This is a genomic window from Kitasatospora papulosa, assembly GCF_000717245.1.
GTDB lineage: Bacteria > Actinomycetota > Actinomycetes > Streptomycetales > Streptomycetaceae > Streptomyces > Streptomyces papulosus.
Genome location: NZ_JNYQ01000001.1, coordinates 227,602 through 284,501, shown reverse-complemented (window position 1 = coordinate 284,501; position 56,900 = coordinate 227,602). Strand labels below are relative to the sequence as shown.

Below are 56,900 nucleotides of genomic sequence, written 5' to 3'. Positions count from 1 at the left end.
CCCTCGGCGCCGGACCCGGAGACGCTGCCGACGGCGGCGGAGCTGCTGCCCCGCCACGCGCACCGCTTCAGCGACCCGCGCATCGTGGACCGGTTGCTGGAGGCCCGGGCGGCCGTCGACCTGCGGTACGTCGACGCGCCGCCGTTCGCCACGGCCGGCGAACCCCGCGAGCCGCGCTCCCAGGTCTGGTTCCGGACCAACGGCAAGCTGGCGGACGATCCGCTGCTGCACGTCTGCATGGCGACGTACGTCTCCGACATGACGCTGCTCGACTCCGTGCTGCTCGCCCACGGGCGCGGCGGCTGGGCGGTCGGCGACGTGGTGGGCGCCAGCCTCGACCACGCGATGTGGTTCCACCGGCCCTTCCGGGCCGACGAGTGGCTGCTCTACGACCAGGAGTCGCCGTCCGCGTCCGGCGGGCGTGGTCTCGGGCAGGCCCGGATCTGGACGGCGGACGGCAAGCTGGCCATCACGGTCATCCAGGAGGGCCTGGTCCGCGTCCCGAGGGACTGAGGCCGCATATTCGGACATACTGCCCACCATGGGTGACGAGCAGACCGAGGGCGGCGAGTCCACGTCCACCGTCGTCGTCGCGGCGGCCGCCAATCTCGGTATCGCGGCGGCGAAGCTGGTGGCAGGCCTGATCAGCAGTTCGAGCGCGATGCTGTCGGAGGCCGCGCACTCGGTCGCCGACACCGTCACCGAGCTGATGCTCCTCACCGCGCTGAAGCGCAGCGAGAAGCCGCCCGACGAGGACCACCCGCTCGGCTACGGCCCCGAGAGGTACGTCTGGGCGATGCTCGCCGCCGTCGCCACGTTCGTCGGGGGCGCGGTGTTCTCCCTGTACGACGGCATCCACACCCTGCTGAAGGGTGAGGAGCTGGGCGATCCGCTCGTGTCGTACATCGTGCTCGCGGTGGCGTTCCTGCTGGAGGGCTTCTCGCTGCGCACGGGGGTACGACAGGTGCGCGGGGAGGCCGCGCGGCTCCGGATGCCCGCCCCGCGCTATCTGCGCCGGACCCCCGACACCGCGGTCAAGGCCGTGGTGATGGAGGACTCGGCGGCCCTGGCGGGGCTGCTGCTGGCGGCCGGCGGTCTGCTCGGCGGGCAGCTGTCCGGTTCCGCGGTGTGGGACGGCGTCGCCTCGGTCCTCATCGGCCTCCTGCTGGTGTACGTGGCGTGGGTGCTGTGCCGGTCCAACGCCCAGCTGCTGATCGGCCGGCCGTTCCCGCCGGACATGCGGGCCGGGGTGCGTGAGGAGCTGCTGTCCGTGCCGCACGTCGTCGAGGTGCTGGAGCTGACCACGCTGATCCAGGGCCCCGCGGAGCTGCTGGTCGCCGCGAAGGTCGACTTCCGGGACGCGTCGACGGCCGCACAGATCGAATGGGCGTGCGAGGAGGCGGAGCAGCAGCTGCGGGAGCGCTACCCGTCGATCCAGCGGGTGTACCTGGACCCGACGCCGGGGCGCGCACAGCGGACGGCGGCGGGCCGGGGCGGCTGATCCGGGCGCGGGCGGTCCGGGCGTGCGCGGGACTGCGAAGGTGCCACGAGAGGCGGGGTCCGCGCCCGCCGCGAGGGGTAGAACCGTGGCGATCTCTTTCCCTACCGAGGAGAACCGTCCGTGCCCCAGCATCCCGCCCCCATCGTCCTCGACCCGGCAGCCCGCGACGCGGACGCCGAGCACGAGCTCTTACGCGCCCAGGGTCCCGCCGCACGCATCGACATCCTCGGGGTGGAGGCGTGGTCGGTGAGCGACCCGGTTCTGCTCAAGCAACTGCTGACCAGCCCTGAGGTGTCCAAGGACGGACGCCGGCACTGGCCCGGTTTCGACGAGGCCGTCCGGACGTGGCCGCTGGCCCTGTGGGTCGCCGCCACGAACATGTTCACCGCCTACGGGGGCGACCACCGCCGTCTGCGGCGCACCGTCGCGCCCGCGTTCAGCGCGCGGCGCGTCGCGGCCATGAGGCCGACCGTCGAAGGCATCGTGGAACAGCTCCTGGACGCCCTGGAGGCCACCCCCGACGGTGAAGTCGCCGATCTGCGCGACCGGTTGGCCTATCCGCTGCCCATCGCGGTCATCGGCCGGCTGCTGGGCGTCCCCGACGACCGGGGCAACGAGTTCCGCTCCCTGGTCAACGACGTCTTCTCGACCACGCTCACCCCCGAGGAGGCCGCGGCCAACACCGAGCAGCTGTACGCCATGCTCGACGCGCTCATCGCCTCCAAGCGTGCCGACCCGGGTGAGGACATGGCGTCCGTGCTGATCGCGCTGGGCGAGGAGGACGCCGACGGCCGGGGCCTCGCCGAGGAGGAGCTGCGCGACACGCTCCTCCTGATGATCAACGCCGGTTACGAGACGACCGTGAACCTGATCGACCAGGCCGTGACGCGCCTGCTCACGGACCCGGAGCAGCTCGCCCATGTCCGTGAGGGCCGTGCGTCGTGGACGGACGTGGTGGAGGAGACGCTGCGTCACTCCCCGCCGGTGAAGCACCTTCCGCTGCGGTTCGCCGTGACCGACATCGAGCTGCCGGACGGGCGGACCATCGCGAAGGGTGAGGCGATCCTCGCCTCCTACGCCGCGGCCAACCGCCATCCCGGCTGGCACCGGGACCCGCACGCCTTCGACGTCACCCGGATCACGAAGGAGCACCTGGCCTTCGGTCACGGGATCCACTTCTGCCTGGGCGCGGCGCTGGCCAGGATGGAGGCGGAGATCGCGCTGGAGGCCTTCTTCGACCGTTTCCCCGATGCCGCGCTCGCCCCCGGGGAAGGGGACACGGGGCCGGTGGCCTCGCTTATCAGCAACGGCCACCGCTCCGTCCCCGTACGCCTGCGCCCGCGACGGGGCTGACCGTCGCGGGTCCCGACGCGGCTGCGCTCCACACCCCCGTGACCGGTGGAGCGGAGCCGCGTCGTGAGCTGCACCCCGCCCCCGCCGGGGGCAGCCACGACCGCCGCGGTCCGGACCCCTCCGGTCCGGTCGCGGCCTGCCCGACAGACCTTAGGGCGGACAGGGGGTGCGCACTGTGTCAGCCGTGCACGGAACTGTGTCGCTCGCGCGCGCTCGACGGGACGGTCGCACCACCGCCCGTCGTCGGCGTGTGTCCGGCCGAGCACGGTGTACCGGCCCGGGGATCCCCCGGCAGCGTTGCGCGGGGCGGCGGAACCCTGTCATCCTGCTGCCCGGATCGTGCGCGTCCAGGGGGTGGATCATGAGCCAGGTCCTGGACACCGCGGACATCCCGGCCCGGGACCGTGAGGAGACGATCCGGCACGCGGTGTGGGAATCCCTCGTGCGGATCGACATCGACCACCACCTGCCGCCCGACGACCTCGCGGCTCACATCGGGCTGGACACCGCGGGCCCTCTGGGGATCTGCTCGGCACGGGCGACCTCGATGACCATACGGCGGACCCCTCGCCTGGCACGGGAGGACGAGGAACCGGCCGTCTTCCTGGGTCTGCAGGTGTCGGGCACCAGCATGGTGGTGCAGAACGGCCGTCAGGCCCTGCTGAGGCCGGGGGACCTCGCGCTCTACGACACGGTCTCCCCCTACACGCTCCTGTTCGACGAGGGGGTGGACCATCACTTCGTCCGATTCCCCCGCTCCTCGCTCGCGCTGCCCGAGCGGGCCCTCCGGGACGTCACCGCGGTCACCCTCGGTCCCGGCAATCCCGTGGCAGGCCTCGCCTCCACGTACTTCTCCCAGCTGGTCGTCAGCGCGGGGCTGCGCAGCGGTCCGCACGCGGACGCCGTCGCGGAACCCAGCATCGAACTCGTGCGTGCCGTCGTGGCGACCCAGCTCGGAAGCCAGGACCTGGCCAGGGCGCCCATGGAGGCCACGCTGAGCCTGCGGATCAGGCGGTACATGCGGGCGCACCTGGCCGACAGCGACCTGTCCGCCGCGCGGATCGCCGCCGCGCACGACATCTCGGTGCGTCACCTCTACACCGTGCTGGCCCGGTCGGGCATCTCCCTCGGGGACTGGATCCGCTCGCACCGCCTCGAGGAGTGCAAGCGGGAACTGGCCGGCCCCCAGGGGCGGTCCCGGACCATAGCGGCGGTCGGGCGGAGCTGGGGTTTCGTGGACGCGACCCACTTCAGCAAGGTCTTCAGGAAGGCCTACGGCGTTTCGCCCCGGGACTGGCGCGAGGAGAACCGCCCCCGCTCCCCGCGGTGAACCGGCGGCCGCGGCGGTGAACCGGCGTCAGGCCCGTTCGACGGAGGGGAGCAGCCCGGCCGCGTCCAGCAGGTAGTCGGTCATCGGGTCGTAGTAGCGCGGGTCGGCGACGTGGTCGTCCAAGGGCACGGTGACCTGGAGGGTGCCCTCCGCCTCGCCCAGGAAGAGTGCGGGATCGTTGCAGTCCGCGTAGCCGATCGAGTCGATGCCGCGCTGCCCGGCGCAGCCGGCCCAGCCGTGGTCGGCCACGACCAGGTCGGGGCGCGGCCGGCCCTCGCGCTCCAGGCCGTCGAGGATGGCGGCCATCGGGACCGGCGAGTGCGTGTGCCAGAGGGTCGCGCCACGCTCCAGGACGGCCACGTCGGCGAACTGGAAGACCATGCCCTCGTCCGCCATCACGCCGCCCGGGATCCGTACGATCTCGCATCCGGCCTCCCGCAGGGCGTTCGCGGTCTGCCGGTGCACGTCGAGCAGCCCGCCGGGGTGACCGGTCGCGAGCAGCACCCGCTCCCCGGCCGCGGCCGCCTTGCGGAGCCGCGCCGCCATCCGGTCGAGGGCGTCGACCGTCAGCTCCGGGTCGATGGTGTCCTGCCCCTGGCGGTGCTCGGGGTCGTCGTTGACCCCGCACCTCTCGGCCATCACGGCCAGCACGTCCTGCTCGTCGCGCCAGCGGTCGCCGAGCTCCAGCCCCAGCCAGAAGTGGCGGTTGCCGTTGGCGAGCTGGCGGTAGTGGGAGAGGTTGTTGTCGCGGGGGGTGGCGACGTCGCCCGCGATGCGGGTGCGGACGAGGTGCTCGACGAGGGCAGCGCGGCTGGGTATCGGCATGCACCCATTGTGCCGTCGGGGACGCGGTGTGTGCCCGGTGTCCCGACGGGCGGGATCGGCGTGCCCCCGTCCGGGTGACGGCGGGGGTGTGCGGACACCGCCTACGAGGACGCCGCCTCGAAGGCGCCGCGCGCGAGGCGGTGCAGCAGGGCGGCGGTGGCCGTGCGGTCAGGAAGGGCCTCGGGGCGGGTCAGGTGGGGGGTGGAGTTCAGCAGGCCGAACACCGCGTGGACGGTGACCCTGGCCTCGTTCTCCGCGAGCGCCGGGTAGAGGGCGCGTACGACGTCGACCCAGACCTCGACGTACTGCCGCTGGAGCTGGCGTACGCGCTTGCGGTCGGTGTCGCGCAGGCGGTCCAGCTCGCGGTCGTGGAGGGTGATCAGCGGGCGGTCGTCCAGCGCGAAGTCGATGTGGCCCTCGATGAGGGCGTCCAGGAGGGCGTCCGGGGAGCCGCCGCGGGAGGCGCCGTCCTCGCTGACACGCAGCCTGCCGCCGGCCAGCAGGCGCTCGCTGATGCCGACGAGCAGCTCGGCGAGCATCGCGTCCTTGCCGGGGAAGTGGCGGTAGAGGCCGGGGCCGCTGATACCCACCGCGGCCCCTATCTCGTCGACCCCGACACCGTGGAAGCCGCGCTCGGCGAAGAGGCGGGCCGCCTCCCTGAGGATCTGCTCGCGGCGGGTGGGAGCCGCGACACGGGCGGCGGCATGGGTGCTCATGAGGATTCATTCTAGACAGGCGGGTTAGCGCTCGTTAACCTGAGCAGCGTTCGTTAACGTTCATTAACTCTCATCGGACTACTGCGGTACGGGCAAGGGGGCTCGACAGGATGCAGCAGGCACCGGTCCTGGTGAGCGCGGCAGATCCCGCCTCGGAGGCCTGGCAGGCCAACGAGGCGGCGCATCACGCGCTCGCCGAGGAGCTGCGCACGCGGCTCGCCACGGCACGGCTCGGCGGGGGTGAGAAGGCCCGCGCCCGGCATGTGGCCCGCGGCAAGCTGCTGCCCCGGGAGCGGGTGGACACGCTGCTCGATCCGGGCTCGCCCTTCCTGGAGCTGGCGCCTCTCGCGGCCGAGGGGCTGTACGGCGGAGCGGCCCCGGCGGCCGGGGTGATCGCCGGGATCGGGCGGGTCAGTGGCCGCGAGTGCGTGATCGTCGCCAACGACGCGACCGTCAAGGGCGGCACGTACTACCCGATGACGGTGAAGAAGCACCTGCGCGCGCAGGAGGTGGCCCTGGAGAACCGGCTGCCGTGCGTCTACCTGGTGGACTCGGGGGGCGCGTTCCTCCCGATGCAGGACGAGGTGTTCCCCGACCGGGAGCACTTCGGCCGGATCTTCTACAACCAGGCCCGGATGTCCGGGGCCGGCATCCCGCAGATCGCGGCGGTGCTGGGCTCGTGCACGGCGGGCGGGGCGTACGTCCCGGCCATGAGCGACGAGGCGGTCATCGTCCGGAACCAGGGCACGATCTTCCTGGGCGGGCCACCGCTCGTGAAGGCGGCCACCGGTGAGGTCGTGACGGCGGAGGAGCTGGGCGGCGGCGAGGTGCACGCGCGCACGTCCGGGGTCACCGACCATCTCGCCGAGGACGACGCCCACGCGCTGCGGATCGTGCGGAACATCGTCGCGACCCTCCCGGAGCGCGGTCCGCTCCCCTGGTCGGTGGAGCCCGCCGAGGAGCCGAAGGCCGATCCGGCCGGGCTGTACGGCGCGGTGCCCGTCGACTCGCGTACGCCCTACGACGTGCGGGAGGTCATCGCCCGGGTGGTGGACGGCTCGCGCTTCCAGGAGTTCAAGGCGGAGTACGGCCAGACGCTGATCACCGGCTTCGCCCGCATCCACGGCCACCCCGTCGGCATCGTGGCCAACAACGGGATCCTGTTCTCGGAGTCCGCCCAGAAGGGCGCCCACTTCATCGAGCTGTGCGACCAGCGCGGCATCCCCCTGGTGTTCCTCCAGAACATCTCCGGCTTCATGGTCGGCCGGGACTACGAGGCCGGGGGCATCGCCAAGCACGGCGCCAAGATGGTGACGGCCGTGGCGTGCACGCGGGTGCCGAAGCTGACGGTCGTCGTCGGCGGGTCGTACGGCGCGGGGAACTACTCCATGTGCGGCCGGGCCTACTCGCCGCGGTTCCTGTGGATGTGGCCGAACGCCAAGATCTCGGTGATGGGCGGCGAGCAGGCCGCGTCCGTGCTGGCCACCGTCAAGCGGGACCAGATCGAGGGCCGTGGCGAGGAGTGGCCGGCCGAGGACGAGGAGGCCTTCAAGGATCCGGTCCGCGCGCAGTACGAGCAGCAGGGCAACGCCTACTACGCCACCGCCCGGCTCTGGGACGACGGTGTGATCGACCCGACGGAGACCCGGCAGGTGCTGGGGCTCGCCCTGACCGCGTGTGCCAACGCCCCGCTGGGTGAGCCCAGTTTCGGCGTCTTCCGGATGTGATGTGAGGACTTCCATGTTCAGCACTGTTCTGGTCGCCAACCGTGGCGAGATCGCGGTCCGGGTCATCCGGACGCTGCGCGAGCTCGGAGTGCGGTCGGTCGCCGTCTTCAGCGACGCCGACGCGGACGCCCGGCACGTCCGGGAGGCGGACACGGCGGTACGCATCGGGCCCGCGCCCGCCGCGGAGAGCTACCTGTCGGTGGAGCGGCTGCTGGACGCCGCCCGCCGCACGGGCGCCGAGGCCGTCCACCCGGGATACGGCTTCCTCGCCGAGAACGCGGGCTTCGCGCGGGCCTGCGCGGAGGCGGGGCTGGTCTTCATCGGCCCGCCCGCTCCGGCGATCTCGCTGATGGGCGACAAGATCCGCGCCAAGGAGACCGTCGCCGCGGCCGGCGTCCCGGTGGTGCCCGGCTCCTCCGGGAGCGGGCTCAGCGACGCCCGGCTGGGCGCCGCGGCGCGGGAGATCGGGATGCCCGTCCTCCTGAAGCCGTCGGCGGGCGGCGGCGGGAAGGGCATGCGGCTGGTGCGCGAGGAGGCGCTGCTGGCCGACGAGATCGCTGCGGCCCGGCGCGAGGCGCGTGCCTCCTTCGGCGACGACACGCTCCTCGTGGAGCGGTGGATCGACCGGCCGCGCCACATCGAGATCCAGGTCCTGGCCGACGGACACGGCAACGTGGTCCACCTCGGCGAGCGCGAGTGCTCCCTGCAGCGCCGCCACCAGAAGATCATCGAGGAGGCTCCCTCGGTCCTGCTCGACGAGGAGACCCGGGCCGCGATGGGCGAGGCGGCCGTGCAGGCGGCGCGGTCCTGCGGCTACGTCGGGGCGGGGACGGTCGAGTTCATCGTCCCGGGCAACGACCCCTCCTCGTACTACTTCATGGAGATGAACACCCGCCTCCAGGTCGAGCACCCGGTCACCGAGCTGATCACCGGCCTCGACCTGGTGGAGTGGCAGCTGCGGGTCGCCTCCGGTGTCCGGCTGCCGTACGCGCAGGCCGACATCACCCTCACCGGGCACGCCGTGGAGGCCCGGGTCTGCGCGGAGGACCCGGCTCGCGGCTTCCTCCCGTCCGGAGGCACGGTGCTCGCCCTGCACGAGCCGCAGGGCGGCGGGCTGCGGACGGACTCGGGGCTCAGCGAGGGCGTGCCGGTCGGGAGCACCTACGACCCGATGCTCTCGAAGGTCATCGCGTACGGCCCGGACCGGCCGACGGCGCTGCGCCGGCTGCGTGCGGCGCTCGCGGACACCGTGGTGCTGGGCGTTCCGACGAACGCGGGCTTCCTGCGGCGGCTGCTGGCCCATCCGGCGGTGGCCGCGGGCGATCTGGACACCGGTCTCGTGGAGCGCGAGGCGGACGGCCTGGTGCCGGACGGGGTGCCGGAGGAGGTGTACGCGGTGGCGGCGCTGCTGCGGCAGCCGTCCCCCGAGCCCGCGTCCGGCTGGGTGGACCCGTTCTCGGTGCCGAGCGGCTGGCGCCTGGGCGGTACCCCCGCGGAGACCTTCCACCACTTCCGTGTGCCGGGCCACGACCCGGTGCGCGTGGGACTGCGTACGGCGACGGCGGGATCGGCCTCGCTGACGTTCGGTCACGCCGGGGACCGGGAGGAGCCGGTGGACGCGTGCGGGCCGGTTCCGTCGCTGCCCGGCGCGGAGAGGGCCCGGCTCGTGGAGGCGGCCGGGGCGCGCGTCGTGATCGAACTCGACGGTCTGACGCACACGTTCAGCCGGGCGTCGTCCCCGGAGGGGGTCTGGCTCGGACGGGACGGCGACACTTGGCACGTCCAGGACCACGACCCGGTCGAGGCGTCCCTCGGCGGCGCGGGCCGTTCCGGCGCGGACACGCTCGCCGCGCCCATGCCCGGGACCGTCACGGTGGTGAAGGTGGCCGTCGGGGACGAGGTCGCGGCCGGGCAGAGCCTGCTGGTCGTCGAGGCGATGAAGATGGAGCACGTCATCTCCGCCCCGCACGCCGGGACGGTCACCGAGCTGGACGTCAGCGCCGGTGCCACGGTCTCCATGGACCAGATCCTGGCCGTGGTGGCCCCGAGGGAGGAATCGTGACCGACACCGGACTGCCCATGACGGTGCCCGCGCGGGGGCTCCCGGACCGGGTCCGTATCCACGAGGTCGGCGCCCGCGACGGACTGCAGAACGAGAAGTCCGTCGTGCCCACCGAGGTGAAGGCGGAGTTCGTCCGCCGGCTCGCGGAGGCGGGGCTCTCCACGATCGAGGCGACCAGCTTCGTGCACCCGAAGTGGGTGCCCCAACTGGCCGACGCGGAGCAGCTGTTCCCGATGCTGGGCGAGATCGCCGATGTCGGGGACGTGGCACTCCCCGTCCTCGTGCCGAACGAACACGGCCTGGACCGGGCGCTCGCGCTCGGTGCCCGCCGGATCGCCGTGTTCGGCTCGGCCACGGAGACGTTCGCCGCGCGCAACCTCAACCGCACGGTGGACGGGTCCCTCGCGATGTTCGAGCCGGTGGTGGCCCGGGCCAAGGACGCCGGGGTGCACGTGCGCGGCTATCTGTCGATGTGCTTCGGCGATCCGTGGGAGGGCGCGGTTCCCGTCCCGCAGGTCGTCCGGGTCGCGAAGGCACTGATGGACCTCGGCTGCGACGAGCTCTCCCTCGGCGACACGATCGGCGTCGCCACCCCGGGCCATGTGCGGGAACTGCTCTCCGGGCTGAACGACGCGGGTGTGGCCACCGGCACCGTCGGGGTGCACTTCCACGACACGTACGGTCAGGCGCTCTCCAACACCCTGGCCGCGCTCCAGCACGGGGTGACGACGGTGGACGCCTCCGCGGGCGGCCTCGGCGGCTGCCCGTACGCGAAGAGTGCGACCGGCAATCTCGCCACCGAGGATCTCGTGTGGATGCTCGACGGCCTCGGTGTCCACACCGGGGTCGATCTCGGCGTACTCACCGCCACAAGCGTGTGGATGGCCGAACAACTGGGCCGTCCGAGCCCGTCCCGTACCGTCCGCGCGCTGTCCCACAAGGAGTGAAGCACCCATGTCCCTTGACCACCGGCTGACCGCCGAGCACGAGGAACTGCGTCGCACCGTCGAGGAGTTCGCACACGATGTGATCGCCCCGAAGATCGGCGACTTCTACGAACGCCACGAGTTCCCCTACGAGATCGTGCGGGAGATGGGCCGGATGGGCCTGTTCGGCCTGCCGTTCCCGGAGGAGTACGGCGGCATGGGCGGCGACTACCTCGCCCTCGGGATCGCCCTGGAGGAGCTGGCCCGGGTCGACTCGTCCGTCGCGATCACCCTGGAGGCCGGTGTCTCGCTCGGCGCCATGCCCGTCTTCCGGTTCGGCACGGAGGAGCAGAAGCGGCAGTGGCTGCCGAAGCTCTGCGCGGGAGAGGCGCTGGGCGCGTTCGGGCTGACGGAACCGGACGGCGGCTCGGACGCGGGCGGCACACGGACGACGGCCGTCCTGGACGAGGCCGCCGGAGAGTGGGTGATCAACGGTTCCAAGTGCTTCATCACCAACTCCGGTACGGACATCACGGAACTGGTGACGGTGACGGCGGTCACCGGCCGCAAGGAGAACGGCGCCCCGCGCATCTCCGCGATCATCGTCCCGTCCGGCACCCCCGGCTTCACGGTGGCCGCCCCGTACTCCAAGGTCGGCTGGAACGCCTCGGACACCCGTGAGCTGTCCTTCTCCGACGTCCGCGTCCCGGCGGCGAACCTGCTCGGCGAGGAGGGCCGCGGATACGCGCAGTTCCTGCGGATCCTGGACGAGGGCCGGATCGCCATCTCGGCACTGTCGACGGGCCTGGCGCAGGGCTGTGTCGACGAGTCGCTGAAGTACGCGAAGGAACGGCACGCCTTCGGGAAGCCGATCGGCGCCAACCAGGCCATCCAGTTCAAGATCGCGGACATGGAGACCCGGGCGCACATGGCCCGGATCGGCTGGCGTGACGCGGCCTCACGGCTCGTCGCGGGTGAGCCGTTCAAGAAGGAGGCGGCCATCGCCAAGCTGTACTCGTCGACGGTGGCGGTGGACAACGCACGGGACGCGACACAGATCCACGGCGGGTACGGCTTCATGAACGAGTACCCGGTGGCCCGGATGTGGCGCGACTCCAAGATCCTGGAGATCGGCGAGGGCACGAGCGAGGTGCAGCGGATGCTGATCGCCCGGGAGCTGGGCATGGACGCCTGACGCACGGACCCGCGCCCTCAGCCGGCCTGCGGCTGACCGGGCATCTCACGAGCCTCCGTCCCCGGCCGGGGAGGGAGGCTCGCGCGTGCGTGGGCAACGGAACAGCCGCTCCCCCTTGCCCCCCTCGCCCGCCATATGTGAGGTTAGGCTAGCCTTCCCTCAAATCGTCAGCGGGCGCCCTGCGGCGCGTACGAAAGCAGACACACTCATGACCGTCCTCCGGACCAGCTCACTCTCCCGCCGCGGCCTGCTGGCCGTCGGTGGCGCCGTCGGTCTCGGTGCCGTCCTCGCGGCATGCGGCGACAGCGACGAGAAGGGCTCCACCTCGGGTTCGGGTGCGGAGAAATCCGGCCCCTGGTCCTTCAAGGACGACCGCGGGCAGACGGCCGAGGCCGAGTCCACGCCGAAGAACATCGTCGCGTTCATCGGTGTCGCCGCCGCGCTCCACGACTACGGCGTCGAGGTGAAGGGCGTCTTCGGCCCGACGAAGACGACGGACGGCAAGGCCGACGTACAGGCCGGCGACCTCGACATCAGCAAGGTCGAGGTACTCGGCAACGTCTGGGGCGAGTTCAACGTCGAGAAGTACGCGGGGCTCGCGCCGGAACTCCTCGTCACCGCCATGTGGGAGAAGGACGCCCTCTGGTACGTGCCGGAGCAGTCCAAGGACAAGATCCTCGAGCTGGCCCCGAGCGTCGCCCTGTGGGCCGCGCAGACCACCGTCCCGAAGGCGATCCAGCGCCACGAGGACCTCGCCGCCTCCCTCGGCGCCGACGTCAAGGCCAAGAAGGTCACCGACGCCAAGGCCGCCTTCGAGAAGGCCGCGGCCCGCCTGCGCGCCGCCGCCAAGTCCCAGCCGAACATCAAGGTCCTGGTGGGCTCGGCCAGCCAGGACCTGTTCTACGTCTCGCTCGCCAAGACGTCCGCGGACACCCTGTACTTCCAGGAGCTCGGCGTGCAGTTCGTCGAGCCGAAGGTCAACGAGGCCGGCTTCTTCGAGGAGCTGAGCTGGGAGAACGTCGACAAGTACGACGCGGACATCATCATGATGGACAACCGCTCCTCGGCCCTGCAGCCCGACGCCCTGACCTCCAAGCCGACCTGGGCGAAGCTGCCCGCCGTGAAGGCCGGTCAGGTCATCCCGCGCACGACGGAGCCCATCTACTCCTACGACAAGTGCGCTCCGATCCTCGACGCCCTCGCCGAAGCCATCGAGAAGGCCAAGAAGGTCGGCTGACCCCCGGGTCCGGCCCGGAGCGTCTCCGGGCCGGACCGAGGCCGCCGTACCGGGGCAGCGGCTCACCGTCCTGGGCCCCACCGGCGAGACGCACATCGGTGTCCGCTTCCAGCCGCCGCGGGACACCGGCCACGTCCTGATCTGCGCCGACGAGACGGCGCTGCCCGCCGCGTCGTCGGCACTGGAGTGGCTGCCGGCCGGCACCAGGGCCCGCGCCCGGCTGAAGGTTCCGCACACCCCGGACCGCCTGGACATCCGCACCGAGGCAGACGTACGGATCACCTGGCTGGTGCGGAAGGAAGGCGCCCCCTCCGCCGTGGACGCCGTGCGCGCCGAGGAACTGCCCGACGGCACCCCGTACGTATGGATCGAGCAGGCGGCGCGGGCCGCCGCGTAACACCCCTGCGTGTCTTGTGGGGTTCCTGTGACGGACCCCCAGGGGGACGAGGGCGCGAGAATCGTTAGGTTAGGCTTACCTAACTTAATCGTCGCACCCTCGTCCCCCTTCCTTCTGCCCGGAGGGCCGCGACGACGTCCCCACCCGGGAGGCCCCCCTCATGCGTTCCCACCTGCTCAACCGCACGACGGCGGAGGACTACCGTCGCTCCGTCACCGCGGGAGTCGAACAGGTCGCGGCCCGATTCGCCTCCGTCGAGCGCCCGTTCAGCGGGATGGACGCCGACGGGCTCGGCCCCGTCATCGACGCCATCGATCTGGACCGTCCGCTCGGCGACACCGCCGCCGCGCTGGACGAGCTCGGCGAGGTCTATCTCCGCGACGCCGTGTACTTCCACCACCCCCGCTACCTCGCGCACCTCAACTGCCCCGTGGTCATCCCCGCGGTGGTCGGCGAGGCGGTGCTCTCCGCCGTCAACTCCTCGCTGGACACCTGGGACCAGAGCGCCGGCGGCACGCTGATCGAGCGCCGGCTGATCGACTGGACGGCGGACCGCATCGGTCTCGGGCCGGCCGCGGACGGCGTCTTCACCAGCGGCGGCACACAGTCCAACCTGCACGCGCTGCTGCTGGCACGCGAGGAGGCGAAGCTCCGTCCGGAGGAGTTCGGCAGACTGCGTATCCTGACCTCCGAGTGCAGCCACTTCAGCGTCCAGAAGTCGGCCAAACTCCTCGGCCTCGGCCCGGACGCCGTCGTGTCCGTCCCCGTGGACCGCGATAAACGCATGCAGACCGTCGCGCTGGCCGCGGCCCTCGAACGCTGCGCGGCCGAGGGCGCCGTGCCGATGGCCGTCGTCGCCACCGCCGGAACCACGGACTTCGGCTCCATCGACCCGCTGCCCGAGATCGCCGCGCTCTGCGACCGTCACGCCACGTGGATGCACGTCGACGCCGCCTACGGCTGCGGTCTGCTCGCCTCTCCCACCCGGCGGGAGCTGCTCGACGGCATCGATCGCGCCGACTCCGTCACCGTGGACTACCACAAGTCCTTCTTCCAGCCGGTGAGTTCGTCCGCCGTGCTGGTCCGCGACCGGTCCACGCTGCGTCATGCGACCTACCACGCCGAATACCTCAACCCGGAGCGGACCGTCCGGGAACGCATCCCCAACCAGGTGGACAAGTCGCTGCAGACCACGCGCAGGTTCGACGCGCTCAAGCTGTGGATGACGCTGCGCACCATGGGCGCGGACGGTGTCGGGCAGCTTTTCGACGAGGTGTGTGACCTGGCCGCCGAGGGCTGGCGGCTGCTGGCCGCCGACCCGCGCTACGACGTCGTGGTGGAGCCGCGGCTGTCCACCCTGGTCTTCCGCTACGTCCCGGACCGCGTCCGGACGTCCGCCGACGTCGACCGGGCCAATCTGTACGCCCGCAAGGCCCTGTTCGCCTCGGGTGAGGCCGTGGTGGCGGGCACGAAGGTCGGCGGCGGCCAGTACCTGAAGTTCACCCTGCTCAACCCCGAGACGACCACGGCCGACATCGCCGCCGTCCTCGATCTGATCGCCGGCCACGCCGAGCAGTACCTGGGAGAGTCCCTTGACCGCGCTTGCTGATCCCCGCACCGCCCCGTACGACTTCATCGGGATCGGCCTCGGCCCGTTCAACCTGGGACTGGCCTGCCTGACCGAGCCGATCGAGAAGCTTAGCGGGCTGTTCCTGGAGTCCAAGCCGGACTTCGAGTGGCACTCGGGGATGTTCCTGGAAGGGGCCCATCTCCAGACCCCGTTCATGTCGGACCTGGTCACGATGGCCGACCCGACCTCCCCCTACTCCTTCCTGAACTACCTGAAGGCGCGGGGCAGGCTCTACTCGTTCTACATCCGGGAGAACTTCTACCCGCTGCGCATCGAGTACAACGACTACTGCCGGTGGGCGGCGGCCGAACTGAGCAGTATCCGTTTCAACCAAACCGCACAGTCGGTTACGTACGACGAGGGCGACGGCCTGTACACCGTCCGCACCGCCGACAGCGCGTTCCGCGCCCGCCACCTGGTCCTGGGAACCGGCACCCCGCCGTACGTCCCGGAGGCCTGCCAGGGGCTGGGCGGCGACTTCCTGCACAACTCGCGCTACCTGCGGGAGAAGGCGAACATCCAGGCCAAGGAGTCCATCACCCTGGTGGGCAGCGGGCAGAGCGCGGCGGAGATCTACCACGACCTGCTGTCCGACATCGACGCGCACGGGTACCGGCTGAACTGGGTGACGCGCTCGCCCCGCTTCTTCCCGCTGGAGTACACCAAGCTCACCCTGGAGATGACCTCACCGGAGTACGTGGACTACTTCCACGCCCTGCCCGAGGACACCCGCTACCGGCTGGAGTCCGGCCAGAAGAGCCTCTTCAAGGGCATCGACGGCGAGCTGATCGACGCCATCTTCGACCTGCTCTACCAGAAGAGCCTGCACGGCCCCGTTGCCACCCGGCTGCTCACCAACTCCGCGCTGCGGAGCGCGAGTCACGACGCGTCGACGGGGACGTACACCCTGGGACTGCGCCAGGAGGAACAGGGCAGGGACTACGAGCTGCACAGTGAGGGCCTCGTCCTCGCCACCGGGTACCGGTACACCGAACCGGCCTTCCTGGAGCCCGTCAAGGACCGGATCCGGTACGACTCCCGGGGCCGTTTCGACGTGGCCCGCAACTACAGCATCGACACCACCGGGCGCGGGATCTTCCTGCAGAACGCCGGGGTGCACACCCACTCGATCACCTCGCCCGACCTGGGCATGGGTGCCTACCGCAACGCGTACATCATCGGCGAGCTGCTCGGCCGCGAGTACTACCCGGTCGAGAAGTCCGTCGCGTTCCAGGAGTTCGCCGCATGACCCGCACGCGACGGACCGGGGCCTTCTCCGTCCGCCCCATGGATCCCTCTCCCGGCAGGAGGGGCGACGGGAAGGACGGCAGGTCCGACTCGGAACTGGTCCACGAGTGGGTCACCCACCCCAGGTCGGCCTTCTGGATGATGGGCGACGCCCGGCTGGAGGACATCGAGCGGGAGTACACGGCGATAGCCGCCCACCCCCACCACGACGCCTTCATCGGCCTGCACGAGGGCCGGCCGGCCTTCCTCATGGAGCGCTACGACCCCACCGAGGTCGAGCTCGAGGGGCTGTACGAGGCGGAGCCCGGAGACATCGGGATGCACTTCCTGGTCGCCCCGCCCGAGACCCCCGTGCACGGCTTCACCCTGGCCGTGATCACCACCGTCATGGAGACGCTGTTCGCCGACCCGGGGGTGCGCCGGGTCGTCGTCGAACCGGACGTCACCAACCACGCGGTGCAGGCACTGAACAAGGCAGTCGGCTTCGAGGTGATCCGGGAGATCACCAAGCCGGAGAAGCAGGCCCTGCTCAGCGCCTGCACCCGTGAGCAGTTCGAGGCCGCGACCACTGGAGCAGAACGATGACCACCCACCCCGCGTCCACCGCGGTCGACCACCTGACGCCCGAGCGCTGGGCCGTCGCCAACCGGCAGCTGATCCGCAAGGCGCTGGCCGAGTTCTCCCACGAGCGGCTGCTGGACCCCGCCCCGCTGGACGACGGCCGTCACGTCGTGCGCAGCGACGACGGGACCGTCGAGTACCGCTTCGCCGCCCGCCGCTTCGCTCTGGACCACTGGCAGGTCGACGCCGGGTCGATCACGCGCCACCGGCACGGCTCGGAGCTGGCGCTGGACGCCCTGGACTTCTTCGTCGAGTTCCGTGCCACGCTGGGTCTGTCGGCGGAGATCCTGCCGGTGTACCTGGAGGAGATCTCCTCCACCCTGGCCGGAACCGCGTACAAGCTGACCAAGGAACCGACCACCTCCGCCCAGCTCGCCGTGGCCGGTTTCCAGGCCGTCGAGACAGGGATGACCGAGGGTCACCCCTGCTTTGTCGCCAACAACGGCCGGCTCGGCTTCGGAGTGGGCGAATACCGCGCCTACGCCCCCGAGGCCGCGACCGGAATCCGGCTGCTCTGGCTGGCGGCCCGCCGTGATCGCGCCACCTTCACGGCGGGGGCCGGGCTGGACTACCCCACCCTTGTCGCCGAAGAGCTCGGCGAGGAGACCCTCGGCAGGTTCGCCGGGACGATGAAGGACCTCGGGCTCGACCTCGACGACTACCTGCTCATCCCGGTCCACCCCTGGCAGTGGTGGAACAAGCTCGCCGTCACCTTCGCCGGAGAGATCGCGCAGCAGCACCTGGTCTGCCTGGGCGAGGGCGACGACTCCTACCTGGCCCAGCAGTCGATCCGGACCTTCTTCAACGCCGACCACCCCGGGAAGCACTACGTCAAGACGGCCCTGTCCGTGCTGAACATGGGCTTCATGCGCGGGCTCTCCGCCGCGTACATGGAGGCGACCCCCGCGATCAACGACTGGCTGGCGGGCCTGGTCGAGCGGGACGAGCTGCTGCGCGGGGCCGGGTTCTCGATCATCCGGGAGCGGGCCGCGATCGGCTACCGCCACCAGGTCTACGAGAAGGCGACCGCCAAGGGCTCCCCGTACCTGAAGATGCTCGCCGCCCTGTGGCGGGAGAGCCCGGTCCCCTCCCTGACCGGGGGCGAGCGCCTCGCCACCATGGCCTCCCTGCTGCACACCGACGCCGGGGGCCACTCGGTCGCGGGCGCCCTGATCGCCGAGTCGGGACTGGACCCGGCCGACTGGCTGCGCCGCTACCTGGACGCCTACCTGGTGCCGGTGCTGCACTGCTTCTACGCGTACGACCTGGTGTTCATGCCGCACGGCGAGAACGTCATCCTGGTCGTCGAGGACGGTGTCGTACGCCGGACGGTCTTCAAGGACATCGCCGAGGAGATCGCCGTCATGGACCCGGAGGCGGTGCTGCCGCCCCAGGTCGAGCGGATCCGCGCCGACGTCCCCGAGGACATGAAGCTGCTCTCGGTGCTCACCGACGTCTTCGACTGCTTCTTCCGCTTCCTGGCCGCCGGCCTGGCCACCGAGGGGGTCCTCGACGAGGAGGGCTTCTGGCGCACGGTCGCCGCGTGCGTCCGGGGTTACCAGGAGTCGGTGCCGTACCTCTCGGACAAGTTCGAGCAGTACGACATGTTCACGGAGGACTTCGCGCTGTCCTGCCTGAACCGGCTGCAGCTGCGGAACAACCGGCAGATGGTCGATCTGGAGGATCCGGCGGGCGCGCTCCAGCTGACCGGCAGGCTGCGGAACCCGATCGCGGGGTACTGAGCGGGCGTCCGGCCCCGTCCTCCGCGGGCGGGGCCGGACGAGAATCTTCTCCGCATTCCAGACATTCGATCCCCCTTGAATGAGATCCTTGCCCGATTTCGGGCAGATTTCTTGCGTAAAGGCATCGCTCCACGCAATATCGACGAGTGCTCGAACGCCGCCCCACGCATGACGACCTCATCGACCACCTCGTACGCTCCACCGCGCTCCAGCGCGGAGAGGCGGCCAGGGTGATCCTCGACGTGCTGGCGTACTTCGACGAGACGACCGAGGACTTCGTGCGCCGCCGCCACCGCGAACTGCAGGCCGGCGGCCTGGTGAACACGGAGATCTTCGAGCGGGTCGCGGCCGAACTGCCGCACCGCGCGGTGGCGCCGCAGGAGCTCTCGCTCCGCCAGCTGCGCCGCATCGTCTACGGCTGAGCGATCGGCGGCGGGCCGGGCACCGAACTTTTGTACGTCGATGGAGGGGCAGAGAATCCATGTGCGGGATCGTCGGATACATCGGGAAGCGTGACGTGGCTCCGCTGCTGCTGGAAGGCCTGCAGCGGCTGGAGTACCGGGGATACGACTCCGCGGGCCTGGTCATCACGGGCAAGGCCGCGGCGGGCAAGCCCGGCACCCTGAAGATGGTCAAGGCCAAGGGCCGGGTCCGTGAGCTGGAGTCCCGCGTGCCCAAGCGGTTCGCCGGCACCACGGGCATCGCCCACACCCGCTGGGCCACCCACGGCGCCCCGAGCGACGAGAACGCCCACCCGCACCTGGACGCCGAGGGCAAGGTCGCGGTCGTCCACAACGGCATCATCGACAACGCCTCCGAGATCCGGGCCAAGCTGATCGCCGACGGCGTCGAGTTCCTCTCCGAGACGGACACCGAGGTGCTGGTCCACCTGGTCTCCCGCTCGCAGGCGCTCACCCTGGAGGAGAAGGTCCGCGACGCGCTGAAGTCGGTCGAGGGCACGTACGGCGTCGCCGTCCTGCACGCGGACTTCAACGACCGCATCGTCGTCGCCCGCAACGGCTCCCCCGTCGTGCTGGGCATCGGCGAGAAGGAGATGTTCGTCGCCTCCGACGTCGCCGCCCTGGTCGCCCACACGCGCCAGATCGTCACGCTCGACGACGGCGAGATGGCCACCCTCAAGGCCGACGACTTCCGCACCTACACCACCGAGGGCTCGACCACGACGGCCACGCCCACGACCGTGGAGTGGGAGGCCGAGTCGTACGACATGGGCGGCCACGACACGTACATGCACAAGGAGATCTCGGAGCAGGCCGACGCCGTGGACCGCGTGCTGCGCGGCCGCATCGACGACCGCTTCTCCACCGTGCACCTGGGCGGCCTGAACCTGGACGCGCGTGAGGCCCGCGGGGTCCGCCGCATCAAGATCCTGGGCTGCGGCACGTCGTACCACGCGGGCATGATCGGCGCCGGGCTCATCGAGGAGCTCGCCCGCATCCCCGCGGACGCGGAGCCCGCGTCCGAGTTCCGCTACCGCAACCCGGTCGTGGACCCCGACACCCTGTACGTCGCCGTCTCCCAGTCCGGCGAGACCTACGACGTGCTGGCGGCGGTCCAGGAGCTCAAGCGCAAGGGCGCCCGCGTCCTGGGCGTCGTGAACGTCGTGGGCTCGGCGATCGCCCGTGAGGCGGACGGCGGCATGTACGTCCACGCCGGCCCGGAGGTCTGCGTCGTCTCGACGAAGTGCTTCACCAACACCGTCGTCGCCTTCGCGCTGCTCGCCCTGCACCTGGGCCGGATCCGCGACCTGTCGGTGTCCGACGGCAAGCGGATCATCGAGGGCCTGCGCAAGCTGCCCGAGCAGATCGGCCAGATCCTCGAGTCCGAGGACGAGATCAAGAAGCTGGCCGAGGAGTACGCGGGCGCCCAGTCGATGATGTTCATCGGCCGCGTCCGGGGCTACCCCGTCGCGCTGGAGGCCTCCCTGAAGCTCAAGGAGATCTCCTACATCCACGCCGAGGCCTACCCGGCCTCCGAGCTCAAGCACGGCCCGCTCGCCCTCATCGAGCCCGCGCTCCCCACCGTCGCGATCGTCCCGGACGACGACCTGCTGGAGAAGAACCGCGCGGCGCTGGAGGAGATCAAGGCCCGCAGCGGCCGCATCCTCGCCGTCGCCCACCGCGAGCAGGAGAAGGCCGACCACACCATCGTCGTCCCCAAGAACGAGAACGAGCTGGACCCGATCCTGATGGGCATCCCGCTGCAGCTGCTCGCCTACCACACGGCGCTCGCCATGGGCCGTGACATCGACAAGCCGCGCAACCTGGCGAAGTCCGTCACCGTCGAGTAGGCGGGCGGCGGAGCGGCGGACCTCCGTCCGTCACCGCCCGACGGCACCTGAAAGGCCCCTGACGCTCCGTCAGGGGCCTTTCGGCGCTCAGGGGATGACGATGACCGGGCGCTGCGCCCGACGCGCCAGACGGCCGGCCACGGATCCGAAGATCCGGCCCACGATGCCGTGCGTGGACCCGACGACGATCGCGTCGGCCGAGTACTCCCGGCCGACCTCCTCCAGCTCGTGGCAGATGTCCCCGCCGCGCTCCACGAGCACCCAGGGGACCTCGGTGAGATAGTCCGCGCAGGCCAGCTCCAGACCGAGCACCTCGGTGCGGTGGTCGGGCACGTCGACGAAAACGGGCGGCTCGCAGCCGGCCCAGACGGTGGTGGGCAGCCGATTGGCGACATGGACGATGATCAGTCCGGAGCTGTGCCGGTGGGCCATTCCGATGGCGTACGCGAGGGCACGCTCGCTGGACATGGAGCCGTCGAAGCCGACCACGACGCCATGCCGGAAGGCGGGATCGCAGGAAGGGCGCGACTCTGCGACCGTCTGCGGTTCCGACCCGGGGTCGGCTACCTGCTTGCGGTCTGCGGGTTCAGGGATTTCGTGACCGGCCATCGGTGTCTCGGCGAAGAGAGTCCTCGTGAGGAGAGCGGTTTGGAGGTGTACCTGCGAGCGGTGAAGCTGTGTCCGGGAAACATCTTCCCAACCCCCTACCCCCAAGGGTACGGCGCCACTCCTCCACTGCCCAGCCCTCGCACAGCGCATGCGGCGATGCAGGGAGCATGCCGGAGAACGCCCTGGTATGGCAATGCCGGTTGCGTCGTACATCCAGCTCGTGGACGCTCGGACGTGTTCCCGCCACCCCCTCGCGGCGACCCTCGCGCCGGTTCCGGCCGGACGGCCGAATGCACCACCCACCCGCTCGGCCCGTCGCGTCACGCCCTGCCATCGTGCAATTGCACGCTGTCGACCTGGGGGGGGTCGGGACGGCTTCGAGAGGCCCTTGAGGCGCGTAGAGGCTCCTAAGCGCAGGGGGCGTACGCCGGTCACATGACTGGAATACGCGCACGCAACCATCGGTTTTCAGCCAACTTCGCCCACACCCCGTTCCCTTGGTGCCACAAGGGCTCAACCCGCGTGCCACCAGGAAGGAATAGACCGCGCGGTAGGCTTTGACCCTATGGGGACGAGCCATGATCGCGATGCGCACTTCCCTGTGGGGCTCGCCAGTGAAACGCTTCGTGATCGAACGCTTCGCGCCAAGTTGCCTTGTCGACATAGTGCCGGTGGGGGAACGTGTCACGTCGGCGCCACGGAACGCAGTAGATTCGATCATGAGTCGAGGACTGGGACCCGTGCGAGACCGAGGGGAAACGTGCAGGAGCGACAGGCCCGTAGGGACCAGGAAGACGCGAACACCGAGGGGGGCTTAGCGTCATGAGCCAGGACTCCGCCACCGCAACGGAGGCCGCACGGAAACTGACCGGGCGGCGACGCCGGGAAGTAGTAGCCGTACTGCTGTTCAGCGGCGGCCCGATCTTCGAGAGCTCCATTCCGCTCTCAGTTTTCGGAATCGACCGGCAGGACGCGGGCGTTCCCCGCTACCGCCTGCTGGTCTGCGGAGGCGAGGAAGGACCGCTGCGCACCACCGGCGGGCTCGAACTCAGCGCACCGTACGGCCTGGAGGCGATCAGCAGGGCCGGCACCGTCGTGGTGCCCGCCTGGCGGTCCATCACCTCCCCGCCGCCGGCAGAGGCACTGGACGCGCTGCGCCGCGCCCATGAGGAGGGCGCCCGCATCGTCGGTCTGTGCACGGGGGCCTTCGTCCTCGCCGCGGCCGGCCTGCTCGACGGCCGTCCGGCCACCACACACTGGATGTACGCACCGACGCTGGCCAAGCGCTATCCGTCGGTGCACGTCGATCCGCGTGAGCTCTTCGTCGACGACGGCGACGTGCTCACCTCGGCCGGAACGGCGGCCGGAATCGATCTCTGCCTCCACATAGTCCGTACCGACCACGGCACGGAGGCGGCCGGGGCCCTGGCCCGCAGGCTCGTCGTACCGCCGCGGCGCAGTGGCGGTCAGGAGCGCTACCTCGACAGGTCTTTACCTGAAGAGATCGGCTCCGACCCGCTCGCCGAGGTCGTGGCCTGGGCGCTGGAGCATCTCCACGAGCAGTTCGACGTGGAGACGCTGGCCGCGCGTGCCTACATGAGCCGGCGGACCTTCGACCGGAGGTTCCGTTCGCTCACGGGCAGCGCTCCGCTCCAGTGGCTCATCACCCAGCGCGTGCTGCAGGCTCAGCGGCTGCTCGAGACCTCCGACTACTCGGTCGACGAGGTGGCGGGCCGCTGCGGCTTCCGCTCGCCGGTGGCGCTGCGCGGGCACTTCCGCCGCCAGCTGGGCTCCTCCCCCGCCGCGTACCGTGCCGCGTACCGGGCACGCCGTCCGCAGGGCGGGGTGCTGGAGAGCGTCACGGCGTCGATCGACACGTCCGTGCCCGTCCAGGGCACGGCATCGAGCCGACGGGCCGCCGCGGCGACCTCTCCCGGCCCGGCGCCGGTCACCGCGACCACGGGTCCGGGGGGCGGTATGGAACGCATGGGAGCGGTTCCCGAGGCGTACGTTCCGGGTCGCCCGGCCCTGCCGGGGCAGCGCAGCGCCCCGTAGGGTGGGCCCATGAACGATCGCATGGTGTGGATCGACTGCGAGATGACCGGGCTCTCGCTGGCGGACGACGCACTCATCGAGGTGGCCGCACTGGTCACCGACTCGGAACTGAACGTGCTCGGCGAAGGGGTGGACATCGTGATCCGCCCGCCGGACGCGGCCCTGGAGACCATGCCCGAGGTGGTGCGGCAGATGCACACCGCCTCGGGCCTCCTCGACGAGCTGGCCGGGGGCACCACCCTGGCCGACGCCGAGGAGCGGGTCCTGGCCTACATCCGTGAGCACGTGAAGGAGCCAGGCAAGGCCCCGCTGTGCGGAAACTCGGTCGGTACCGACCGGGGCTTCCTCGCGCGGGACATGCCGTCCCTGGAGGGCTTCCTCCACTACCGGATCGTCGATGTGTCCTCGGTCAAGGAACTGGCGCGCCGCTGGTACCCGAGGGCGTACTTCAACAGTCCGGAGAAGAACGGCAACCACCGGGCGCTGGCCGACATCCGCGACTCCATCACGGAGCTGCGGTACTACCGGGACGCGGTCTTCGTGCCGCAGCCCGGCCCGGACTCCGCCCGCGCCAAGGAGATCGCGGCGCGTCACACGCCGTCCGCCGGGCAGCAGTAGAAGACCCGCTGGTCACGGGCCCTCCGGGGCCCGTGACACGGCCCTGAGGAACTCGGGCGCGAGCACCCGCTCGGACCCTGTACACTTTTTCTCGGCCGGTCAGTGAAACGACCGGACGACATGGTGGGTATAGCTCAGCTGGCAGAGCACCTGGTTGTGGTCCAGGATGTCGCGGGTTCAAGTCCCGTTACTCACCCTGAATGATCAGCCCCTGACCTGGGACAACGGGTCAGGGGCTGATTTGTTGCGTTCCCGGCCGACGGTGACCGCGCCACTCGGCGCATGCCGGCACGCCGCCTCGGGGGAGCCTGCAGGGGCCCGGACCGCTCCGGGCCCCGGTTCATCCGTTGTCCGGGTGCGGCTCGTCGGCGGCGTCCGTGGCCGTCTCCGGTTTCACGTACAGGATCTCGCGGGCCTGCTCCGCCGCGCGGGTCGTGCTCTCGCCGATGAAGTCGAGGAAGCGCGCGATGTTCTCCAGGCGGACCGCTGCCGGGGTGCCGGGGCCGAGGACGCCGACGCCCTGCCGTGCGGTCTCTATGACCTGCATGAGGGCCTGGGCGCTGGCGATCGTCGCCTGGTACCAGACGTCGTCGTCGACGACGTACCGCTCGCGTCGGCGTTCGTCGCGCTCCCTTCGCACGAGGCCCTGGCTCTCCAGGAAGGTGATGGCCTTGGAGATGGACGCCGGGCTGACCTGGAGGCGCTGGACGAGCTCGGAGGCGGTGAGGCTGCCCGAGTCGGTGATGTAGAGGCAGGCCATCACCCGGGCCATCATCCTGGGCGTGCCCGACGCCATGATGACGGTGGTGAAGACCTCCTCGTACTCCTTCACCGCCGCGGCGTCCCGGCCGTGGGGCTGCGGGAAGGCCTCCGCCCCCCGGGGAGATGCCTGCCTGCGGCGGCGGGTGCGTTGTTCGGTGGCGCGGTGGGCGAGGTCGGCGCGGTAGCCGGCGGGGCCGCCGTTGCGCATCACCTCACGCGTGATCGTCGAGGTCGGACGGTCGAGGCGTCTGGCGATCTCCGCGTACGCGAGACCGTCGCCCAGTCCCAGCGCGATCTGCTGACGTTCCTGCTGGGTGAGTCTGCCTCCCGGCATCGCGGTCTCCTCCGTCTGGTCCGTGGTGCGCCCACCCTAGCGTTCACTTCCAAGCCGTTGCAACGATCGACGGCCAGAATGTTGCATTCAAATCTGCCTCGTTGCAACGAAATCACCACCTTCACCTGCGGGAGCGCCCATTCGTCGCAACAATGACGTTGCTCGAAATTCGAATGCAACGTAGCGTTTCTCGTATCGGAAACACGACATCGAGGAGCGCACGATGCAGAACTTCGACACCCCCGCCCCGGTCTCCGCCATCGCCCGCATCCCGGCGGGACTCATCCGGCTCGTCGCCTCCGACCGGGCCGACACCACGGTCGAGGTACGGCCGGCGGATGCTTCGAAGAGCCGCGACGTGAAGGCGGCGGAGGCCACCGAGGTGTCCTACGCGGACGGTGTCCTGCGGATCGAGGTCCAGGAAGCGACCAACCGGGTCCTCGGGAACTCCGGCTCCGTCGAGGTGACCGTCCACCTGCCCGCCGGCTCCCACGTCGACGCGAGAACGGCCGCCGCCGAGTTCCGGGGCGTCGGGCGACTCGGCGACGTCACCTTCGAGGGCGCGGCGGGCTCGGTCGAGCTGGACGAGACCGCGAGCGTCCGCCTCACCCTCCAGGCCGGCGACGTCTCGGTCGGCCGCCTGGGCGGCCCGGGTGAGATCAGCACCGAGAAGGGCGGCATCCGCGTCTCCGAGGCGGTCGGCGGCACCCTCACCCTGCGCACCGGCGCCGGAGACATCTCCGTCACCGCGGCCCGCGGAGTGTCCGCCGCCCTGGACGCCGGCACCGGCTACGGCCGGATCGACAACGCGCTCAGGAACACCGACGGCACGCCCGGCCTGCGCATCGAGGCCAGGACCTCCTACGGCGACATCACTGCCCGGAGCCTCTGACCACGGCTCCGGGGCCGGGCCACGCAGGCGGGGCCGGGGAGGAACGGCCCGGGGTCCAGGGCGCCCGGGCCGGGTGACACCCGCCACACAGGCCCCAGGGCCGCATGACGAGCCGTATGCCGGGCACCCGGTCCCACAGGCCCTGCCGCGCTTCCCCCCGACGCGGCAGGGTCTTTCGGTGTCCCGCGCCGGATTCGGGACCTGCCCCTCACGCATCCACACATGGGCGGCCGGTCGCGGCACGCCTCAGGACGACTCGCGCACCACCAGTTCCGTGGGCAGCACGATCCGCGGGCGCTCCCGTGCGGCGTCGCCCGAGGACCGGCTCGCGATCTCCTGCAGCAGGACGCGTGTCATCGTGCGGCCCATCTCCTCGATCGGCTGGCGCACACTCGTCAGGGGCGGGTCCATGTGGCGGGCCACCGCGGAGTCGTCGAAGCCGATCAGCGCGACGTCGTCCGGGATGCGGCGGCCGGACTCGCGCAGGACGTGGCGGGCGCCCGCCGCCATCACGTCGGAGGCGGCGAAGACCGCGTCGACGTCGGGGCGGCGCTCCAGCAGCTCACGCATCGCGCGGGCCCCGCCCTCCTCGCTGAAGTCGGCGGGGGCGATGAGCCGTTCGTCGGGGTCGAGGCCGGCGGTGGCGATGGCCTTGCGGTAGCCGTCGAGGCGGCGCTGGGCACCGTAGACGTCCAGCCGGCCGGTGATCGTGGCGATGTTGCGGCGGCCTCGCGATATGAAGTGGTCGACGGCGGCGCGGGCACCCTCGAAGTTGTCGGAGTCCACGGAGGGCAGCGTCTCGGCCGCGTGCCTGCGTCCGCTGATCACGGAGGGCATGCCGAGCTGTTCGAGGAGGTCCGGCAGCGGGTCGTCCGCGTGCACGGAGACCAGGAGTACCCCGTCGACCCGGTGCGCGGTCAGGTACTGGGCGAGCCGGCGGCGCTCCCGGTCGTTGCCCGCGAGGGTCAGCAGCAGCTGCATCTCGGTGTCGGCGAGGGCCGCCCCCACTCCCCGGACGATGTCGGAGAAGTACGGCTCGGCGAAGAACCGGGTCTCGGACTCGGGCACGACGAGGGCGATCGCGTCCGTGCGGTTGCCGGCGAGCGCGCGGGCCGCACGGTTGGGTACGTACCCCAGCTCGGCGACGGCCGCCTCGACGGCCTCCCTGGTCTGGGCGCTGACCCGGGGCGAGCCGTTGATGACGCGAGAGGCCGTGCCCCGCCCCACTCCGGCCCGGGCCGCTACCTCTTCGAGCGTGGGCCGCCCGCCACTCCGTACTCGCGCTGCCGCCATGGCTGCCTCCCGTTCGCGGTCAATTTCTCACAGCGGGATGGCCAAACCAAGTCCCGCCGTCGGATCCCTTGACACTTGTCCGGACCCGGCGGTCTGAGCAGCGCCACAACTCTTGGGAGCGCTCCCAAGCCTACGGGGTGCGGATGACGAACACGTAAGGCGGGCCTGGGGACGGAGCGGTGCGGCGGCACGTACACCGGGTCGGTCCGGGGTCGCGGGCACAGGAAAGCGGGACCCGGCGCAGTGCCGGGTCCCGCTGTCCCGTCCTGTCCCGGTCGGCCGGTGCCGACCTGGGTCAGACGGTGCCGACCGGGGGAAGCGCGTGGCGGCGGATCACGTCGGAGTACCAGTGGGCACTCGTCTTGGGGATCCGGCGCTGCGAGGCGTAGTCGACGTACACGGCGCCGAAACGCTTCGAATAGCCGTACGCCCACTCGAAGTTGTCCATCAGGGACCAGAGGAAGTAGCCGCGTACGTCGGCGCCGTCGGCGATGGCCCGCTGCACGGCGTCGAGGTGCCCGTGCAGGTAGGCGACGCGCTCGGGGTCCTCCACCTTGCCCTCGGGCGAGACGTAGTCGTCGAACGCCGCGCCGTTCTCGGTGACCATGAGCGGCAGGCCGGGGTGGTCCCGGTGGGTGTCCATGAGCAGGTTGTAGAGGCCCTCGGGGTCGATCGACCAGTCCATCGCGGTGCGCTCCTTCCCCTCGGGAAGGTGGAAGGCGACGTGCTCGGAGCCGGGCCACGGGGAGTGGTCGCTGGCACCGTGGGCGTCGCTGCGCGCGTAACTGGCGCCCTGCGTCGGGGTGGAGACCAGCGTCGGGGTGTAGTAGTTGATGCCGAGGGCGTCGACCGGACGGGAGATGGTGGCGAGGTCGCCGTCCTTGACCAGCTTCGACCAGTCCACCAGGTGCGAGGTGTCGGTGATCAGGTCCTCGGGGTACTCGCCCCGCAGCATCGGACCGGTGAAGACGCGGTTGCCGACCGCGTCGATGCGGCGGGCGGCGTCCGCGTCGGCCTCACTGCCGGTGAGCGGGCGGACCTGGTGGAGGTTGAGGGTGACCGAGGTCTGCGCAGCAGCGGGGAGTTGGGCGCGCAGAACCTCGATCGCCCGGCCATGGGCGAGGTTGAGGTGATGGGCCGCCTGCAGCGCCGCTGCGGGCTCGGTGCGTCCGGGGGCGTGGACGCCGGAGCCGTAACCGAGGTAGGCCGAGCACCACGGCTCGTTGAGGGTGGTCCACATGCCGACGCGGTCACCGAGTGCGCCGGAGACGATCGCGGCGTAGTCGGCGAAGCGGTCGGCGGTCACGCGCTCGGGCCAGCCGCCGGCGTCCTCGAGCTCCTGGGGCAGGTCCCAGTGGTAGAGGGTGGCGACCGGCATGATGCCGGCGTCGAGCAGCTCGTCGACGAGCTTGCGGTAGAAGTCCAGGCCGCGCTCCACGGCCGGGCCGCGGCCGGTGGGCTGGACCCGGGACCAGGAGACGGAGAACCGGTACGCCTTCAGCCCGAGCTGCTTCATGAGGGCGACGTCGTCGCGGTAGCGGTGGTAGTGGTCGGCGGCGATGTCACCGGTGTCGCCGTTGCGGACCTTGCCGGGCGTCCGGCTGAAGGTGTCCCAGATGGACGGCGTGCGGCCGTCCTCGGCGGCGGCGCCCTCGACCTGGTAGGAGGCGGTCGCCGCGCCCCAGATGAAGCCCGTGGGGAACTGCGCCTCGGGCGCCTGCTTCGGGGTGATGTCGGGTCGTACGGCAGTCATGCGGGAGCGCTCCCATGGGTGGAGGGACAGGGACAGGAAGTGCGGGGCCCCGGCCCCGTACGGCCTGCGGTCAGGTGCAGGCCGTACGGAACGGCGTGGGCCGGACCGGGGAAGGACGGCAGAGCCGGGGTGGAACGGCGGGGCCGGGATCGGACCGGAGGGCGGGCCGGGGTCAGCCCTTGACGGCGCCGGACATGATTCCCCCGACGATCTGCTTGCCGAAGATCACGAAGACGACGAGCAGGGGCAGGGTGCTGATCAGTGCGCCCGCCATGACGATGCTCTGGTCGGGCACGTAGGACGCGCTCAGCTGGCCGAGGGCCACCTGGAGCGTGGGGTTCTGCTGATTCAGCGCGAGGTACGGCCAGAAGAAGTCGTTCCATGCCTGGACGAACGTAAGCATACCGAGCACCATCATCGCCGGTCGGGCGACCGGGAGCACGATGCTCCACACGATGCGGAGGTTGTTGGCCCCGTCCATCCGGCCCGCCTCGATGAGTTCGTACGGCAGCGCCTCAAGGAGGTACTGGCGCATGAAGAACACGCCGAACGCGCTCACCAGGGTCGGGAAGATCACCGACTCCAGCTGACCGCCCCAGCCGATGTCCGACATCATCATGAACAGCGGCACGACGCTGAGTTGCGGGGGGATCGTCAGGGTGGCGATGACCGCCGTCATCAGCACGCCGCGGCCCTTGAAGCGCATCTTGGCGAAGGCGTAGCCGGCCAGGGTGCAGAAGAACAGGGTCGCCGCGGTGATGCTGGCGGAGACGATGACCGTGTTGACGATGGCCTTGCCGAGGTTGGCCTGCTCCCAGGCCGCCTCGAGGTTGTTGAAGAGGTTGCCGCCGGGGATGAGGGGCGGCGTGGTGTCCAGCACCTCGTCCTGGGTGCGGGACGCGGCGACGAGCGTCCAGTACAGCGGGAAGAGCGAACCGAGGCCGACGACGACGAGGGCGAAGTAGGCGAAGGGGCCGGCGTGGTGCTGGCGGCCGGCTCCGGGCTTGAAGCGGCGGCGGCTCGGAGGCTCCTGTTGGACGGCGGCCTTGGAGACGCGGCGGTGGTCCGGAGCGGTGATGGGGCTGGTGGTGGTCATGGATATCGCTCCCCGTCAGGCCGCGGTCTTGCGCATGAAGCGCCCGACGAGCCAGTTGATCGCGGCAATGAGCAGCAGCAGCACGAGCATGGCCCAGGCGACCGCGGCGGCCGGACCGAGGTGTCCGAGGTTCCAGCCGTAGTTGTAGAGGTAGATGCTGAGCGTCTCGTACTGGTGCTCCGTGCCGCCCTGCGCTCCGATCTGGCCGCCCTCGAGCAGGAGGGGCTCACCGAAGAGCTGCATCGATCCGATGGTCGAGATGACGATCGTGAAGAGGATCGTCGGGCGCAGCGAGGGGATCGTCACGTTGCGGAACTGCTGCCAGCGCGACGCCCCGTCGAGCGATGCCGCCTCGTAGAGGTCGGACGGGACGGCCTGCATCGCGGCCAGGTAGATCAGCGTGTTGTAGCCCGTCCAGCGCCAGATGACGATGACGGCGATGGCGATGTTGGACGACCAGTGCCCGTTGGCCCAGTTCGTCTCACCGGCGCCGAAGAAGCCGAGGACCCAGTTCAGCAGGCCCCCGTCGGCCCGGAACACCAGGGCGAAGACCAGGGCCGCGGACGCCACCGAGGTGGCGTACGGCGTGAGGATCACGGTGCGCCAGAAGGTGCTGGCACGCAGCTTGTAGTTCAGCAGATGGGCGAGGCCCAGCGCGATCATGAGCTGCGGGACGGTCGAGATGACGCCGATGACGAAGGTGTTGGTGACCGCGGTCCAGAACTCGGAGTCCTGGAGGATGTTGCTGAAGTTCTCCCAGCCGACCCACTCCATCTGGTCGAGGCTGGTCATCTCCACCCGGTGGAGGGCGATCCAGCCGGTGTAGATGAGCGGGTAGAGCCCGAAGGCCCCGAAGACGAGGAAGAAGGGCGCGATGTAGGCGTACGGCGACGCCTTGTCGTCGAAGCGCCACAGCCGGCTGCGCCATGCCTGGCGGCTCGGCGTCATGGGCTTCGGGGCGCGACGGCCGGGCCGGGAGCCGTGTGCGCCCCTGGTGGGGGTGGTGGTTGCCACAGGTGGGAGTCCTTCCCTGGGGTGTGCCGACACCGCAGGGGCAGGCCGGACCTCTGTCTTCAGGTCCGGCGGAGGTGTCGGAGAAGGTGCGCGGTGCCGGTGGGAGAACCGGCACCGGTGCGGGCCGGCCGGGACGCGTGGATGTCGTCCCGGCCGCCCGCACCGGTGAGGATCAGCCGATCACCTTGTCGATCGCCTCGGTCGCCGCCTTCCAGGCGTCGTCCGGCTTGGTGCCCCGCTGCTCCATGTTGTTGATCTGGGTGGAGATGGTGTCCTTGATGACGCCGTCCTTCGGGCCGAGCACGGCCGCGGGGATCGCCTGCGCCTCTTCGGCGTAGATCTCACCGATGGGGGCGTTGTTGAAGTACTCCAGCTTGGCGGTCTTCACGTCGGGGAGCTCGTAGGCGCCCTTGTTCGACGGGAAGAGACCGGCGGCCTTGAAGACGGCTGCCTGCTGCTCGGGGGCGGTCAGCCACTTGACGAGCTCACCGGCCTCCTTGACGTGCTTGCCCTTGGCGGGCACGGAGAGGAAGGAGCCGCCCCAGTTGGCCGCGGTGTCACCCGGGGTCCGGGCGATGTCCCACTTGCCCTTGAAGTCGTCACCGGCGTACGTGGAGATCTGCGCGGCCATCCACGCGGGGCAGGCCACGGTGGCGATGCTGCCCTTGCGCAGGGCCGCCTGCCACGGCGGGCTGAACTGGGCCAGGCCCTGGGTCAGCTTCTTGTCGACCGCCTCGGAGGCGAGCTTCCAGCCCGCCTTGACGCCGGCGCTCTCCTTGTAGATCGCCTCGCCGTCCTTGGAGTAGTACTGCTCCGAGTCGGAGCTGACCACGCCGTTGTACATGGCGCTGGCGGAGTCCATGAAGAAGGTGCCCTTGGGGGCCTTCTTCTTGAACTCCTCACCGAGCGCGAGGTAGTCCTCCCAGCCGCCGGCGAGCTTCGCGGCGACCTCGGTGCGGTCGGCGGGCAGCCCCGCCTGCTCGAAGAGGTCACGGCGGTAACAGATCGACATGGGACCGATGTCGGTACCGGCACCGATGACCTTGCCCTCGTCGGTGCTCGCCTGCAGCGCCTTCCAGTTCACCCACTGGTCGGGGTCGACCACCTTGGAGAGGTCGGCGAAGGCGTCCGCCTTGGTGTCGACGAGCTCCTTCACGCGGCCGACCTCGATGCCCTGCACATCGGCCAGACCGCTGCCCGTGTTGAGCTGCTGGAGGAACTTGGGGTAGTAGACCTTCTCGTCGGCCGTGACGTTTTCCTTGACCGTGATGTTCGGGTGGAGCTCGTGGTACTTCTCGAAGAGCCCCGCCTCCTTGTAGCCGAACTGTCCGAAGTCGGCCACGGTCAGGGTGATGTTGCCGTTCGCGTCGGCCTCGTCGGAGTCCGACCCCGAGTCACTGCAGCCGGTCAGCATCAGGGCGGCGGCCGTGAGGCCCGTGGTGGCCACGACGGCGGTTCTGCGGCTTCGACCTGCGACGGTGCGGGTGATGCGCATTCCACTACTCCTTGTTCCAGGGTGGGACTGGCGTTCGATCTGCTCGGCATACGCGCTGGTGCCGCGGGTGCCGGTGGTACGGAGAGGACATGGGCGGTGCCGTCCCCGTACGAGCGAAAAACCTCGTTCGATATGGGAGCGCTCCCATGCGCTGATGCCGGAAGGTTGCTGCCTCAAGGGGGTGGGTGTCAAGAGTTGAAGACGCTTCCGTTGCCCGAGCGTGTCCTGCAAGTCACGGGAACGTGTCCGACCCAAGGCTTGCGCTTGCTCTCGCGCCCTGCATGCAGGGCGCGTTGCCGTTCGGATCACCGCAGGTCAGACGGGTTCGGGGGCGAAAATCCACCGCTTGCGGCCCGGAAAGGGCCATCGCGTCGCGCCGATCCCCGCGCATCGCGCCGAAGGGTGCCCAAGGCCTCAACAACTCGCGGATGCCCGCCGGAAGATGAACGAGGCGAGGGTGCTGTGAGGGCACACAGGGGGTCACGAGAGGTTTCCGCGTTCTTTCCCCGAACTCCACCACGGGGCAGCGAGGTTCCACTTCCCTCCGGACAAGCCCGCGGAAGGGGGACACGCCGGACGCGCCGGACAGCCCGGGCGGGCGGTACGGGGATCGCCCCTCCGAGCGCCAGGGGGGCGGACGCGCAGGGGCGCGCGCCCCGGCCGGATGTGGGGGGTGTGGGGGCCGGCCGAGGCGCGCGGGAGGAGGTGGGTCGAGGGGTGCGCCGAGGCGCACGGAGGGGGTGGTCCGGGATCGCGCCGGACTACCGGAAGGCGCCGAACGCCTTGGTGAAGGCCAGCGGCTCCTGGAGGATCGAGCTGCACGTGGCGTCCGCCGTCGGCTTCGCGCCGCCTGCGCACTGCACGTCCCTGGTGCCCGACCACATCGCCAGCCTGCCGATTCCCTTCTCCCGTGCGAACGCCACCAGCTGCGTGGCGTCCTCGACGGTGAAGATCTCGGTGGCCACGTCGTTCACGCCGATCATGGGGGTCACCGCGACCGCCTTCCAGGCCGCCGCGTCCGAGAGGCCGAGCACACCCTTGAGCTGCGCCTGCGTGGCGGTGGCGGCCTGGGCGGCGTAGTCGCCCATGTCCCCGCTGTACGAGGCCCCGTAGTCCATCGCCATGATGTTGACCGCGCCGATCGCCACGCCGTTCTTCTTCGCGTCCGCGATCAGGTCCACGCCCGGCTGGGTCAGCCCTTCCGGCATCACGGGCAGCGTGAAGGACACGTCCAGTCCGGGGTGCGACTTCTGGAGCTGCGCGACGGCCGCCGAACGGCGGGAGTTGGCGGCGGAATCGGGCAGCGCCCCGCCTTCGATGTCGAAGTCGACCTTGGTCAGCCCGTAGGCGTCGATCACCTTGCCGTACGCCGTGGCGAGTTCGGCCGCGGAGGAGCAGTGCAGTGCCAGTTCGGCACCCGCGGCTCCGCCGAAGGAGACCCGCACGTCACCGCCCTCGGCCCGCAGAGCGGCGATCTGGGCGGCCACCTTGTCGTCGCCGAGCCCCGTGACCCCGCCCCACAGGGGGGCGCAGCTGCCGCCCGAGGTGATGAACGCCAGGTTGAACTCCTTGACGCCCGTCTTCGACGCGGTGTCCAGCAGGTCGTAGGCGGGGTGGAGGGAGGTGTCGACGTACGGGGCGAATCCGGCGCCGTCGGCGGTGCCGCCGGGCGGGCCGGACGGCTCGGCGGGCGTGGTCTCCGTCGGCTCGGCGGTCGCGGTGTCCGTGGGTGTGGGGCTCGGCGCGGCCGTCGGGGTCCCGGTCGGGCGTCCGCTCGGCTCGGGCGCCGTGCCGCCGTCCGCGGAACAGGCGGCGTCGTTGATGAGGCAGCCCTGCGGATCGGCGGCGGTCCCGCCGGAGGCGGCGACGAAGCCGACCGTCACGGATCCGCCCGGGGCGATGTCCTTGTTCCAGCTCGCGGGCTTCACGGTCACGTGGTTGCCGCTGACGGTGTGCTCGCCGTTCCAGAGGGAGTCGATCTTCGTGCCGGCGGGCAGATCGAATTCGAGCGTCCACCCGGACTGCACGGTCCCGGTGTCGTTCGAGACGACGTACTGCCCGGTGTAGCCACCGGTCCAGCCGCTGGCCCTCGTGTACGTGGCGCCGACGGCGGCCGCCTGCGCCGTGCCGGTGAGTGCGAGGACCGTGCCGCCCACGACCGCTGCGGCGACGAGCGCGCCGACCGCCTTCGTGCGGGTACTCGCCGTACGGCGGTGCGTGCTGGTGCCCATCGCGTGCCTGCCTTCGTGCTGCCGGGGGGTGATTGCGTCTGCACGCTAGCCGCCGCGAACCGGGCAAAAGGCACTCATGGGAACCGGGCCGGTGTTCTTAGGGTTTGCTTAAGGAGGAGATCGGTACGGGTTAAGCCCGACCGGCGAAAGGCGACGTGGCCTCAGCTTCGTGACCGTGGGTCCGGTCCGGCTCCCGGAGCGCCGCGGAGCTCCGCGTTCCGCCCTCTCCCTCCTCGCGGGCCCCGTCTTCCGCTTCGCCGCCCGACCCGGTGCCCGCGGCGCGCACGCTCGGCCGGTCCGCCGTCGAGCCCTATCCAGATGCGCACCTCCGTGCCACCGAGCACGGACCGCCCGATCCGCAGGTCACCACCGGTGGATTCGGCGACCCGGCGGACGATGTCGAGCCCCAGACCGGTCGATCCCACCCCGCCCCGCGCTCCGTCCCGTCCACTGGCACCGCGGGCGAGGGCGGAATCCGGATCGGGTATGCCGGGGCCGGCGTCCGAGACGAGCACCAGTACCGCGTCACCGCTGTGGTGGACGTCGACGGCGAAGGCGGTCCCCTCCGGGGTGTGCCGGAAGACGTTGCCGAGCAAGGCGTCCAGTGCCGCCGCGAGTTCGGGTCCGGCCACCGGGATCCGCACCGTGCGGTCCACTCCCGCCAGCCGCACCGTGCGTCCCTCGTCCTCGGCGAGCGCCGACCAGAACCCCATGCGCTCCCGGATGACCTCGGACGCGTCGCACCCCGCGCCCGGCTGCCCGCCCTGGGTCTGCGGGCGCTGCTCCCGCGCCGTGCGGATGATCGTGTCGACCTCGTGCTCCAGCTGTTCGACCGCCGCCCTGGTCTGTTCCGCGGCGGGGCTCTCGCCCAGCGAGGCGGCGTTGAGGCGGAGCACGGTCAGCGGGGTGCGGAGCCGGTGCGAGAGATCGGCGGCCAGCTCGCGCTCGTTGGCGAGGAGCTGGACCACCTGGTCGGCCATGGAGTTGAACGCGACGGCGGCGGAGCGCAGTTCGGTGGGCCCCTCCTCGGGGACCCTGGTGCCCAGCCGCCCCTCCCCCAGGTCCTGGGCGGCGCCGGCCAGACTCCGGGCGGGCTGCACCATGCGTACGCCGAGCCGGTCGGCCACGGCCACCGAGCCGACGATCAGCGCGATGCCGACACCGGCGAGCACCAGCCAGGCCGTGCCGACGCCGTGGGAGACGTCGGCGTCGGCCACGAAGACCTCCACGACGGCGATGCCCCCCGATCCCAGCGCGGTGGGCTGCAGCAGTACGGAGCCGCCCGGTACGTCCGCGATGGAGGCGCGTCCCGACGCGCCGACGGTCTCCAGGTCCTCGCGGGTGGCTCGGCGGGTGCCGATCTCCAGTACGGATCCGTCCGTTCCGGCAGCGGGGACATGGACCGCGAGGCGCCCCCGGCCGCCGGGCTCGGTGGACAGCACGGCGCGGGTCAGCTCCTCACGGTCGGTGGTGATGGTGAGGGTGGGGCCGATGGTGGCGGCCTGCCGCTCGGCGTCGGAGAAGGCGCGGTCCCGGGCCATCTCCTTGATGACGAGTCCGAGCGGCACGGCGAACGCGATCACGACCATGGCGGTGACGGCCAGACAGACCTTGACCAGGGCCCATCTCATGCGACGGGCCCCGCAGCCGGTGGTTCGAGTTTGACGCCGACGCCGCGCAGCGTGTGCAGATAGCGCGGCCGGGCGGCCGTCTCGCCCAGCTTCCGGCGCAGCCAGGAGAGGTGGACGTCGATGGTCTGGTCGTCCCCGTAGGACTGCTTCCAGACCTCGGCCAGCAGCTCGCGTCGCGGTACGACGACGCCGGGCCGGCCGGCGAGGAAGGCCAGCAGGTCGAACTCGCGGCGGGTCAGATCCAGTGCGGTGCCGTCCAGTTCGGCCTGGCGGCGCAGCGGGTCGATGAAGAGTCCGCCGACCTGGAGGACGCGCGGGGGCGGTGCCTGCGCGCCGGCGCCGCGGGTGCGGCGCAGGACGGCCGCCATGCGGGCGGAGAGGTGCTCGACCGAGAAGGGTTTGGTCAGGTAGTCGTCCGCGCCGTCGTTGAGGAGCCTGACTATCTCCGCCTCGTCGTCCCGCGCGGTCGCGATGATCACGGGTACGTCGGTGATGGAACGCAGCATCTTCAGCGCCTCGGCGCCGTCGAGGTCGGGCAGTCCGAGGTCGAGGACGACGACGTCGAAGCGGAAGTGCGCGACCTCGCGGAGCGCTTCGAGGGCGGTGCCGACGCTGCGCACCGTGTGCGAGGCCTCGGTCAGGTGCCGGATGAGGGCGGAACGTACGAACTGGTCGTCCTCGACCACGAGCACACTAGGCATGCGCCGCACCGTAGCCCATCCGGAGTAACGGGGTCCCCTCCAGGACAGGCCCGGTACGGGTGGTGCAGGATGTGCCCGATGCAACGAGGATTCGTACACGCGATCGCGTGGTCGCTCGCCACGGGTGCGGCGGTCACCCTGTCGTGGTGGGGCGTGCACACGGTCATGTCGGGCACCGTGTACGACCCGCCCCGAGCCGTCCCGATCTCGGTGGGGGCCGGGAGCGGGCAGGCGTCGGACGCGCCGGTGTCGTCCTCGACGCACCGCGCGCCGCCGTCGGCCTCCGTCTCACCTAGCGCGACGGCGTCCGGTCCCACGCCCTCGGCCACACCCTCCCGGCGGCCGTCCACCCGTCCACCGGACCGGAGTCCGAGCCCCGCGAAGCCCTCGCCGCCGCCGGCGGACACGGGACAGGTGAAGAGCTACCCGACGCGCGGCGGCAGGGTCGTCCTGGAACTGGCGGAGCACTCGGCGAAGCTGGTCTCGGCGACCCCCGAGCCGGGGTGGTCGATGCAGGTGTGGACGACCCCGGAGTGGATCCGGGTGGACTTCCGCGACGGGGCGGACGCGACGCTGTCCGTCTTCTGCACCTGGAACGGCCATCCGCCCACGGTCGAGGTCGTCGACCAGTGAGGATGCGCGGGCGCTCGGTGCCGCCCGCCTCCTGCCTCGCTCGTACGGCCGTCGCGGATCGGCCGGTCCGCGCACGAGCACCAGATCCGGCCGCGTCGGACGGGGCCGCTCAGTCGAAGGCGTCCGGCGGCGGGGCGGGTGACGGCTTGGCGCCCTCGTCGGTGACCACCGCCGCGCCGCCCGTGAAGTCGGCCAGCGCGCGGCCCTGTTCGACGCGGCCGGGATGCGGGTCGCTCGCGACCCGCCTGGTCAGTTCGGCGACCGCGATCGGCAGGTCGGAGGCGACCAGGACCGCGTTGCCGAAGCGGCGGCCGCGCCAGACGGTCGGATCGGCGGCCAGGGCCAGTTCGGGGAAGAGCGAAGCGGCGGTGGCGACCTGTCCGCGCAGATGGGTGAGCGGCGGACCGTCGGCGAGGTTGGCGGCGTACTGGCCGCCGGGCTTCAGCACCCTGCGTACCTCGGCGAGGAATTCGACGGAGGTGAGGTGCGCGGGCGTACGGGCGCCGCCGAACACGTCGGCGATGACGAGGTCCGCCCAGCCGTCCTGGATCCTGCCGAGCCCGGCGCGGGCGTCCGCCGAGCGGACCCGTATCCGGGCCTGCGGGTCCAGCGGGAGCTCCCTGCGCACCAGTTGGACGAGCGGCGCGTCGATCTCCACGATCTGCTGGGTCGAGCGGGGGCGGCTCGCGGCGATGTACCGGGCGAGCGTGAAGGCTCCGCCGCCGAGGTGGACCGCCTGGAGGGGTCGGCCGGGCGGCGCGGCCAGATCGATGACGTGGCCGAGTCTGCGCTGGTACTCGAACGAGAGGTACGAGGGGTCGTCCAGGTCCACGTGGGACTGCGGAGCGCCGTCCACCGACAAGGTCCAGGCGCGGGGGCGTTCACGGTCGGGCACCAGCTCCGCGACGCCGCCGTCGACCGTCGCCGTGACGGGCTCCTGCCGGCGCTCGGACCGCTTGCGGTCACCCGCGCCCCTGGCCGCTCCTCGACGTGCCACGCGCGTCCGTCCTCGCTCATCTCTCGCGCCGGTCACCTGGGACGACCGGCCGCGGCGGGACCTCCGCCCACCTGGCCATTATGGGCCTCAGCGGCAGTTGTCGGCCGCCTCGATGAGCCGGGCCGCCTGGTCGAGGGCGGCCCGCAGGACTGCGGGATCGGTGACAGGGGTCTCCGCGACGGGCGGCAGGAGCCAGCCGCCCCCGACGGAGGGCGGCTCGGCGGGGATGCGCAGCCCGCGGCCGTCCGTCCGCGTGCAGGCGCTCCCGGGGACGTCCCACGCCTCCGCCGTGCCCGGCGGCACCAGGAAGCCGAGGACCGCGCAGGCCCCGTCGTGCAGGACCGGGCCGACGTGCTCGTTGTCCGCTCCCCTGCGCAGGATGTCCACGGCCTCCAGCCCCTGACGCGCGGGGACGGTCACCAGGTCGCACGGCGTGGTTTCCGGGCCCATGTGAATCAAGGGAACCCCTCCTCTTCGTCTCACCGGGTCGGGGCCGCGCCCCTTCTCCTCATGGACCAACGCGCCGACGGCGTCAACGGCTACGGCGGCACGCCGCCGCAAAGGGTGGCAGTTCATGGCAGATCAGGGGCGAGATGTCCGCTTTATTGGCAAACGCTGCGTGTGCGTGTCGTCACAGCAGGTACGTTCTTGCTCCGCCGGGACACCGGAAGCAGGAGCCCGGCGCACCAGAGAGGGCCCCGCCATGGTGTCGACACGGGCAGTTCCCAACCTCGTCTTCCGTCGGCTGCGCGGCCAGCGCTCCGCGGGGGAGTTCGCGGCAGCGGTCCGCCGGGCCGCCCGCGAGATCGGTGAACAGGTCGCGTGCGACGCCCGGTACATCGGGCGCGTGGAGTCCGGCGAGATCCGCTGCCCCAACTACGCGTACGAACGGGTGTTCCTGCACATGTTCCCCGGGGCGAGCCTCGCGGACCTGGGCTTCTCGGACCGCGAGAGCGTGCGCGGCCGGGGGGCCCGCACGGCATCCGCCCCTCCACCCACCACACCCCCCACGCTCGACAGCGACATCCACGAGGAGAGCGACGTGCTGCGTCGCGTGTTCATGACCGGCGGCACCGCCACGGTGGCCGCGTCCCTGGGGCTGGGCGGCCGTTCCGCCGCCGCCGGCCCGCTCGCCGTCCCCGCCCAGCGCCGGGTCGGCGAGGCCGAGGTCGGCGCTGTGGAGAAGGCGGTACGCCGGATCCGCCTGCTGGACGACCGGCACGGCGCGGACGGCCTCTACCGGCAGGCCTCCCAGCCCTTGCGGGCCGCCTACGCCCTGCTCGACTCCGGGGCCGCCACGCGGGGCAGCACGGCGGACCGCCTCCACGCGGGCGCCGGTGAGCTGGCGATCTCCGTGGGATGGCTGGCCCACGACTCGGGCCGTTTCGACGACGCGCGCTCGCACTACGCGGAGGCGCTGGCGACGGCGCGGCTGGCCGGGGACGCCGCGCTGGAGGCGCACGCGTTCTGCAACGCGTCGTTCCTGGCCCGTGACACGGGGCGGGCCCGCGAGGCGGTACGCGCCGCGGAGGCCGGGCAGCGCGCGGCCCGGCCGCTCGGCTCACCGCGGCTGACGGCGCTGCTGACGCTGCGGGAGGCGGGGGCCCGGGCCTGGCTCGGGGACCGCACGGGGTGCGAACGGGCGATCGGGCGTGCCCGTGCGGCCTTCGACCGCGGCGCGTGCGACTCGGACCCGGAGTGGATGTCCTTCTTCCGGGAGGCCGAGATGGAACTGCTGGAGGCCCAGTGCTGGTCGGCGCTGGGTGACTGGGCGCGTGCGGCCCGGCACGCGCGCCGGGCGACCCGGCTCCAGGACCCGCACTTCACACGGAACCTCGCGCTGTACCGGGCGCAGCTCGCCGGCGACCTGGCACGGGCGGGCACGGCCGACGAGGCCGCGGCGGCGGGGCACCAGGTGCTGGACCTGCTGGACCGGGTCCAGTCCTCCCGCATCCGCGGGATGCTGTCCAGCGCCGTACGGGTGCTCCGGCCGCAGGGCGGCCCGGAGGTGACGTCACTGCTGGCCCGTTACGAGGAACTGCCCCCCGGCACCTGAGGACGCGGGGCGGGCCCGGTGCCGCCTCGGCTCAGCGGTCCAGGTGGCCCGTGTCGTTCCAGCGCTCCAGCGCGGGAAGGCCGTACGCCCAGCCGAGCACCGAGAGGGATGTCGGCTCCAGCCGGATCCGCGCGGCGAAGGACACGTCCTCCCCCAGCCACCGGGCCCCCAGGATCCGCAGGATGTGCCCGTGGGCGAAGACCAGCACGTCGCGGTCGGCGGAACGTGCCCACTCGACGACCTCGTCCGCGCGGGCGGAGACCTCGGCGAGGGTCTCACCGCCGGGGACGCCGTCGCGCCAGATGAGCCAGTCCGGGCGGTCGGCCTTGATCTGCGCGGGGGTCAGGCCCTCATAGTCCCCGTAGTCGAACTCCATCAGCGCGTCCCACGGCTCCGCCCGCTCACCGAAGCCGGCGATGGCGCAGGTCTCCGAGGCCCGGACCAGCGGGCTGGTCCGCACCTCGACGCCCGGCAGGCCGCCCCAGGGCTCCCGGTGCAGCCGCTCGCCGAGCAGTTTTGCGCCCTCGCGGCCGGCGTCCAGGAGGGGGATGTCGGTCCTGCCGGTGTGATTGCCCTGGACGGACCACTGGGTCTGTCCGTGCCGGGCGAGCAGGATTCGCGGTGCCATGACGGCTCTCCCTGAAAATACGAAGATCCGAAGATGTGAGGACCCTAGGATCTGGTGGGTCCGGGACAGCGGTGTCCGGGACGGCGACGGGACGGCGCACGCGGGCGTCCGGCCGGAGGACCGGAGCGGGCCCGGGGCCCCGCTCCATCATCCCGCACCCGTCGCACGAGCAACCCGCGGGGCGTCGGGGGCGTCCCTCCGTGCGCACCACCTGGGACGTCCGCGGGGGAATGCCCCGGCGGAAATCGAGGCATACGACCACCGTACGGTTGAACGCCCGCCGTCGACCGAATGAACATGGGGAGAGCTGCCGGATGCCGCACGCCACCGCCGCGACACCGCCGTCCGGTCACCGGCCCCGCTGGTGGACGGAGCTCCCGCTGATCGCGGTGGTGTACGGCCTGTACTCGATGGGCCGGCTCCTCGTGCACGAGAACATACCGGCGGCCGTGGACAACGGTCTCGCGATACTCCGCCTGGAGAAGGCGCTGCATCTCAACGCCGAGCACCCCCTCAACCGGCTGCTGACGGCCAACCCCGCGCTCGGCATACCCGCCGACTTCGCGTACGCCTCCCTGCACTACCTGGTCACCCCGGCCGTCCTGGTCTGGATCTTCCGGCGCCGCAGCGCCGCCTACCGCGCGGCCCGCACCTGGCTGATGACCTCCACGCTCCTCGGGCTGGTCGGCTTCACGCTGATGCCGACCTGTCCGCCCCGGCTCCTCGACGCCCACCACGGCTTCGTCGACACGATGGCCCAGTACAGCTCCTACGGCTGGTGGGGCGCGGGAGCCAGCGCCCCGCGCGGGCTCAGCGGGATGACCAACCAGTACGCCGCGATGCCGAGCCTGCACGTCGGCTGGGCGGTCTGGTGCGGCGTGCTGCTGTGGCGCCACGGCCGTCATCCGCTCGTCCGCGCGGCGGGCGTCGCCTATCCCCTGCTCACCGTCCTCGTCGTGATGGGGACCGCGAACCACTATTTCCTGGACGCCGTGGCCGGGGCCGCCGTGATGACGGTGGGCGCCCTTCTGACCAGGCCGTTCATGCGGATCGCCGACCGTGTCAAGGACCGGGTGCTGACGGCGTTCGTCCGGGTGCCCGCAACCGTCACCCCCGCGAACTCCACGATTGTCAGTGCCGGATGCAAGACTTCCGCGGGTGAGCGAATACCCGGCCAGCGGACCGCCTCCGCAGATTCCAGCGACGCGCGCACCCTCTCCCCAGCCGAGGCCGACGACGACGCTCCGGCAGCGGCTCGCTGAGCTGCGCGGCCCGTCCGTCGCGCCGCATCCGCTCGACGCACGCGCGCTGGCCGCGCTCGCCGCGAACCCCGGATGCAAACGGCGCGCCCTGCTCGACGGCGCGGGCGTCGACAAGGCCGGGCTGGCCACCGCCCTCGGCTCCCCCGCCGCGTTCGGCCAGTCGCAGTTCGCCCTCGTGCGGGGAAACGTCTTCGAGGCGAAGGTCAAGGCGGACGGCGGCATGGAGCTGCTGCGCCTCCTCGTCGAGCGGCTCGGCCACGGCGCGGAGGCGCCGGCCGAGGCGAAGGTGCCCGATCTGACGGCCGCCGGCCCCGAGGGCCGCGCCGCGCGCACGGCGCTGGCGCTGCGCGAGGCCACGGCGGCGGGTGACTGGGCGCTGCTCGACCACCCGATGCTGGCCCTGGAGGTCGCGGGCTCACCCGCCTACCTGGAGCCCGACGCCGTGGTGGTGCACCCCGACGGCACCTGGACGGTCGTCGAGATCAAGTCCTTCCCCATGGTCGACGGCTCCGCGGACGCGGCGAAGGTCGGTGCGGCGGCCCGCCAGTCCGCCGTCTACGTCCTGGCGCTGGAGCGGATCGCGGCGGTGACCGAGGGCGCCGAGGTCGGCCACCAGGTCCTGCTCGTCTGCCCCAAGGACTTCTCCAACCTGCCGACCGCCTCGGTCGTGGACGTGCGCAAGCAACGTGCCGTGACCGACCGCCAGCTGACCAGGCTGACCCGCGTCGAGGACATCGCGGCGGCCCTGCCCGAGGGCACGACCTTCGACCCGGACCGCTCCCCCGAGGAGCTCGGCACGGCGGTCGAAGCGGTCCCCGCCGCATACGCCCCCGAGTGCCTGGCCGCGTGCGAGCTGGCCTTCCACTGCCGGGCGAAGGCCCGCGCGGAGGGCGCGGTGGAGTCGCTCGGCCGCAGTGTGCGGGGTGAGCTCGGCGGCCTGACGACGGTCGCCGGGGTGCTGGCCGCCGCGGCCGGCAAGGAGGGCGACCCGGCAGACCCGACGGTGGCCGCTCTGCGCAGGGCCGCCGCGCTGCGCGCCGAGGCCCTGGCCGGAGTGGGCGGCGGTGTCGCATGTCGCTGATCAGCACCCTCGCCAGGCTGGAAGCGGTCGACAGCGGGCGGGCCCAGCCGCTGGCCACCGTGCGGCACCGGCACCTGACCGACCGGCCGCTCGTGCTGGTTCCGCTGACCACCGCAGGCGAGGCGGGCGCCCCGCTCGGCGCCCTCGTGGGCACGGACCGCGCGGCGCCCCGGCTGCTCGCGGTGCCCCAGCCGCGCGACCGCGACCTCCGGTTCGCCTTCCTCGCCGAGCTGGCCGAGGCGGTGCTGCCGCACATCGAGGCGTACGCCGACGCCGTGGAGCCCGCCGAGCGCAACGAGGTCGATCCCGGGACCGGCAAGAAGGTCAAGGTCGAGGTGGAGCTGTGCGCGGACGCCGCCCAGCTGATCGTGCCCAGCAGGGCCGGCATCGACTTCGTGCGCCTGCTCGGGCGGTCCATGCGGTTCCGGCGCACCGTCGAGGACGATCCGGACACCCCCTTCCCCGCTCCCGCCCGCGTGCCGCTGCTCGGCCGCTGGCTGACGCACTACGGCGAGCGGGCCAGGGTGCCGGGTTCCTCGCTGCTCCTCGCCGCGACGGACCTGGTGAACCGCCACTGGGCGACCGGCCAGAGCAGCCTGGAGGACCAGCATCTCGGCGCGCTCCTCGCCTGGGTCGACCCGCCCGGGGGTTCCGGTGCGGAGGCGGCGCTGCGGGCGGAGCTGGAGCGCGACCGGGACGGTCAGCTCATCTGCCCGCCCGCCGGGCCGGCGACGGACCCGGCCTTCGACAACAAGCTGCTGGCGCCCGCGATCGAGCGGTACGACCGGGCGCGCTCGGCGCTGGGCGCCGCGGAGGACGGCCTGGACGCGGACACCCGGCTCGGTGAGCTGAGCGGCGCGGAGCGGGAGATCAGGTCGCTGCTGGCGGGGGTGCTGCTGCCGACCTGGGACGCGGTCTGGCGGGGACTCGACCTGCTGCGGGAGCTGCCGGAGGGGACCCGGGCGCAGGACCGCTGGACGAGGGACCGCTGGTCGTTCACCGGGCACCGGGACCGGGTGCTGGCGGGCGAGCCGCCGCAGCCGCGCCGGGACGACGCGGTCACGGCGGCGCAGAAGCTCGCCTCGCGGGAGACGGCCCAGGCGCAGCTGGACGCCCAGGAGGCCCTCGACGACCCGCTGGTGCTGGCGGGGCGCAGGCTGGCGGGCGAGGCGTTCGTCGGGGAGGTGACGGAGGTGGAGATGGCGTACAGCGAATCGAAGCGCCCCTCGCCCCGCCCCCTGGTCACGGTGCGGACGGAGGAACGCCCGCATCTCGGCGAGCGGACCAAGGTGTACCGCTCCCTGGACGGTGATCCGGTCAGATCGCAGACGGCGGAGTTCGTCGCCTACGCGACCGGGGAGACCGAGGACGGGGAGGAGGCGGTCGGTCTCGTGCTGCGGATCATGGACCGGATGGGCCGGGGCAAGGAGCCCGCGCCCGGTTCGGTGCCCGAGCCCGGCGACCGGATCGCCTGGACCCTGTTCGAGCACGACCAGCGGGGCGGCCCGAAGCTGCCCGATCCGGAGGACACCCCCTGGACCCACGGCGGCCCGCCGGGCGCCGTCGGCCCGGGAACAGCCGAGCGACCCGATCCCGTGACCCCGGAGGACCTCCTGTGACAGCCGTCTCCGACCCGGGCGCCGCGGCCGCGCGGGCGACCGACGCGATCCTCGGCGACACCCTGCGCGGTACGGCGCGCGGCGTCGTGGTGGACTCGCCGCCGGGCGCGGGAAAGTCGACGCTGGTGGTGCGGGCCGCGCTGGAGCTGGCCGCGGCGGGCCGCCCGCTGATGGTGGTCGCGCAGACCAACGCGCAGGTGGACGACCTGGTGGTGCGGCTGGCCGAGAAGGAGCCCGGCCTTCCGGTGGGCCGTCTGCACAGCAGCGACTCCGATCCGTACGACAAGGTCCTGGACGGCCTGGACAACGTGCGTACGTCGGCGAAGGCCGCCGATCTGGCGGGCCTGGACATCGTGATCTCCACGGCCGCCAAGTGGGCGCACGTGAAGAACGTCGAGCCGTGGGGCCACGCCATCGTCGACGAGGCGTACCAGATGCGGTCGGACGCCCTGCTGGCGGTGGCCGGGCTGTTCGAGCGGGCGCTGTTCGTCGGGGACCCGGGCCAGCTGGACCCGTTCTCGATCGTGGGCGCCGACCAGTGGGCCGGCCTCACGTACGACCCCTCGGCGAGTGCCGTCTCGACCCTGCTGGCGCACAACCCGGAACTGCCGCAGCACCGGCTGCCGGTCTCGTGGCGGCTCCCGGCGTCCGCCGCGCCGCTGGTCTCGGACGCGTTCTACCCGTACACGCCCTTCCGCAGCGGCACGGACCACGGCGACCGGCGGTTGTCGTTCGGCGTGCCCTCGGACGGCTCGGGTCCGGACCGGGTGCTGGACGAGGCGGCGGAGTCCGGCTGGGGGCTGCTGGAGCTCCCCGCCCGCCACACCCCGCGCACGGACCCCGAGGCGGTCCGGGCCGTGGCCCTGGTGGTCCGCAGGCTGCTGGACCGGGGCGGCGCGGCGACGAGCGAGCGCGGCCCCGACCCGGTTCCGGTGACGGCGGAGCGCGTCGCGGTCGGCACGGCCCACCGCGACCAGGCCGCGGCGGTGCGGGCCGCGCTCGCCGACCTGGGCGTGACGGGTGTGGCGGTGGACACGGCGAACCGTCTCCAGGGCCGCGAGTTCGACGTGACGGTGGTCCTGCACCCGCTGTCGGGGCGCCCGGACGCCACGGCGTTCCATCTGGAGACGGGCCGCCTGTGCGTCCTGGCCTCGCGGCACCGGCACGCGTGCGTCGTGGTGTGCCGGGCCGGGGTGGCCGACCTGCTGGACGAGCACCCGTCGACGGAGCCGGTGCAGCTGGGCGTGACGGTGAAGTTCCCCGACGGCTGGGAGGCGAATCACGCGGTCCTGTCCCACCTCGCCGAGCACCGCGTGCATTGGTCGCCCTGATCCTGGGCAGCGCTCTTGCGCCGGGCTGGACAATGGAAGGTGGCCGTCCGGCCGTACGAGAAGGGAAGACCACATGGCACAACCCGAGCGGAACGAGCGGCAGAGGCTGCGTCCGGCGCCGCTGCTCTTCGAGCCGTCGGAGGCGGCAGCCGACCCGGAGCACTTCTTCGACCTGGAGTCGATGGAGGACCCGACGGCGCTGCTGGCCCGCGCGACGGAGCTGACGCTCGCCTTCCGGGCGGCGACCGACCGGGCCGTGGAGTTCCAGGCCGTGGCCGCCGCCCAGCTCGCCGATCCGCGGCGCTTCGACCGGCTGACGGCCGCGGAGATAGCCGGGCGCGCGGAGTGGACCGAGGACTACGCCAAGAAGATGATCGAGTTCGGCCGGTCCCTGCTGGACGCCCCCGCGCCCTGACCCGGCGCCGCGGGAGGCGGGCCCTGACACGGGCGGGGCCCCGCCCGTCGTTCACGCCGCCGTCCCGGACGCCACTCCGGCCCCACACGCCGCACGACCGTGCGTCCATCACTGCGGGTACACCCCTGGCATATGCCGCCGGGCAAGATACTCCGTCGTCGTGCGCCCTGTCCGACTTTCCGCAACTCTGCGGGACAGGAGCGTCACAGCCGGTAGACATGACGCCATGAGCGCCTGGCTGAACGACGAAACGACCCTGCGGACCGGCACGGCCCCGCACCGCGGCGTCGACATCTTCGCCCTGCTGCGGGACCGCACCGGCCACCGGACGGACGACGGGGCCGCTCAGGTCACGGCGTCGGGAGCCGCCTGGCTCGCGGGCGCCTCCTCCCACCCCCGCAGCACGCTCTCGCAGTGGGAGGCCCGCCCCTGCGCCCCCGGGGTGCTGCCGTGCGGCTCCGCGTTCGACGTGGTGAGCGTGCCGGCACTGTTCGGCAGGCGCATGCTGGAGCGGCTCTGGGCGGAGGGGCCCGGATCGGGCCCGGTCGCCACGCACCGGGGCCGGATGCTGCTGTTCGCCGCCCCGGGGACGGCCCAGCGCCTGCCGTCCCTCCTGGCGTGGGAGGAGTGGGGCACCGGTCCGGCCGACGGGGACCGGGGGCATCGGGGCTCCTTGCCGCCGGTGCTCTGTCACGGCGCGGGGGACGCCGTCACCGTCCCGCCCCTGACCGGCGGCGTGGACGCCGGCGGGCCCCGCTGGGTGGTGGCCCCGGACACCCGTGACCCCTGGCTGCCGGGGCCGGACGTGCTGCTGTGGGCCTGCGTGCGGGTGGGCAGGTCGGCGGCCCCGTCGACCACCGGGTATTCGATTTTTCCTCCCGCCGATCCGGGTGCTAATGTCTACGACGTCAGCAGGCGCCGTTAGCTCAGTTGGTTAGAGCAGCTGACTCTTAATCAGCGGGTCCGGGGTTCGAGTCCCTGACGGCGCACAGACGGATGAAGCCCCCTCGTGGAAGCGAGGGGGCTTCTTCGTGTGTGCGCCCGCCCGGGTCAGACGCCGGTGGTGACGCGGACGGTCCAGGCTCCGGACCGGGTCCGGTCGGCGACCTCGATGCGGATGCGCTCACCGGGGACGGTGTAGCGCTCACCCTCCCGGAGCGGGGCGTCGGCGAGCGGCGGGTAGACCGACCGGTCCCAGCAGGCATCCGATTCGGGGTGGGTGTCCAGCACCTCGACGGGGCCGCCGCCGGAGGGCGTCGCGTTGCGGATGCGGTAGACGAGGACACCCTCGGTGCAGGTCGCGCGGTCGTTGCCCGTGGCGCTGCGGGCCTCGATGGCCAGGGCGCTGTCCTGGCCGGTCCTGACGACGGCCAGCCGGGTCCCGACCGACGCCCCGGGCACGGGCACCTCGGCCATGGGCTGCAGCGTGAGATCGGCGGAGCCCTGCACGCACACGACCTCCTCGCCCTCCAGCCAGCCGAGCTTCCACTTGTGCCAGCCGAACAGGTCCGGTGACAGTCCGAACTGGCTGCCCATCACGTCCCAGTCACCGACGTAGGTGTCCCAGTCGCCCTTCCCGTCGTCCGGCCGGTGGTAGAGGTCGGCCAGGTCGAAGACGTGCCCGGTCTCGTGCGCGAGGACGTTGCGGTCCGGCGGGTGCTCCTCGAACACGGTGACCACGCGCCTGATGTCCGTACCGTCCGCGCGTACCGGGCGGTCGAAGTTGACGACCTTGGTGGCGTCGGAGTCCACACCCGGCGCGTCCGGGTCGGCGACGAGATAGACGATGTCGTACGCGGAGAAGTCGGTCCGCTCGTCGGCCGCCCGGATCGCGTCGCGCAGGTAGGAGCCGCGGCGCCCGGAGTCCCAGTCGCGCTCTATTCCGTACCAGGTGGACGGATGGGGCATGGCGGTCCACTGCCGCTGCGGGTGCGGGCGCAGGGTGAACTTCCCGTACGAGGCGCGCTGGAAGAACTGGGTGGTGGAGGGGAAGTAGTCGGCGGCGAGGACCTCCGGGGCCACCACGGGCTCGGAGTCGGGGAACGAGAGGAAGACCATGACCGCGTCGAGACCGCGTTCGGGGCGCGGGTAGGCGCCGTTCCAGGTGTCGAGGCCGAGGGAGTGGTGCGCTCCGGTCCTGGGCAGGGCGCACGGTCCCGCGTCACCCGAGGCCGCCACGGCCGGCCCGGCGACCAGCCCGGTGGCGGCGAGCGCCAGGAGGGAGGTGAGGGCAGCCGCCGCGCTGCGCAGTCTCGGTCTCTCCGGCCCCCCGGTTCCGTGCTGACGCGGCACATCTACCTCCGGGTGGCGAATGCGGGGCCTGTTCCTCACCCTGTGCCGATTCGCCGGCGTATGCCCTGTTGTGCTGCCCCACACGGGTCAGTGGGGGCCCGGCCGCTCCACACGCGGTCGGTTGATCACATACACGGACAGTCACATTCGCTCACACGGAAGCCTCAATGCATCAGATCGGCGCAAAAGCGATCACCTCTGGCCAAAACGTAGGACTGTGTCCTGCCACGTGCGGGCATCGGGCAGGCATGGGCCATGCGCGTGCCGGCCGCCCGAAACGGCGGACGCGTTGGAACGGCCGGTGCGCCACCCTCTATGCTTCACCTCGCTTTCCTGCGTGGTTGCCGCCTCTGGGACGGCGTCCCACTCCACGCGCCTGCCCGGCCATACCTGTTCACGACAATCTGCACAGCGGGAGCGAGCGGTGAGCGGAACCGACGAGGGGCCGACGTCCCGAGCGGGCACGACCCCCGGCGCCGGGCCACCGGATGTCACTCAGCGTGATCAGTCGAGGCCGGGGCTCGCGGAGCTGCGCGACTACCGTGCCGCGTTCGCGGCAGCCGCCCTCCCGATGGCCGTCGTCGACCTCCGCGGCCAGATCGTCACGCCGAACGCCGCGCTGGGCGGGCTGCTCGGCGCCGACCCGGCGTCCCTGACCGGCCGGCCCGCGGCCGACCTCGTCGGGCTCTCCTCCGACGGCCCCACCTGGCGGGCGTACAACGAGGTGCTCCGGGGTACCAGGCCCCGGCTCCGGTGCACCAGGCGGCTCAAGCACGCCGACGGCCGGCTCCTGTGGGCGGAGGTCACCGTCGTGCCGATGGGCGACCCCGCGGGCGGCGCGGAACGCGTCCTGCTGTCCGTCGCCGACGTGAGCGACCGGCGCGAGTTGCGGGAACGGCTGCGTCATCTGCGGATGCACGACCCCGTCACCCGGCTGCCCAACCGCACCCTGTTCTTCGAGCGGCTGGCGGGCGCCCTGGAGGCACCGGCCGCCGCGCAGGCGCCGGACAGCCCGTCGGCCCAGGACGGGTCGTCGGCCCCGCCCGGCCGGATCGGCCTCTGTTATCTGGACATCGACGGCTTCAAGGCGGTCAACGACACGCTGGGGCATCGCACGGGCGACCGGTTGCTGGCCGCCGTCGCCGGGCGGCTCACCGACTGCGCCGAGGCCGACGGGCACCGCACCGGCGGCCATCTCGTGGCACGTCTGGGCGGTGACGAGTTCGCCATCCTCGTCGAGGACTCGTCGGGGACGCACCAGCTCACCGAGCTCGCCCGTGCGGTCCTCGCCGCCCTCCAGCAGCCGTTCGAGGTCGCCGGGCACCGGTTGTCGGTCTCCGCGTCGATCGGCGTGGTGGAGCGGTCGTCGGCCGACACCTCGGCCACCGCACTGATGCAGGCGGCGGACACCACGCTGTACTGGGCCAAGGCCGACGGCCGGGCACGCTGGACCCTGTTCGACCCCGAGCGCAACGCACACCGGATGACCCGGCAGGCGCTCTCCTCCACCCTCCTGCCCGCCGTCGAGCGCGGGGAGTTCACGCTGGAGTACCAGCCGCTGGTCGGCATGGCGGACGGGATCGTGCGCGGTGTGGAGGCCCTCGTCCGCTGGAACCACCCTCGGTTCGGACTGCTGGCCCCCAGCCGGTTCGTCCCGATCGCCGAGGAGGACGGCACCATCGTCCAGCTCGGCCGCTGGGTACTGCGCTCGGCCTGTCTCCAGGCCCGTCGCTGGCAGCTCGAACACCCCGAGGACCCCGCGCTGTTCATCAGCGTCAACGTCGCCGTGCGGCAGCTCTGGGACTCGGACCTGGTCGCCGACGTCGCGGAGATCCTGGCCGAGACCGGTCTGGAACCCGGCCTGCTGCAACTGGAGCTGACCGAATCGGCGGTCATGGGTTCCCCGGGCCGGCCGCTCCGGGTGCTCCAGGCACTCAGCGACATGGGGATCCGCATCGCGATCGACGACTTCGGTACGGGGTACTCCAACCTCGCCTATCTGAGCCGGCTGCCCGTGTCCGTGCTCAAGCTGGACGGCTCCTTCGTGCGCGGGTTCCGCTACGAGGACGGCGCCCACTCCAGCCCGGCGGACGAGACGATCGTCGAGGCCATGGTGCAGCTGGCGCACCGCCTGGGCCTCACGGTCACCGCGGAGTGCGTGGAGACCTCGGGCCAAGCGGAGCGGCTGCGCCGGATCGGCTGCGACACCGGGCAGGGGTGGCTGTACTCACGTGCGGTGGCGCCGGAACGGATCGCCGAGCTGATCGGCGCCAGGCCGCCCGAGGGCTGACCGGGGACCGACCGCGGTCAGTCCGCCCGGGGCAGGCCGTACGCGTCGGCGATGAGTTCGTACGAGCGCAGCCGGGCCTCGCCCCCGTGCGCGTTGGCCGTGATCATCAGTTCGTCCGCGCCGGTGCGCTTGGCCAGATCGTCCAGGCCCGTGCGTACCTCGTCGGCCGTGCCGTGGACGATGTCCTTCAGCCAGCCGTCGACGAACTCGCGCTCCATGGGGCTGAAGTCGTACGCCTCCGCCTCCTCGGGGCTCGGCACCAGGCCCGGGCGCCCGGTGCGCAGCCGGACCATGGACAGGGCGCCGGTGAGCACCTGGCGCCTGGCCTCGCGTTCGTCGTCGGCGGCCAGCGCCGCGACCCCGATGAGGGCGTAGGGGGCGTCGAGGACCGCTGAGGGCTTGAAGGACTCCCGGTACAGGTCCAGGGCCGGCACGGTGTTGCGGGCCGAGAAGTGGTGGGCGAAGGCGAAAGGCAGACCGAGGACACCGGCCAGCCGGGCGCTGAAGCCTGAGGAGCCCAGCAGCCAGACCGGCGGTCGCGCCGGGGACTGGACGCCGCCGGGCGAGGTGGCCTGCACGGGTCCGGGGACGGCGTGGATACGGGCGTAGGGGTGCCCGTCCGGGAAGTCGTCGTCCAGGAAGCGGGTCAGCTCGGCGAGCTGCTGCGGGAAGTCGTCGGCCCCCTCGTTGAGCCGGTCCGTGCGGCGCAGGGCGGCCGCGGTGGCGCCGTCCGTGCCGGGGGCCCGTCCGAGGCCGAGGTCGACGCGGCCGGGGGCCATCGCCTCCAGCGTCCCGAACTGCTCGGCGATCACCAGCGGGGCGTGGTTCGGCAGCATGACACCACCGGAGCCGAGCCTGATGCGCTCGGTGTGGGCGGCCAGGTGCGCGAGGATCACGGCGGGGGACGAGGAGGCCACACCGGGCATGGAGTGGTGCTCGGCCACCCAGAAGCGGTGGAAGCCGCGGCTCTCGGTGAGCTTCGCGATGTCCACGCTGGTGCGCAGGGCCTGGGTGGCCGTGCGGCCCTGGCCCACGGTCACCAGGTCGAGCACGGAGAGGGGCACGGAGGCCGTACCGCCCTTGGTGCCGCGAATCTGGTCGCCTCGGTTCTCGTCCACGTGTTCGGCCTCTCCGGTGCTGCGTCTGTGTACCGGAGGGTGCAAACAGGAGGATGACTCCGCTTATTCCCGCACCTCGATGCCCCGGGGCTCCGAGGCTCCGAGCGGGGGCTCCCGGGTGGCGAAGAGTGTGCCGAGGGTGGGTGCCCAGATGCGGCGTTCGGCCAGCCGGAGGCCTTCCCAGACGGCCACCTGGTTGGCGGTGAGCACCGGCTTGCCGAGGAGTTCCTCCAGCTCGGGGACGTACGCGGCGGTGTGCAGGGCGTTGTCGGGGAGCAGGACCACCTCGGCGTCGGGGTGGTCACCGGCCACGGCGAGCTCCTTCACGAGTTCCACGTCGGCGGCGGCGGCCTCGGACGCCGCGATGATGCCGCTGCCCCGGGTGGCGGTGACCTCGAGGCCCCCGGACTCCAGGAAGCCGGCGAAGAGCGCGGCGACGTCCTCGGAGTAGGTGGCGGCGACCGCGACGCGGGAGGCACCCAGCTCACGTACGGCCTGGACGAAGGCGACGGACGAGCTGGACGCGGGGAGCCCGGCCGCCCTGGCCAGTCCCGCCGCCTGCTGGTGCGCACCGTCCCAGCCGTAGGCGAAGCTGCCGCCCGAGCAGGCCCACACCAGCGACTCGGCGCCCGCCATGCGCAGTTCCTCGACACCGGCGCTCAGCCGGTCGGGCGCGCCCGCCTCACGGAGGTTCTCGACCCTGCGGGCGTCCTCGTCGATGTCGGTGTGGAAGAGCGGCACTCTGATGTCGCTGTCGAGCATGACCTCGATCCGCGGGAAGTCGTCCTCCGCGGCATGGCCCGGGTAGAGAAGTCCTACGGTCGTCATGTCCGTCCTTTCCCGTTCCGGATGTCCCTCGGGATGTCCCACGGGCGCCGGCGGCACCGCTGCCCCTGCAGGGACAAGTATTCCTCTTCCGGCCCCCGGTCGTCGCCCGCAACGGACGTGACCTGCGGTTTCTCCCGCAGGGCGGAGGCCCTGTTGACGGGCGTGTTCCCCGGTGCGAGCGTGGTCATTCCTGATGACCACTCCCGTGATCCTCGTCCTGGAGGCCGACCCGCCGCCGCGCCTGGGCCGGCTGGCCGGCCGGGCCGTCGTCCGGTACGCCGACCGCCGGACGCTGGCCGGGCTGCTGCCCGGGGCGGACGTGCTGCTCGTCTGGGACTTCACCTCCGACGCGGTCCGCGAGGCCTGGCCCGGCGACGGGCCCCGCCCCCGCTGGGTGCACACCGCGAGCGCCGGGGTGGACCGGCTCCTCTGCCCCGAGCTCGCCGCCTCCCCCACCGTCGTCACCAACGCCCGGGGCGTCTTCGAGCTGCCGATCGCCGAGTACGTCGCGGGACTGGTGCTCGCCTTCGCGAAGGACCTGCCGCGCACGCTGGAACTCCAGCGGCAGCACCGGTGGAGCCACCGGGAGACCCGCGGGCTCGCCGGCACCCGCGCCGTGGTGGTCGGGGCGGGGCCCGTCGGCCGGGAGATCATGCGGCTGCTGGACGCTCTCGGCGTCCAGGTGGCGCTCGTCGGGCGTACGGCGCGACGCACCATCCACGGCATGGAGGACCTGGACCGGCTGGCGGCAGGGGCGGACTGGGTGATCGGCGCGGCCCCGCTGACCGACGCGACGCGCGGCATGTTCGACAGCCGCTTCTTCGGACTCCTCCAGCCCTCCGCGCACTTCGTCAACGTGGGGCGCGGGGCACTGACCGTCGAGGAGGACCTGGCCGAGGCCCTGCGCCGGCGGTGGATCGCGGGCGCCGCGCTCGACGTGTTCCAGGAGGAGCCGCTGGGCTCGCGCAGCCCTCTCTGGGAGGTGCCCCGCCTGCTGGTCTCCCCGCACATGAGCGGGGACACGGCCGGCTGGCGCGACCGGCTGGGCGAGCAGTTCGTCTCGATGTACGAACTCTGGTCGGCGGGTGAGCCCTTGCCCAACGTGGTGGACATAGGGCGCGGTTACGTACCTTCCACCGATATCCCGGACTGATGGTCGGACATAACGGGTAGTCATGAAAGCGGACTGCGCGGGGAACACGCCCTGCGACCCGGCCGTCGCCCTCCGCCCATGACGAGACACGGGAAGGTCACCCTCCGGCCACCGTTCGATCACATGGCGACGCGTGCTGCATAGGTGTCCCGGATCGGGCAGGTGCTCACCCTGTCCGGACCGTTCGACACCCCTATTTCTCCAGGAGACCGCGAACCATGGCTGACTTCCCTCACCTGTCCCGTCGAGGCTTCCTCAATCGATCCGCGGCTGTCGGAGGTCTGCTCGTCGTCCCGGGCCTGCTGTCCGCGTGCAGCAAGACCGACGCCGGTGCCGCGGACGGTGAGGGCGCGCTCGACAAGCTCCGCAAGCAGGGCTTCGTACGGGTCGCGTACGCCAACGAGGCCCCGTACGGCTACATGGAGGGCAAGGAGCTCAAGGGTGAGGCGCCCACCCTGCACCGGGAGATATTCAAGGCGCTCGGCGTCGACGAGCTGAAGCCCACGCTCTCGGAGTGGGACGGCCTCATTCCCGGTCTCCAGGCGGGCAAGTACGACGTGGTCAGCGCGGGCATGGCGATCACGCCCGAGCGCTGCGCCAACGCCCTCTTCTCGGAGCCGGAGTTCATCTCCCCCACTGCCCTGATGGTGAGGAAGGGCAACCCGAAGAAGGTCACCGACCTGGCGTCCGCGAAGGCGGCGGGGATCACCGTCGGCGTCATGTCCGGCGCGGTCGAGGCCTCGTACGCCAAGGGCGCGGGTATCGCCGAGGGCAAGATCAAGACGCTGCAGAAGCCTCAGGACGGCGCGGACGCCGTCAAGGGCGGCCGGATCGACGCCTTCCTGCTCACCGGCATCTCGCTGCGCTGGCTCGCCAAGACCAATCCGGACACCGAGGTCACCGAGGCGTTCGTCCCCGAGCTGGACGGCAAGCAGCAGTTCTCCCCGGGCGGCGCGGTCTTCCGCCAGGGCAACGAGGACCTGCGCGACTCCTTCAACCGCGAGCTCAAGAAGATCGTCTCGGACAGGTCGCGCTACGTCGAACTGCTCCAGGACTACGGCTTCGGCGCCACGGAGATCCCGCCGGCCACACTCAAGACGGCCGACCTGTGCAAGGGCTGACGAGGGCGGACCACACCGTATGAGCGACTTCTTCTCCACTCTCCTCGACGAACTGCCCCAGGTCGGCGCCGGCCTGTGGGTCACGGTCCAGGCCACCGTCCTGGGCTCCCTGCTGGCCCTGCTCCTGTCGTTCGCCCTGGGCCTGGCGGCCGGAAGCAGGCTGCTGCTGGTGCGCGGGGTCTCCCGTACCGTCGTGGAGTTCTTCCGCGGCACCTCCCTGTACATCCAGCTCTTCTGGCTCTACTACGCCATGCCCCAGCTGACGGGCTACGAACTGACGCCGCTGCTCTGCGGTGTCGTCGCGTTCGGCCTGAACTACGGGGCGTACGGCTCCGAGATCGTGCGAGGCGCGATCAACTCCGTGCCCCGCGCCCAGTACGAGGCAGCCGTGGCCCTGAACATGACGCCGCTGCACCGGATGCGGAAGGTGATCATGCCGCAGGCCTGGGTGCAGATGATCCCGTCCTTCACCAACCTGCTGATCCAGCTGCTGAAGTGCACGCCCCTGCTGTGGCTGATCTCCGCCGCCGACTTCATGACGACGATCGAGCACATCCGCAGCCTCACCGGTGAGACCCTCACCGCGTATCTGCTGCTGCTGGCCGTCTACTTCGTACTCGCCTACACGCTGACCCTGCTGATGAACCTGCTGGAGCGGTCGGCCAAGCGCCGGCTCGGTCTCCACACCGGCGGGCGCAGCCTGTTCAGGACCCGCACGGCCGAGGCCGTCACCACGGCCGGAGGTACCCGGTGAACCGGACATTCGACTGG

General features: G+C 71.7%; 49 protein-coding genes, 2 tRNA genes and 1 pseudogene (2 of these 52 only partly in view). 34 read left to right on the top strand and 18 right to left on the bottom strand.

Translation table 11 applies throughout. The features are described from left to right. The 4 genes from tesB to IA22_RS0101220 form a co-directional block, all read left to right on the top strand. A protein-coding gene (gene tesB / locus IA22_RS0101235; RefSeq protein ID WP_015577256.1) for an acyl-CoA thioesterase II crosses the window boundary here: on the top strand, positions 1–513 show its 3' portion. It extends 363 nt beyond the left edge of the window; only the last 513 of its 876 coding nucleotides appear in the window; its start codon lies beyond the left edge, outside the window; its stop codon occupies positions 511–513. 28 nt (positions 514–541) lie between these two features. Next, positions 542–1,501: a cation diffusion facilitator family transporter gene (locus IA22_RS0101230; RefSeq protein ID WP_030122473.1), complete on the top strand. Its 960-nt coding sequence runs from the start codon at positions 542–544 to the stop codon at positions 1,499–1,501. A gap of 120 nt (positions 1,502–1,621) precedes the next feature. Continuing rightward, complete coding sequence (locus tag IA22_RS0101225; protein ID WP_030122472.1) at positions 1,622–2,854, top strand: cytochrome P450 family protein; 1,233 nt, start codon at positions 1,622–1,624, stop codon at positions 2,852–2,854. A gap of 361 nt (positions 2,855–3,215) precedes the next feature. Next, complete coding sequence (locus IA22_RS0101220; protein WP_030122471.1) at positions 3,216–4,184, top strand: AraC-like ligand-binding domain-containing protein; 969 nt, start codon at positions 3,216–3,218, stop codon at positions 4,182–4,184. 27 nt (positions 4,185–4,211) lie between these two features. Here IA22_RS0101220 and IA22_RS0101215 read toward each other — a convergent pair whose 3' ends face one another. After that, the gene (locus IA22_RS0101215) at positions 4,212–5,009 is read right to left on the bottom strand and encodes a phosphatase (RefSeq protein WP_030122470.1); all 798 of its coding nucleotides are present in this window, start codon (positions 5,007–5,009) and stop codon (positions 4,212–4,214) included. A 101-nt stretch (positions 5,010–5,110) separates the two neighbouring features. Next, positions 5,111–5,725 (bottom strand): SACE_7040 family transcriptional regulator, encoded by a 615-nt coding sequence (locus IA22_RS0101210; protein ID WP_014156139.1) that lies wholly within the window; start codon positions 5,723–5,725, stop codon positions 5,111–5,113. A gap of 110 nt (positions 5,726–5,835) precedes the next feature. Here IA22_RS0101210 and IA22_RS0101205 point away from each other — a divergent pair, with 110 nt between their 5' ends. The 12 genes and pseudogenes from IA22_RS0101205 (at position 5,836) to glmS (ending at position 20,821) form a co-directional block, all read left to right on the top strand. Next, positions 5,836–7,452 (top strand): carboxyl transferase domain-containing protein, encoded by a 1,617-nt coding sequence (locus IA22_RS0101205; protein ID WP_014156138.1) that lies wholly within the window; start codon positions 5,836–5,838, stop codon positions 7,450–7,452. 13 nt (positions 7,453–7,465) lie between these two features. Continuing rightward, complete coding sequence (locus IA22_RS0101200; protein ID WP_030122469.1) at positions 7,466–9,514, top strand: ATP-binding protein; 2,049 nt, start codon at positions 7,466–7,468, stop codon at positions 9,512–9,514. Positions 9,515–9,531: 17 nt separating this feature from the next. Next, complete coding sequence (locus IA22_RS0101195) at positions 9,532–10,461, top strand: hydroxymethylglutaryl-CoA lyase (protein ID WP_078640055.1); 930 nt, start codon at positions 9,532–9,534, stop codon at positions 10,459–10,461. A gap of 7 nt (positions 10,462–10,468) precedes the next feature. After that, positions 10,469–11,635 carry an acyl-CoA dehydrogenase family protein gene (locus tag IA22_RS0101190; protein ID WP_014156135.1) on the top strand — a complete coding sequence of 389 codons (1,167 nt, stop codon included), beginning with the start codon at positions 10,469–10,471 and terminating at the stop codon, positions 11,633–11,635. Positions 11,636–11,843: 208 nt separating this feature from the next. After that, positions 11,844–12,872: an ABC transporter substrate-binding protein gene (locus tag IA22_RS0101185; RefSeq protein ID WP_030122467.1), complete on the top strand. Its 1,029-nt coding sequence runs from the start codon at positions 11,844–11,846 to the stop codon at positions 12,870–12,872. A 43-nt stretch (positions 12,873–12,915) separates the two neighbouring features. Beyond that, positions 12,916–13,242: pseudogene (locus tag IA22_RS34975) on the top strand (siderophore-interacting protein); the annotation flags it as partial. 187 nt (positions 13,243–13,429) lie between these two features. Beyond that, positions 13,430–14,878: a pyridoxal phosphate-dependent decarboxylase family protein gene (locus tag IA22_RS0101175; protein ID WP_015577263.1), complete on the top strand. Its 1,449-nt coding sequence runs from the start codon at positions 13,430–13,432 to the stop codon at positions 14,876–14,878. Beyond that, entirely contained in the window at positions 14,862–16,148 is a 1,287-nt protein-coding gene (locus IA22_RS0101170; RefSeq protein ID WP_030122466.1) for a lysine N(6)-hydroxylase/L-ornithine N(5)-oxygenase family protein, read from the top strand. Before IA22_RS0101175 ends, IA22_RS0101170 begins: the two co-directional genes overlap by 17 nt. Beyond that, a complete protein-coding gene (locus tag IA22_RS0101165; RefSeq protein WP_030122465.1) occupies positions 16,145–16,732 on the top strand; it encodes a GNAT family N-acetyltransferase in 588 nt (195 codons plus the stop codon). The genes IA22_RS0101170 and IA22_RS0101165 overlap by 4 nt, the downstream gene beginning before the upstream one ends. Further along, positions 16,729–18,510 carry an IucA/IucC family protein gene (locus IA22_RS0101160; RefSeq protein ID WP_030122464.1) on the top strand — a complete coding sequence of 594 codons (1,782 nt, stop codon included), beginning with the start codon at positions 16,729–16,731 and terminating at the stop codon, positions 18,508–18,510. The genes IA22_RS0101165 and IA22_RS0101160 overlap by 4 nt, the downstream gene beginning before the upstream one ends. A 146-nt stretch (positions 18,511–18,656) precedes the next feature. Next, a complete protein-coding gene (locus IA22_RS0101155; RefSeq protein ID WP_014156129.1) occupies positions 18,657–18,932 on the top strand; it encodes a hypothetical protein in 276 nt (91 codons plus the stop codon). A 59-nt stretch (positions 18,933–18,991) separates the two neighbouring features. Continuing rightward, positions 18,992–20,821, top strand: coding sequence for a glutamine--fructose-6-phosphate transaminase (isomerizing) (gene glmS / locus IA22_RS0101150; RefSeq protein WP_014156128.1), 1,830 nt, complete (start codon positions 18,992–18,994; stop codon positions 20,819–20,821). An 87-nt stretch (positions 20,822–20,908) separates the two neighbouring features. On the opposite strand, the gene IA22_RS0101145 is transcribed toward glmS, so the two are convergent. Next, positions 20,909–21,430 carry a universal stress protein gene (locus IA22_RS0101145; RefSeq protein WP_030122463.1) on the bottom strand — a complete coding sequence of 174 codons (522 nt, stop codon included), beginning with the start codon at positions 21,428–21,430 and terminating at the stop codon, positions 20,909–20,911. Between the two features lie 822 nt (positions 21,431–22,252). Between IA22_RS0101145 and IA22_RS0101140 the strand changes: the two genes are divergently transcribed. The 3 genes from IA22_RS0101140 to IA22_RS0101130 all read left to right on the top strand — a co-directional run bounded on the left by IA22_RS0101140 (position 22,253) and on the right by IA22_RS0101130 (position 24,299). Next, on the top strand, positions 22,253–23,485 hold the full coding sequence (locus tag IA22_RS0101140) for a helix-turn-helix domain-containing protein (RefSeq protein ID WP_014156126.1): 1,233 nt from the start codon (positions 22,253–22,255) through the stop codon (positions 23,483–23,485). A 9-nt stretch (positions 23,486–23,494) separates the two neighbouring features. Beyond that, complete coding sequence (orn, locus tag IA22_RS0101135; RefSeq protein WP_015577268.1) at positions 23,495–24,103, top strand: oligoribonuclease; 609 nt, start codon at positions 23,495–23,497, stop codon at positions 24,101–24,103. A gap of 123 nt (positions 24,104–24,226) precedes the next feature. Next, a tRNA-His gene (locus IA22_RS0101130) sits at positions 24,227–24,299 on the top strand. A 144-nt stretch (positions 24,300–24,443) separates the two neighbouring features. Here IA22_RS0101130 and IA22_RS0101125 read toward each other — a convergent pair. Then, positions 24,444–25,199: a GbsR/MarR family transcriptional regulator gene (locus IA22_RS0101125; protein WP_015577269.1), complete on the bottom strand. Its 756-nt coding sequence runs from the start codon at positions 25,197–25,199 to the stop codon at positions 24,444–24,446. Positions 25,200–25,422: 223 nt separating this feature from the next. On the opposite strand from IA22_RS0101125, the gene IA22_RS0101120 reads away from it, so the two are divergent. Beyond that, complete coding sequence (locus IA22_RS0101120) at positions 25,423–26,091, top strand: DUF4097 family beta strand repeat-containing protein (RefSeq protein ID WP_015577270.1); 669 nt, start codon at positions 25,423–25,425, stop codon at positions 26,089–26,091. Positions 26,092–26,337: 246 nt separating this feature from the next. Here IA22_RS0101120 and IA22_RS0101115 read toward each other — a convergent pair whose 3' ends face one another. The 8 genes from IA22_RS0101115 to IA22_RS0101080 all read right to left on the bottom strand — a co-directional run bounded on the left by IA22_RS0101115 (position 26,338) and on the right by IA22_RS0101080 (position 37,305). Further along, positions 26,338–27,384, bottom strand: coding sequence for a LacI family DNA-binding transcriptional regulator (locus IA22_RS0101115; RefSeq protein ID WP_014156122.1), 1,047 nt, complete (start codon positions 27,382–27,384; stop codon positions 26,338–26,340). A gap of 295 nt (positions 27,385–27,679) precedes the next feature. Further along, complete coding sequence (locus IA22_RS0101110; protein ID WP_015577272.1) at positions 27,680–29,137, bottom strand: GH1 family beta-glucosidase; 1,458 nt, start codon at positions 29,135–29,137, stop codon at positions 27,680–27,682. Positions 29,138–29,309: 172 nt separating this feature from the next. Next, positions 29,310–30,233, bottom strand: coding sequence for a carbohydrate ABC transporter permease (locus IA22_RS0101105; RefSeq protein ID WP_015577274.1), 924 nt, complete (start codon positions 30,231–30,233; stop codon positions 29,310–29,312). A gap of 15 nt (positions 30,234–30,248) precedes the next feature. Continuing rightward, on the bottom strand, positions 30,249–31,247 hold the full coding sequence (locus IA22_RS0101100; RefSeq protein ID WP_015577275.1) for a carbohydrate ABC transporter permease: 999 nt from the start codon (positions 31,245–31,247) through the stop codon (positions 30,249–30,251). 172 nt (positions 31,248–31,419) lie between these two features. Continuing rightward, entirely contained in the window at positions 31,420–32,742 is a 1,323-nt protein-coding gene (locus IA22_RS0101095; RefSeq protein ID WP_014156118.1) for an ABC transporter substrate-binding protein, read from the bottom strand. 761 nt (positions 32,743–33,503) lie between these two features. Continuing rightward, entirely contained in the window at positions 33,504–34,973 is a 1,470-nt protein-coding gene (locus IA22_RS0101090) for a cellulose binding domain-containing protein (RefSeq protein WP_030122462.1), read from the bottom strand. A 161-nt stretch (positions 34,974–35,134) separates the two neighbouring features. Continuing rightward, positions 35,135–36,604, bottom strand: coding sequence for a sensor histidine kinase (locus IA22_RS0101085; RefSeq protein ID WP_015577278.1), 1,470 nt, complete (start codon positions 36,602–36,604; stop codon positions 35,135–35,137). Then, positions 36,601–37,305: a response regulator transcription factor gene (locus IA22_RS0101080; protein ID WP_030122461.1), complete on the bottom strand. Its 705-nt coding sequence runs from the start codon at positions 37,303–37,305 to the stop codon at positions 36,601–36,603. The genes IA22_RS0101085 and IA22_RS0101080 overlap by 4 nt, the downstream gene beginning before the upstream one ends. A gap of 78 nt (positions 37,306–37,383) precedes the next feature. Between IA22_RS0101080 and IA22_RS0101075 the strand changes: the two genes are divergently transcribed. Continuing rightward, on the top strand, positions 37,384–37,938 hold the full coding sequence (locus IA22_RS0101075; protein WP_014156114.1) for a hypothetical protein: 555 nt from the start codon (positions 37,384–37,386) through the stop codon (positions 37,936–37,938). A gap of 109 nt (positions 37,939–38,047) precedes the next feature. Here the strand turns inward: IA22_RS0101075 and IA22_RS0101070 are convergent, their stop codons facing one another. Then, positions 38,048–38,935, bottom strand: a complete 888-nt coding sequence (locus IA22_RS0101070) for a spermidine synthase (protein WP_014156113.1) — start codon at positions 38,933–38,935, stop codon at positions 38,048–38,050. A gap of 87 nt (positions 38,936–39,022) precedes the next feature. Beyond that, positions 39,023–39,385 carry a hypothetical protein gene (locus IA22_RS0101065; protein ID WP_030122459.1) on the bottom strand — a complete coding sequence of 121 codons (363 nt, stop codon included), beginning with the start codon at positions 39,383–39,385 and terminating at the stop codon, positions 39,023–39,025. A 253-nt stretch (positions 39,386–39,638) separates the two neighbouring features. On the opposite strand from IA22_RS0101065, the gene IA22_RS0101060 reads away from it, so the two are divergent. Then, on the top strand, positions 39,639–40,991 hold the full coding sequence (locus IA22_RS0101060; protein WP_014156111.1) for an NsdA family TPR-like regulatory protein: 1,353 nt from the start codon (positions 39,639–39,641) through the stop codon (positions 40,989–40,991). 31 nt (positions 40,992–41,022) lie between these two features. On the opposite strand, the gene IA22_RS0101055 is transcribed toward IA22_RS0101060, so the two are convergent. After that, positions 41,023–41,619: a histidine phosphatase family protein gene (locus IA22_RS0101055; RefSeq protein ID WP_014156110.1), complete on the bottom strand. Its 597-nt coding sequence runs from the start codon at positions 41,617–41,619 to the stop codon at positions 41,023–41,025. Between the two features lie 314 nt (positions 41,620–41,933). Between IA22_RS0101055 and IA22_RS0101050 the strand changes: the two genes are divergently transcribed. From IA22_RS0101050 to IA22_RS0101020, 7 genes are all read left to right on the top strand, one after another. Continuing rightward, the gene (locus IA22_RS0101050) at positions 41,934–42,881 is read left to right on the top strand and encodes a phosphatase PAP2 family protein (RefSeq protein ID WP_014156109.1); all 948 of its coding nucleotides are present in this window, start codon (positions 41,934–41,936) and stop codon (positions 42,879–42,881) included. Beyond that, complete coding sequence (locus IA22_RS33870; RefSeq protein ID WP_038271600.1) at positions 42,778–43,962, top strand: hypothetical protein; 1,185 nt, start codon at positions 42,778–42,780, stop codon at positions 43,960–43,962. Before IA22_RS0101050 ends, IA22_RS33870 begins: the two co-directional genes overlap by 104 nt. Continuing rightward, positions 43,953–45,581: a hypothetical protein gene (locus tag IA22_RS0101040; protein WP_015577283.1), complete on the top strand. Its 1,629-nt coding sequence runs from the start codon at positions 43,953–43,955 to the stop codon at positions 45,579–45,581. The genes IA22_RS33870 and IA22_RS0101040 overlap by 10 nt, the downstream gene beginning before the upstream one ends. Beyond that, positions 45,578–46,912 carry an AAA domain-containing protein gene (locus IA22_RS0101035; RefSeq protein WP_030122457.1) on the top strand — a complete coding sequence of 445 codons (1,335 nt, stop codon included), beginning with the start codon at positions 45,578–45,580 and terminating at the stop codon, positions 46,910–46,912. Before IA22_RS0101040 ends, IA22_RS0101035 begins: the two co-directional genes overlap by 4 nt. 73 nt (positions 46,913–46,985) lie before the next feature. After that, positions 46,986–47,327, top strand: a complete 342-nt coding sequence (locus IA22_RS0101030; protein ID WP_014156105.1) for a hypothetical protein — start codon at positions 46,986–46,988, stop codon at positions 47,325–47,327. Between the two features lie 226 nt (positions 47,328–47,553). After that, a complete protein-coding gene (locus IA22_RS34895; RefSeq protein WP_015577286.1) occupies positions 47,554–48,252 on the top strand; it encodes a hypothetical protein in 699 nt (232 codons plus the stop codon). After that, positions 48,243–48,316, top strand: a tRNA-Lys gene (locus tag IA22_RS0101020). The genes IA22_RS34895 and IA22_RS0101020 overlap by 10 nt, the downstream gene beginning before the upstream one ends. Positions 48,317–48,377: 61 nt before the next feature. Here the strand turns inward: IA22_RS0101020 and IA22_RS0101015 are convergent. Then, a complete protein-coding gene (locus tag IA22_RS0101015; protein WP_014156103.1) occupies positions 48,378–49,619 on the bottom strand; it encodes a M6 family metalloprotease domain-containing protein in 1,242 nt (413 codons plus the stop codon). Positions 49,620–50,043: 424 nt separating this feature from the next. On the opposite strand from IA22_RS0101015, the gene IA22_RS0101010 reads away from it, so the two are divergent. Beyond that, positions 50,044–51,909, top strand: coding sequence for a putative bifunctional diguanylate cyclase/phosphodiesterase (locus tag IA22_RS0101010; protein WP_030122455.1), 1,866 nt, complete (start codon positions 50,044–50,046; stop codon positions 51,907–51,909). 17 nt (positions 51,910–51,926) lie between these two features. Here IA22_RS0101010 and IA22_RS0101005 read toward each other — a convergent pair whose 3' ends face one another. Together IA22_RS0101005 and IA22_RS0101000 are read right to left on the bottom strand one after the other, a co-directional pair. Continuing rightward, on the bottom strand, positions 51,927–53,027 hold the full coding sequence (locus IA22_RS0101005) for an LLM class flavin-dependent oxidoreductase (RefSeq protein WP_014156101.1): 1,101 nt from the start codon (positions 53,025–53,027) through the stop codon (positions 51,927–51,929). Between the two features lie 63 nt (positions 53,028–53,090). Further along, positions 53,091–53,855, bottom strand: coding sequence for a maleate cis-trans isomerase family protein (locus tag IA22_RS0101000; protein WP_030122454.1), 765 nt, complete (start codon positions 53,853–53,855; stop codon positions 53,091–53,093). Positions 53,856–54,048: 193 nt separating this feature from the next. Here IA22_RS0101000 and IA22_RS0100995 point away from each other — a divergent pair, with 193 nt between their 5' ends. From IA22_RS0100995 to ehuD, 4 genes are all read left to right on the top strand, one after another. Next, positions 54,049–55,008 carry a D-2-hydroxyacid dehydrogenase gene (locus IA22_RS0100995; protein ID WP_030122453.1) on the top strand — a complete coding sequence of 320 codons (960 nt, stop codon included), beginning with the start codon at positions 54,049–54,051 and terminating at the stop codon, positions 55,006–55,008. A gap of 218 nt (positions 55,009–55,226) precedes the next feature. Then, entirely contained in the window at positions 55,227–56,129 is a 903-nt protein-coding gene (ehuB, locus tag IA22_RS0100990) for an ectoine/hydroxyectoine ABC transporter substrate-binding protein EhuB (protein ID WP_015577292.1), read from the top strand. 19 nt (positions 56,130–56,148) lie between these two features. Further along, complete coding sequence (gene ehuC, locus IA22_RS0100985; protein WP_014156096.1) at positions 56,149–56,883, top strand: ectoine/hydroxyectoine ABC transporter permease subunit EhuC; 735 nt, start codon at positions 56,149–56,151, stop codon at positions 56,881–56,883. Continuing rightward, on the top strand, positions 56,880–56,900 hold the start of the coding sequence (ehuD, locus tag IA22_RS0100980) for an ectoine/hydroxyectoine ABC transporter permease subunit EhuD (RefSeq protein ID WP_014156095.1). Its footprint extends 624 nt past the window's final position; the window shows 21 of its 645 coding nt (coding positions 1–21); it begins with the start codon at positions 56,880–56,882; the stop codon falls past the right edge of the window. Before ehuC ends, ehuD begins: the two co-directional genes overlap by 4 nt.

Bases quoted from the DNA above. Each gene is read 5' to 3' on its own strand.
- IA22_RS0101230 (WP_030122473.1), top strand. From the start codon at position 542: ATGGGTGACGAGCAGACCGAGGGCGGCGAGTCCACGTCCACCGTCGTC.
- IA22_RS0101220 (WP_030122471.1), top strand. From the start codon at position 3,216: ATGAGCCAGGTCCTGGACACCGCGGACATCCCGGCCCGGGACCGTGAG.
- IA22_RS0101215 (WP_030122470.1), bottom strand. From the start codon at position 5,009: ATGCCGATACCCAGCCGCGCTGCCCTCGTCGAGCACCTCGTCCGCACC.
- IA22_RS0101210 (WP_014156139.1), bottom strand. From the start codon at position 5,725: ATGAGCACCCATGCCGCCGCCCGTGTCGCGGCTCCCACCCGCCGCGAG.
- IA22_RS0101205 (WP_014156138.1), top strand. From the start codon at position 5,836: ATGCAGCAGGCACCGGTCCTGGTGAGCGCGGCAGATCCCGCCTCGGAG.
- IA22_RS0101200 (WP_030122469.1), top strand. From the start codon at position 7,466: ATGTTCAGCACTGTTCTGGTCGCCAACCGTGGCGAGATCGCGGTCCGG.
- IA22_RS0101195 (WP_078640055.1), top strand. From the start codon at position 9,532: ATGACGGTGCCCGCGCGGGGGCTCCCGGACCGGGTCCGTATCCACGAG.
- IA22_RS0101190 (WP_014156135.1), top strand. From the start codon at position 10,469: ATGTCCCTTGACCACCGGCTGACCGCCGAGCACGAGGAACTGCGTCGC.
- IA22_RS0101185 (WP_030122467.1), top strand. From the start codon at position 11,844: ATGACCGTCCTCCGGACCAGCTCACTCTCCCGCCGCGGCCTGCTGGCC.
- IA22_RS0101175 (WP_015577263.1), top strand. From the start codon at position 13,430: ATGCGTTCCCACCTGCTCAACCGCACGACGGCGGAGGACTACCGTCGC.
- IA22_RS0101165 (WP_030122465.1), top strand. From the start codon at position 16,145: ATGACCCGCACGCGACGGACCGGGGCCTTCTCCGTCCGCCCCATGGAT.
- IA22_RS0101160 (WP_030122464.1), top strand. From the start codon at position 16,729: ATGACCACCCACCCCGCGTCCACCGCGGTCGACCACCTGACGCCCGAG.
- glmS (WP_014156128.1), top strand. From the start codon at position 18,992: ATGTGCGGGATCGTCGGATACATCGGGAAGCGTGACGTGGCTCCGCTG.
- IA22_RS0101145 (WP_030122463.1), bottom strand. From the start codon at position 21,430: ATGGCCGGTCACGAAATCCCTGAACCCGCAGACCGCAAGCAGGTAGCC.
- IA22_RS0101140 (WP_014156126.1), top strand. From the start codon at position 22,253: ATGAGCCAGGACTCCGCCACCGCAACGGAGGCCGCACGGAAACTGACC.
- orn (WP_015577268.1), top strand. From the start codon at position 23,495: ATGAACGATCGCATGGTGTGGATCGACTGCGAGATGACCGGGCTCTCG.
- IA22_RS0101125 (WP_015577269.1), bottom strand. From the start codon at position 25,199: ATGCCGGGAGGCAGACTCACCCAGCAGGAACGTCAGCAGATCGCGCTG.
- IA22_RS0101120 (WP_015577270.1), top strand. From the start codon at position 25,423: ATGCAGAACTTCGACACCCCCGCCCCGGTCTCCGCCATCGCCCGCATC.
- IA22_RS0101115 (WP_014156122.1), bottom strand. From the start codon at position 27,384: ATGGCGGCAGCGCGAGTACGGAGTGGCGGGCGGCCCACGCTCGAAGAG.
- IA22_RS0101110 (WP_015577272.1), bottom strand. From the start codon at position 29,137: ATGACTGCCGTACGACCCGACATCACCCCGAAGCAGGCGCCCGAGGCG.
- IA22_RS0101105 (WP_015577274.1), bottom strand. From the start codon at position 30,233: ATGACCACCACCAGCCCCATCACCGCTCCGGACCACCGCCGCGTCTCC.
- IA22_RS0101095 (WP_014156118.1), bottom strand. From the start codon at position 32,742: ATGCGCATCACCCGCACCGTCGCAGGTCGAAGCCGCAGAACCGCCGTC.
- IA22_RS0101090 (WP_030122462.1), bottom strand. From the start codon at position 34,973: ATGGGCACCAGCACGCACCGCCGTACGGCGAGTACCCGCACGAAGGCG.
- IA22_RS0101085 (WP_015577278.1), bottom strand. From the start codon at position 36,604: ATGAGATGGGCCCTGGTCAAGGTCTGTCTGGCCGTCACCGCCATGGTC.
- IA22_RS0101080 (WP_030122461.1), bottom strand. From the start codon at position 37,305: ATGCCTAGTGTGCTCGTGGTCGAGGACGACCAGTTCGTACGTTCCGCC.
- IA22_RS0101075 (WP_014156114.1), top strand. From the start codon at position 37,384: ATGCAACGAGGATTCGTACACGCGATCGCGTGGTCGCTCGCCACGGGT.
- IA22_RS0101065 (WP_030122459.1), bottom strand. From the start codon at position 39,385: ATGGGCCCGGAAACCACGCCGTGCGACCTGGTGACCGTCCCCGCGCGT.
- IA22_RS0101060 (WP_014156111.1), top strand. From the start codon at position 39,639: ATGGTGTCGACACGGGCAGTTCCCAACCTCGTCTTCCGTCGGCTGCGC.
- IA22_RS0101055 (WP_014156110.1), bottom strand. From the start codon at position 41,619: ATGGCACCGCGAATCCTGCTCGCCCGGCACGGACAGACCCAGTGGTCC.
- IA22_RS0101050 (WP_014156109.1), top strand. From the start codon at position 41,934: ATGCCGCACGCCACCGCCGCGACACCGCCGTCCGGTCACCGGCCCCGC.
- IA22_RS0101040 (WP_015577283.1), top strand. From the start codon at position 43,953: ATGTCGCTGATCAGCACCCTCGCCAGGCTGGAAGCGGTCGACAGCGGG.
- IA22_RS0101030 (WP_014156105.1), top strand. From the start codon at position 46,986: ATGGCACAACCCGAGCGGAACGAGCGGCAGAGGCTGCGTCCGGCGCCG.
- IA22_RS34895 (WP_015577286.1), top strand. From the start codon at position 47,554: ATGAGCGCCTGGCTGAACGACGAAACGACCCTGCGGACCGGCACGGCC.
- IA22_RS0101000 (WP_030122454.1), bottom strand. From the start codon at position 53,855: ATGACGACCGTAGGACTTCTCTACCCGGGCCATGCCGCGGAGGACGAC.
- IA22_RS0100995 (WP_030122453.1), top strand. From the start codon at position 54,049: ATGACCACTCCCGTGATCCTCGTCCTGGAGGCCGACCCGCCGCCGCGC.
- ehuB (WP_015577292.1), top strand. From the start codon at position 55,227: ATGGCTGACTTCCCTCACCTGTCCCGTCGAGGCTTCCTCAATCGATCC.
- ehuC (WP_014156096.1), top strand. From the start codon at position 56,149: ATGAGCGACTTCTTCTCCACTCTCCTCGACGAACTGCCCCAGGTCGGC.